Here is a 57,266-nt window from a genome sequence, read left to right on the forward strand (position 1 = left end):
GCGGCATGAAGCAGCGGGTGTTGATTGCGATCGCCATCGCGTTGCAACCGGCGCTGATCGTTGCCGATGAGCCGACCAGCGCACTCGACGTCACGGTGCAAAAACGCATCCTCGACTTGATTGACCAGCTGCGTCAGGAGTTCGGCACGGCGGTGCTGCTGGTTACCCACGATCTGGGCGTGGCCGCCGAGCGTGCCGACCGATTGCTGGTGTTCCGTGACGGGCGGGTGCAGGAGCAGGGGGAGACCGCCGAGGTGCTGGCCAATCCGCGTAGCGACTATACCCGCCGGCTGTTTGCCGACCTGCCGTCGCTGGCGGGCGCCGCTGCACCGGGCGTTATTGGCCAGGCGGCAACGGCAATCGAGGTCAACGGTCTGGTGAAGGATTTCCGTTTCGCTGGCCGCGGCGGCGAGGTGTTTCGCGCGCTGGACAATGTGTCGTTCCGCGTTGCCGCGGGGGCTACCCACGCGCTGGTGGGCGAGTCCGGTTCGGGGAAAACCACGCTGGCGCGCTGCCTGCTGGGCTTTCAACGTCCCGATGCCGGGCAGATCGTTATCGACGGGGTGGATATGACGCAGTTGAAGGGGGAAGCGCTGCGCCAGTTCCGCCAACGCATTCAACTGGTGTATCAGAATCCTTTCGGCTCGCTCGATCCTGCGCAGACGCTGTATCAGGTGGTTGAAGAGCCGTTGCTGAATTTCGCACCGATGGCCAAAGCCGAGCGTTATCGCCGGGTACGCGACCTGTTTGCCCGGGTAGCGCTGCCGGACGATCTGCTGAGCCGCCGGCCGCATGAACTGTCAGGCGGCCAGCGCCAGCGGGTGGCCATTGCTCGTGCCTTGGTATTGCAGCCGCGCGTGCTGGTGCTCGATGAGGCCACGTCGGCGCTGGACGTGACGGTGCAGGCGCAAATCCTGCGCCTGTTACAGCAATTGCAGCAGGAGCTTGGCCTGACCTACCTGTTTATTTCCCATGATTTGGCGACGGTACGGCAGATATCACACGGCGTTTCGGTATTGCACCGCGGCCGACAGGTGGACTGCGGCGCTACCGCCGAGCTGTTCGCCATGCCGGGCAGCGACTATACCCGCCGGTTGATCGCTGCCATTCCCGGTCAACGTTTTCAGCTACCGCAGCAGATTAAGGATGTGTCATGAGCAGTAAAAGACTGGGATTCTTCACCCGCCTGCTGGATCAGGGCAGTGCGCAGCAGCGTTACCGCCTGGCAACCGAACAGATCGTGCATGCCGAGCGTGCCGGGTTCGACAGCGCCTGGGTGGCACAACACCATTTTCATCAGGATGAAGGCGGACTGCCGTCGCCGCTGGTATTTCTGGCGCAGCTGGCGGTAAAAACGCGCCACATCCGGCTCGGCACTGGCGTAATCACCCTGCCGATGGAGTCGGCGATCCGCGTGGCGGAAGACACCGCAGTGCTGGACCTGTTATCCGACGGCCGGCTGGAGGTCGGCGTTGCGGCGGGGGGCACGCCGACGTCGTTTGCGGCGTTTGGCCTGGAGGCCGAACAGCGCAACGCTGCTTTTGCTGCCAATTTGCACATGCTGTTGCAGGCATGGCGCGGCGCAGCGTTGGGCAGCGACGACAATCGCCTTTATCCGCCAGCGCCGCAGTTGGCGCAGCGCGTATGGCAGGCGACCTTCTCGGTGGCCGGCGGCGAGCGCGCCGGCAAGGCAGGTCATGGGCTGATGCTGTCACGCACCCAGCCACGGCCGGCCGATGCGCTGGACCTGCCGCTGGATGCGCTGCAAAACCCGATTATCGACGCCTATCTGGCGGCGCTGCCCGCGGGGGTGACGCCGCGCATCATGGGGTCGCGCACCGTGTTCGTCGGTGACGACACCGCCCGGGCGCGCGATTTTGCCGCCAAGGGGCTGAGCCACGGGCTGGCACGCCTGCGCGCCGCCGGCCATCAACCGGCCGATGGCACGCTGGACGGATTGATCCGCGCGTTTGACGTGCATTTGGGCACGCCGGAGCAGGTGATTGACTCGTTGCAACAGGACAGTGCGCTGGATCGCGTCACCGATTTGGCGTTTCAGGTGCACTCCATCGATCCGCCACATGCGCATATTTTGCGTTCAATCGAGCTGATCGCGCGCCATGTCGCACCGGCGCTGGGTTGGCAACCGCGTCATCCGGTCGCGGCGACTCACCATCACGCAGAGGAAAATGTATGACCGACACCCATGACCTGCTGGCAACGCTGGCTGATATCGACAGCGACTCGGCATTGGCGCAGGCACGCGCGACACGTCGGGCCGCCGGCGAGGCGATTCAGTCCAGTTATCTCACGCTGTTCCATGCCGCAGAGGATGACGAATTCCCACGCGCCGAGCGATTGTTGCTGGCGCAGCGCGTCAGCGAATGGCACGGCGTCCACGCGCTGGCGGCGCACTATGGCGATGCGTTGCGGCAGACGGCGCAACGCCCGCAAGAGAACGCCGAACGGCTGCGTGCCGCGCTGGATCACGCCGAGCGGCTGACATTCAAGCCGGCTCAGGCCGAACCACAGCACCTGCAAGGGTTGCAACAGGCCGGCTGGTCGCTGGCGGCGATCGTCACGCTGTCACAGCTGATCGCCTTCATCAGTTTTCAAAGTCGTTTGCTGTACGGTTACCGTTTGCTGGCGGGGCAGGCGGTGAACGCCGTCGGTGGAGCGCCGGTGCGTGCCGCAGCATGGCGCAGCGAGCAACACACCCACGGCGGCCGCCGTGCGCCGCTGGCCTTTACCCGCCAGGAATTGGGTTGGGAACCCTGGATTGCCGCCAAACCGCTGGCCGAATTTGATACCGCAGGGCTGTCGCTGCTGGCACAGTTTGGCCATACGGATTCGGACTATTTCCGCCTGTTGGCGCGCAATCATCCGCTGCTGGAACAACGCACCCTGGCCGATCGGGCGATTTTCTATACCTCCGGCGGGCTGGCGCGAGCGGAGCGCGAACTGGCGGCCACCGTCGCCAGCAAAGTGAACGGCTGCATCTATTGTGCGTCGGTACATGCGCGCAAGGCTGCGCAGTTGTCCAAACAGGTGGATGCGGTGCAGCAACTGTTAGACGTGCCACCGGGTGGGTCGCTGAGTGAAGGGCAGCAGGACGCCTGGCGGGCGCAGATTGACTTTGCCGCCGCGCTGTCCGCCACGCCGCCACGGGTCAACGCCGATCGGTTGGCGCTACTGCGCAGCCAGGGGTTCAGTCCACTTGAACTGTTGGATTTGGTGCAGTCGACGGCGTTTTTCGCCTGGGCCAACCGGCTGATGCTGACGCTGGGCGAACCGTTTGAGCCATAGAGGGCCGCGCCTGCCGGTGCGGCGTTTATTGCCTCAGTCATCCGTTGCGCTCACTGCTGTAATTGTTTTTAATTAATTGATATATATTAATTTATAATAATGTGACGTCGTCACTTATGTACTGGCGGGCGCCATGCCGCGATTAGCTGTGCGGCTGGCGCTTAACCGTTATTTATCTCCCGCCATAGCAGTTCCCCGGAAATTTACCTGCCAATCAAATTACGCCATTGTTGAAATTGTGACCGGACTCACGAGGTTGCCGGTATTTTGAACTTAATGCATGAGAGCCCTCTCATTTCGCTGTTTATTCATTGGAAACCGGTTTCCATTTTGTTTCCAATGGGGGCCTCAAAGACCACCAATCATCACTGGGGTAAACATAATGAAGAAAATAATGCTTTGTTGTTCTGCGGGGATGTCGACCAGTCTGTTAGTCAATAAAATGAATGCCGAGGCCGCCAGTCGCCAGCTGTCGGTGGAGATTGCGGCGTTCAGCGCCAGTGAGTTCGATCAGCAATTTCCGAACTACCAGGTGGTGCTGCTGGGACCGCAGGTCAAATACATGCTGCCGGCGCTGTCTGCGCGCGCGGCGGAGAAGGGCGTGCCGGTGGCCGCCATCGACATGATGGATTATGGCATGCAGCGCGGCGACAAGGTGCTGGATTTCGCGCTGGCGCTGATTGAACAGCAGGGAGCGCAGGCATGAGTTCCCTCTATCAGGCGATGGTTAACGTTATCGAACAAAAGGTCACGCCGTTGGCCGGTAGCGTCGGCCAGCAGCGGCACGTGATCGCCATTCGCGACGGCTTTGTGTCGGCGCTGCCGTTTATGATTATCGGTTCGTTCATGCTGGTGTTTATCTTCCCGCCGTTTGCCGCCGACAGCAGTTGGGGCTTTGCGCGCGGCTGGCTGAATTTTTCACTCAAATACCGTGAGCAACTGATGCTGCCGTTTCATCTCAGCATGGGGGTGATGACCTTCTTTATTTCGGTCGGGATCGGTGCCAGCCTTGGGCGGCATTACAAGCTGGATCCGATCATGACCGGTCTGCTGGCGTTTATGGCCTTTCTGCTGGTGGCGGCGCCGTACCGCGACGGGGTGATCGAGACCCAGTATTTCTCCGGACAGGGCATTTTCACCGCCATCATTACCGCGCTGTACGCCGGTGAGCTGTATGCCTGGCTTAAACGGCACAATATCACCATCCGCTTGCCGAAAGAGGTGCCGACTGGCGTGGCGAGGTCGTTCGAAATCCTGATCCCGGTGGTGGTGATCGTGGCAACGCTGCACCCGCTTAACCTGTTGGTGCAGAGTTACACCGGCATGATCATTCCGCAGGCCATCATGCACCTGCTGGAGCCGCTGGTTTCGGCGTCGGATTCTCTGCCGGCGATCCTGATTTCGGTGTTTATCTGTCAGATCCTGTGGTTTGCCGGTATTCACGGTGCGCTTATCGTTACCGGCATCATGAACCCGTTCTGGATGACCAACCTGGCGCTGAACCAGACCGCGCTCGCCGCCGGTGCGCCATTGCCGCATATCTATCTGCAAGGATTCTGGGACCACTATCTGCTGATCGGCGGCGTTGGTTCCACGTTGCCGCTGGCGTTCCTGCTGCTGCGCAGTCGGGCGGTACATCTGCGTACCATCGGCAAGATGGGCGTGGTGCCGAGCATGTTCAATATCAACGAGCCGATTCTGTTCGGCGCGCCGATCATCATGAATCCGGTGTTCTTTCTGCCGTTCATTCTGGTGCCGATGATCAATGCCACTTTCGCCTATATCGCCACCAAGCTGGGCTGGGTCGCGCAGGTGGTGTCGCTGACGCCGTGGACCACGCCGGCACCGATCGGGGCTTCCTGGGCTGCCAACTGGGCTATCAGCCCGCTGCTGATGTGCCTGTTCTGCATGGCGTTGTCGGCGCTGATGTATTACCCGTTCCTGAAGGCCTACGAACGCACCCTGCTCAAGCAAGAGCAGGAAAACAATCAGCCACAAGGCGGTGCCGCAACCGCCATGAATTCCTGAACAAGGAGCAATAATGAAATATTCGTTCCCGCAAGACTTTTGGTGGGGCAGCGCCAGCTCGGCACCGCAGACCGAAGGGGAAAGCCTGAATTTTGGTAAGAGCGCCACCGTCTGGGATGAATGGTTTACACAGCAGCCGGGGCGTTTTCACCAGCAGGTCGGGCCGCAGGACACCTCCGGTTTTTACCACCACTGGCGCGAAGACATTGCACTGCTCAAGCAGTTGAATCACAACAGCTTCCGTACCTCGATCTCCTGGGCGCGGCTGATGCCGCTGGGGCGTGGCAGCGTCAATCAGCAGGCGGTGGCGTTTTATAACCAGGTGATCGATGAAATGCTGGCGCAGGGCATTACGCCGTTTATCAACCTGTTTCATTTTGACATGCCGATGGCGATGCAGCAGCTTGGCGGCTGGGAAAGTCGCGAGGTGGTTGATGCCTATGCCGAGTTCGCCGATAACTGTTTCCGGTTGTTCGGCGATCGGGTGACGCACTGGTTTACCTTCAACGAGCCCATCGTGCCGGTGGAGGGCGGTTATCTGTATGATTTTCATTATCCGAACGTGGTGGATTTCAAACGCGCCGCCACCGTGGCGTACCACACCATGCTGGCTCATGCCCAGGCGGTGAAAAAGTACCGTGCGCGGCAACAGGGCGGGGAGATTGGCATCATTCTCAACCTGACGCCATCCTACCCGCGTTCCGACAACCCGGCAGACGTCCAGGCGGCCCATATTGCCGATCTGATGTTCAACCGCAGTTTCCTCGATCCGGCGCTGCGCGGTGAATACCCGCAGGAACTGCTGGCATTGCTACAACAGCACGGTCAGTTGCCGCATTGCCAGCCGGGGGACGCGCAACTGCTGCAACAGGGCGTGGTCGATCTGCTGGGGATCAATTATTACCAGCCGCGGCGTATTCAGTGTCGCGACAGCCTGGTTAATCCCGACAGCCCCTTTATGCCGGAATGGTTCTTCAGCAGCTATGAGATGCCGGGGCGTAAAATGAACCCGTATCGCGGCTGGGAAATCTACGAAAAGGGGGTTTACGATATTCTGACCAATCTGCGCACAAACTACGGCAACCCGCGCTGCTTTATTTCCGAAAACGGCATGGGTGTGGAAAACGAGCAGCGCTTTGACCAGAATGGCCAAATCCAGGATGACTATCGCATTGCCTTCGTACGTGACCATTTGCGCTGGGTACATCGCGGCATTCAGGAGGGTAGCAACTGCCTGGGTTATCATATGTGGACCTTTATCGATAACTGGTCATGGTGCAACGCCTATAAAAATCGCTATGGCTTTGTGCAGCTGGATCTGGCTACCCAGAAACGCAGCATCAAAAAAAGCGGCGAATGGTTTGCTGCCGTCGCTGAAGCCAACGGTTTTGAGGAAGCAGAATGATGGACGATTTGGAAAGCACGGTGATGGAAATCATCGTTAATGCCGGGCAGACGCGCAGCCTGTGTTTTGAAGCGTTGCAGGCGGCGCGCGCCGGTGATTTCATCCAGGCACAGGCGCGTTTGCGCGAGGCGGACGAGTATTCCCGCGCGGCGCACCGGGTGCAGACCCAACTGATTGAGCATGACGCCGGTGAGGGCAAGACGCCGATGACGTTGATCATGGTGCATGCACAGGATCATCTGATGAATGCCATTCTCGCTCGCGAGCTGATCGCGGAAATGGTCGAACTTTATCAACGACAGCAGGCGGCGAGTTAAGGATAATCATTGACGAGATTGATGACAAAGTTCTCTGTGAGATACTCGGGACTGGCGCACCTCGAGGCGCTTTGGCGGCTCACGCCGCTACGGCCCCAACGGCACGCTCTCCCTAAGATCTGACTTTGTCAGTAGTCTGACGGGCCGTCGGCCCGTTTTTCAACATCAGCAGGAAGACCCGCAGTTATGGCCAATATCAACGATGTTTCCCGTCTGGCGCAGGTGTCGAAAGCCACGGTATCCCGAGTGCTGAGCGGCAGTCGTGGGGTAAAGGAAGAAAGCCGTCTGGCGGTGTTGCGGGCGGTGGAAACGCTCAATTATCGGCCGAACGCCGTGGCCCAGTCGCTGACCAGTCAATCGACCGGTTGCATCGGCGTGGTGTGCGCTACCGAACATATCCAGCAGTCCACCGGCTATTTGCAGGCGCTGGAAAAACAGCTGAGCCAACAGCGCAAGCATTTGCTGTTGCGTTTTGCCAACGATGCGCCGACGCTGGCGGCCGCAGTAGCGGAACTGAGCAATGGCTGGTGTGACGCGCTGATCGTGGTCGGTGCACGCTTTAGCCTGCCGCCGCTGCCGGACAGCGTGATGTGTCTCGATTGCCTGTCGGCCACCACCAGTAAAAGCATCGGCTTCGATCATCAGTTTGCAGCCGAAACCGCGGTGCATTATCTCGCCAGCCAGCAGCGGCGGCAGATTGCGCTGGTCAACTTTGCCGGTGGCGACGCCGCGCATCAGGTGTTGCAGGGGTATTGCAGCGCGCTGGAGACCCACCTGATCCCCTATAACCGACAACTGGTGGTGGAGGGGGAACCGTCGGTGCGTATCGCGTTGCAAAGCCTGTTCAACCGCCATATGCCGTTTAATGCACTGCTGGTCACCGATGACCGTCAGGCGCAGGAGGCGATCGACGTTCTACGGCAGTATCAACGGCAGGTGCCGGAGCGGGTAACGGTGTTCAGCCTGGACGGGTCGTTGCAGTGGCCCGGCGCGCCGGCGGTGCCGTCGATTGAATATTCGCTGGAGGCGTTGGCGCAGCGTGCGCTGGCGTTGCTGACCGGCGACGAAGACCACAGCCTGATTCGCGGCAGCCTGATGGCACGCTGACTTGCCGCCCCTCCTGCGCCCGCGCATGCATTGTCTATAATCAACCGCATTACACTTTTTACGCTAATGGCGAAAAAGTGCTGCGGTTGCCCGCTTTTATCGCCATTTTTCCACACTATCATCACCAGAACGCGACAGTGAGGTGCAACTTATGACTAAGTTTGGTGCCAGGCTTCATGATTTTGGCAAAGGATTGATGATGCCCATTTCGGTGATTGCCGCCGCGGGCATTTTTCTTGGCGTGGCCGCGGCGATGCAAAACCCGGCGGTGGTCGGTGAGTCGTTCAGCCAGATGGCCGGCCCGCAGTTGGTGATTGGCTTTATCCGCAACATAGCCGGCGCGTTGTTTGCCAACCTGCCGCTGTTCTTTGCCGTTGCCGCCGCCATTGCCCTGGCCAAAGACGAAAAGCCTACCGCCGCGTTCGCCGCGGTGATTGGGTTTCTGACCATGCATATGGGCATCAGCTACAGTCTGCTGAGCCAGGGGATTACCGCGCAAACCACCACGCCGGCTTACCTGACCGCTCACGGCATGGGACGAACCGAGGCGTTGATGTACTCCGCCGAATTTAGCGCAACGCTGGGCATATTTTCTTACCAGATGAGCGTGCTGGGCGGGGTGATTGCCGGTCTGATTACCGCGTTTCTGCATAACCGCTATTACACCATCGTGCTGCCGACGGCGATTAACTTCTTCGGCGGGCGGCGGTTTGTGCCGATCGTTACCGTACTGGTGATGCCGCTGGTGGGGATTGCGCTGTCGCTGATTTGGCCGACCATCGGCGCCGGCATTGCCTGGATTGGTCAGTTGATTGGCCACTCCGGCATTTACGGCACCTTTGTCTATGCCTTCACCGAACGGATCCTGATCCCCACCGGTCTGCATCACATCCTCAATGAAACCGTGCGTTTCACGCCGATTGGCGGGGTTTCGCCGCCGTTTCATGGTGAAAGCATCGTCGGCGCGCTGAACATTTTCAATACCGCGCTGGCCAACCCCGGCGCCTTTACCGATCGGGTGGTGCGTGGCGCCACCCGTTTTCTGGCGCAGGGCAAAATCCCGGTGATGATGTTCGGTATGCCGGCAGCGGCGTTGGCGATTTATCACTGTGCGCGGCCGGAACATAAAAAACGCGTCAAGGCGCTGATGATGGCCGGCGCGCTGGCGTCCTTTACCACCGGCATTACCGAACCGCTGGAGTTCACCTTTATCTTCGTGTCGCCGCTGCTGTTCGTCTTCCATGCGATAATGAGCGGCCTTTCCTTTGCGCTGATGCAGCTGTTTGGCGTGATGATTGGCAACGTACAGGGCGGTGCGATCGATTTTCTGGTCTTCGGCGTGTTGGGGGGCAGCCAGACCGCCTGGTGGTATCCGCTGTTGCTGGGGGCGATCTATTTCCCGCTGTATTACTTCACCTTCCGCTTGGTCATTACGCGTATGCAGGTCAAAACCCCCGGTCGCGAAGACGACGATAGCGCGCCGCAGGCCGAGGTGGTGGTGGCACCCAATGAGCAGGTGGCGCGCATTATCGTCGGCCTGGGCGGTAAAGAGAACATTCAGCTGGTGGATTGTTGCTTTACCCGCCTGCGGGTCAAGGTGGTGAACATGGAGGAAATCGACGACGAGGCGCTGATGGCCAGCGGTGCCAGCGGAATCAAACGCGCCAGCGACGAGGATATTCAGGTTATTTACGGTTTGCAGGTCGAGAAGATCGCCAATCAGCTCAAGCAGGCGCTGGCGTAAAGGCGGCTGCGCTATTTCCCGCGCCGGCCTGGCTACGTAATGTCTTAAAAAGTAGCGGACAATCGAGAATGGCTTATGCTTAATTTTCCTTTGGTATTTATTTATATCCTAAATAATTAAAGCGGCTTGGTCGGCAATTACCGCCAGAGTGCGGCTTGATAATGACGGATATAGTGCAGTTGATTACCGATATATCAAAATATGGCTGATAAACATGATGAGAAATCGCTGTGTTATATTGACGACCATGTTGTTCTCGGCCGGCGATGCGCTGGCCGAACCTTTGCTGATAAGCCCGGAGGAATTGCGCGCCAGCGTGCATGAGGATGGCGGGGGATTAAGAGACCTCTATCAGGCATTGTCTATTATCGGCACCACGCCGGGCATCAGCGCGGCGAATTTTCGCCTGACCCACGATGACACCGATCCGCTGGAGATAGACTCCTACAAACTGTCGCCATCACATGCGTTTGACGTCGGCATCGATGGTTTCAGACCGTACATTGAAGGCACTTTCGGTTACGTCAAAAGCGACCAGTCACTCAACCTCGGCGATTTTGATTCCACCTCCAACCGACTGAAACTGAAGACCAAAACCCTGTCGGTGCTCGGTGGCGCCGGGGCTGAATTTGACATTGCCAGCGGCACCATTCTGCGGCCGATGGCGTTATTCGGCTATTCGCGTTCCTCCAATGACACCACGTCTTCCGGCAATGTTGGCGACCAGTTCCACAGCGCCGGGCGCGGCCTGCTGTTTGATTTTAAAATCAACAGCCTGCTGTACGGTGGCGCGCTCGAAATCGAACAGAATCACCGTTGGCAAAACGATGTGAACCTGACGGCCAACCTGCGCTACAACTACCTGGTGGATGACAGTTACAGTGCCAGCGATCCGGCGCTGGAAGGGCGTGACGATTACAGCGTGATGACCGCCGGAGCCGAACTGAATGGCCCGACCGATCTGACGCTGTTCGGTCAGCCGTTGCGCTGGATTGGCTTTGCCAGCGGTACCTATATGCCACAGATCAAGGGTGACATCGGTTTCAACTCTTTCGTGGAAGTCGGCGCCGGCATCGAGCTGGTCGATAGCGGGGTGATTCCAGGCATTGGCGGCGTCAGCCTGCGGGGTTCCGGCATCCTCGGCGACGGCGTAGAGGGCTGGAGCATCGGGCTGGCGGCGGAGTTCTAAAGCGGTTGCCACGGCGGAGTAGCTCGCTGCGGCAAGCTACTTACAGTTGCTGCACCAGCGCCTGCAGTTGCCGGATCAGCGGATTTTCCGCCTTCGACGCGTAAGGGGCTGCGGTAGACTGCCTGACCACCAGGGTGGTCGGTAACAGATCGTTAAACGCCTTTTGCGGTTGACTCTTCATCCTCACCAGATGATCGACCGCACGCTTGCCGATCAGATCAAAGTCCTGCATCACCGTGGTGAGTGCCGGATGGAAATACTGACTGTCAGGGGTATCGTCATAGCCAATCACCGAAACATCCTGCGGTATGCGTTTATTGATTTGCCGCAATGCGCTCATCACCCCAAGAGCCATCTGGTCGCTGGCCACCAGCATCGCCGTGATATCCGGATGCCGACTGAACAGTTCCACGGTTTTTATCCAGCCACTATTGGCGCTCCAGTCGCCGTATTCGGTATCGACTTCGGTGATGCCAGCCTGATACAGCGTGTCACGCCAACAGGCGAGGCGCAGGCGTGCCGAAATGGAGCTTTCCGGGCCGGCCAGCAAACCGAATTTCTTGTGCCCCAGTTCCAGCAGCAGGTTGACGCTGCTGGCGGTGCCGTCGCTGTGCAGAAAGCCGAGATGACACACCTGTGCGGCGGGTGGAACGTCGAGAAACAGCTGCCGGATGTCGGGGTTATCTCTGGTCAGGATTTCGGCATCGGCCTTTTCCAGCGGCAGACTCATGACCACGCTGTTGATCTTTTGCGCGCGGAATTCGTTCAGCGCCGATTGCAGGATAGGCAACTGACCGGTTTTCAACATCGTGATCGCCACCTGGTAGCCGGCCAGTTCCGCATGATGCTTGAATGATGAGGCGATTTGCGACGGGGCATGCAGCGCCAGCGAGGTGGTTATCAAGCCAAAGGTCGGCAACGCCTTGCCGGCCAGGATCTGCGCCGAGCGGTTGGGCACATAATTGAGCGTCTGCATGGCGGCCAGCACTTTCTTGCGCGTGCGTTCAGCGACGATATCCGGGTTGTTCAATACCCGTGACACGGTTTGCTGCGATACGCCAGCTTCTGTTGCCACGTCGTCCAGGGTTGCCTGACGTTTATTCATCGATTCGCTCTCTCCTTAACGGTACGCTCGGCGCCTGTGATAAGCCGCACTGTCGGGAAATGTCTAAAGAAAACATTTTATGTCGTGCGTAATACATTATCTGAAACAACCGAAAAATAGCGTGATTTGCCTCAAGAATAATAACTTACTCCATTGCTCGTGGTGACTCTGATCGTATTTACTCGATAAAAATGTATAGCGCTATACATTCCATAAACAGCAGGAAAGGATTGTTATGAAGCATCATCTTTTTGCGGTAAACGAGACGTCGCCGGACAGCGTCCTTCAGCAGGTCATTGCCCGACAGGACTGGCAAAATCCGGCGATCTGCCATCTCAACCGCTTGCCGGCTCACCCGCAGTTTCGCAGTTGGCGCGCGCTTGAACCGGCCAGGGATAACCGGCGCTCCGAGCAGCGGGCATCGCTGGATGGTGAATGGCGCTTTGTCTACCTTGCGCGGCCAGAAGCGGCCGATCCGCGCTGGCTGGCAGAGGATGGGCCGGACAGCCGCCCCGTCAGTGTGCCTTCCAATTGGCAAATGGACGGCTATGATGCACCGATTTACACCAACGTACGTTATCCGATAGCTACCACGCCGCCGTTGGTACCCGAGGATAATCCCACCGGCTGCTATTCGCGTGAGATCGCCATTCCCGCCGACTGGCTGAACAGCGGTACAACTCGCGTCATCTTCAACGGCGTTAACTCGGCATTCCACCTTTTTTGCAATGGCCGCTGGATTGGCTATTCGCAGGACAGTCGCCTGCCGGCCGAGTTTGATTTAACCGACGCGCTGCATGCCGGTGGCGGCAACCGCCTCTGTGTGATGGTGATGCGATGGAGCTCGGGAACCTGGCTGGAAGATCAGGATATGTGGCGCATGAGCGGCATCTACCGTTCGGTCTCGCTGCTGCACAAGCCAGACGCTCATCTGGCCGATTTTCAGCTGACCGCCGGGCTGGATAGCGAATATCGCCACGGCACGCTGCAGGCTTCTGTCCAGGTGGCGGTGGGCAAGACGGCGCTGAGCGGGTTACAGGTTGAACTGTCGCTGTGGCGCGGCGATGAAAGGATCGCCGGCCAACGCCAGCCGCTCGGCACCGCGGCGGTTGATGAGCGCGGTGGTTATGCCGAACGGGTGACGTTCGGGCTGCCGGTGGCGGCGCCGGATTTATGGAGCGCGGAATTGCCGCATTGCTACCGCGCCGTTATTGCCCTGTATGGCGCCGATGGACAACTGATTGAAGCCGAGGCGGCGGACACCGGCTTTCGCCGCGTCGAGATCGTCGACGGACTGCTGAAACTCAACGGTCAGCCGCTGCTGATCCGCGGCGTCAACCGGCATGAACATCATCCGCAACGCGGCCAGGCCATCAGCGAAGAGGATATGCTGCAGGATATTCTGCTGATGAAGCAGAACAACTTTAACGCGGTGCGTTGTTCGCATTATCCCAATAATCCTCGCTGGTATGAGCTTTGCGATCGTTATGGCCTGTATGTGGTGGACGAAGCCAATATCGAGACGCACGGCATGGTGCCGATGGGACGGCTCAGCGACGATCCGGCCTGGTTCCCGGCCTACAGCGCCCGAGTCACCAGAATGGTGCAGTGTAACCGCAATCATCCCTCAATCATCATCTGGTCGCTGGGCAATGAGTCGGGGCATGGCAGTCTGCATGACGCGCTGTATCGCTGGATCAAAAGTAGCGATCCTACCCGTCCGGTGCAGTATGAAGGCGGCGGCGCCAACAGCGCGGCGACGGATATCATTTGCCCGATGTATGCTCGGGTCGACGAGGATCAGCACATCCCGGCGGTACCCAAATGGTCGATAAAAAAATGGATCGGCATGCCGGGTGAACAGCGTCCGCTGATCCTGTGCGAATATGCCCACGCGATGGGTAACAGCCTCGGCAATTTTGACGAGTACTGGCGCGCATTTCGTCAGTATCCCCGGTTGCAGGGCGGGTTTATCTGGGACTGGGCCGACCAATCGCTGCTCAAGAACGATCTGCATGGCGTACCGGCGCCGGCCTATGGCGGTGACTTCAACGATACGCCGAACGATCGCCAGTTCTGCATGAACGGTCTGGTGTTTGCCGACCGCACGCCGCACCCGTCGTTGCACGAAGCCAAACAGGCGCAGCAGTTCTTCCAGTTTTCGTTGCTGAACGCGGCGCCGCTCGAGCTGGCTGTCAGCAGCGAATACCTTTTCCGCCCTAGCGACAACGAGCGGTTGCATTGGCGCATTGAACAGGATGGGCGCGAATGGCGGTCCGGTGAGCTGCCGCTGACCATTGCGCCCCAGGGGAATAGCGTGATTGTCCTGGCTGAAGCGGGTGATTTGCCGGCGAACGCCCGCGATCTCTACCTGATCGTCGAAGTTATCCAACCGCAGGCCACTGCCTGGTCGCCGGCAGGCCACCGTGTCGCATGGCAGCAGTTCCGCTTGCCGACGGCGCTGGTGTTGCCAGAGGTTGTAACAGCGGCCGGTTGCCCGCAACTGCAACGGCAGGAGGACGGGTATCGAGTTTCACTCGGCGAGCAGCAGTGGTGGGTCGACCGCGCCAGCGGTCTGTTAAGCCAATGGACGGTGGCGGGAGAGGATAAACTGATTTCGCCGTTTACCGACCAGTTCGTGCGCGCACCGCTGGATAATGACATTGGCGTCAGCGAGGTCGAGCGCTGCGATCCCAACGCCTGGGTCGAACGTTGGAAGAAGGCCGGCCTTTATGATTTGCAGCGGGTCTGCGCTCACTGCACGGCGCAGGCTTACGCGGATCGGGTGGAGATTTGCAGTACCTTCCATTACCGCTATGGTGAGGAAATCCTGATAGTCAGCCGCTGGCAGATGGTGATTGACGGTCAGGGCGCGTTAACCCTCCGCGTCGAAGGGCAGCGCGCCGAACACCTGCCCGCGCTGGCGCGTATCGGTATGGTTTTCCAGGCCACACCGGATGTCGCCGAGGTCGAATGGCTAGGATTGGGACCGCATGAGAACTATCCCGATCGCCGGCAGAGCGCCTGCTTTTCACGCTGGCGTCTGCCGCTGAGTGAAATGGTCACCCCGTATGTCTTCCCGACGGAAAATGGCCTGCGCTGCAATACCCGCGAGCTCAACTGGGCCGGTTGGCACATCGACGGATTATTCCATTTTTCCATCATGCCTTACGGCAGCAAACAGTTGATGGAGGTCGACCATTGGCATCTGCTGCGTGCCGAAGCGGGGGTCTGGATCACGCTGGATGCCCAGCATATGGGCGTCGGCGGCGACGATTCCTGGACGCCGAGCGTGCATGACGCGTGGTTGTTGAAGGACTCGCAGTGGCGTTATCAGGTCACAATCAAGCATCGGTAAGCGTGGAGGGGGGCGAGCCCCCCATTACAAAATAATAATCCAGGTGACACTATGAAACTGACTCAACTCTCGGCGCAGGAACGGCATAATTTTATTTATTTTATGCTGTTTTTCTTTTTTTACTATTTCATCATGTCGGCGTACTTTCCTTTTTTCCCGATCTGGCTGGCGGATGTCAATCATCTGACCAAGACTGAAACCGGGTTGGTTTTTTCATTTATTGCCCTGTTCGCCATTATATTTCAGGTGGCTTTCGGATTGATCTCCGACAAATTAGGCCTGCGTAAACATCTGCTGTGGGCCATTGTTATTCTTTTGATTCTGTTTGCCCCTTTCTTTATTTACGTGCTCGCCCCGTTGTTGCAATACAATATTTATGCCGGCGCGTTGGCCGGGGGGCTATACCTGGGGTTTGTGTTCTCCGGCGGTGCCGGCGCGGTAGAGGCCTATATTGAACGCGTCAGCCGTACCAATCGCTTTGAATACGGCAAAGTGCGGGTTTCGGGCTGCGTGGGCTGGGCGATTTGCGCGTCGATTACCGGGTTGTTGTTCAGCATCAATCCCAATATCACCTTCTGGATCGCCTCGGGTTTCGGCATCGTATTGGCCATTCTGCTGATTGTTTCCCGCCCGCAGCCACACCAGACCGCGCAGGTGCTGGACAAACTGGGTGCCAATCAGCGCGAGTTTTCGCTGGCGATGGCGCTGGAACTGTTAAAAATGCCGCGTTTCTGGGCCTTTTTATTATACGTGGTTGGCGTTGCCAGTATTTATGACGTGTTTGATCAGCAATTTGCCAACTTCTTCAAAGGCTTCTTTTCATCGCCCCAGCGCGGCACCGAGATTTTTGGCTTTGTGACCACCGGCGGGGAGTTGTTGAATGCCTGCATTATGTTCTGCGCTCCGTTTATCATTAACCGTATCGGTGCCAAAAACGCCTTACTGGTTGCCGGCGCCATCATGTCGCTGAGGATAATCGGCTCGTCATTTGCCAGCAGTGGCATCGAGGTGATTGTGCTGAAAACGCTGCATATGTTCGAGCTGCCATTCCTGCTGGTCGGCACCTTCAAATACATCTCTTCGGTATTCGATCCCCGGGTGTCGGCGACGCTGTTCCTGATCGGCTTTAATCTGTCGAAACAGCTTTCTGGCGTGGTGCTGTCCGCCTGGGTGGGAAGAATGTATGACTCGGTGGGGTTCCATCAGGCCTATCTGATCCTTGGCCTGATCACCAGTGTGTTTACCCTTATCTCCTATTTCACCCTGACCGGGCGCAGCCTGTCATCAACGGTCGAAGCGAATCCTGCCACGCGCTAACCTTCGCGCTCGCCCACGGTGAAGCAACAGGCCCGCTCGGGTTTCCCCGAGTGGGCTTTTCTTATCATAACGCCGGTGAACGGGGTTAACATCGCCAGTCAATGACGGCCAACGCATCGCTATGATGGCGGATTTTTACCGCGCCAATTGAGCCGCTGCGGTGAGTCATTGCCATCAGAATAAGGTTTCCAGCTGTTGTTCGACCTGATAGCCGTCATCGACCAACAGCAGCGTTTTCCACTTATCGAATGTCAGGCACGGGTGGGAGGTACCAAATACCAGGATATCGCCGGGCTGTAAGTCGTAGCCGGGGGTCAGGCTGAGCATGCAGTGTTGATCCATGATGCCGATGCTGCTTATCGCACCCGCTGGCAGCGGGAGTGCCGTTCCATGGCGATAATGGGCGACAGGCTGCGGCAAGCCGGCATCAAACGCGCAGTCACGTTTGCCGAAGTTCACCACCGCACGATGGTCTTCGGGCACCGATTGCACCATCGCCACCAGTTCCAGGGCGGAGACCAGGTCGCCCGTCAACTCGCAGGCGATGGGGTCACGCTCGATTAGCCGTTGCTGGGCCTGGTGATAAATCCCCTGGTCGTGGGTGATATAACAGCCGGGGCGGATCGCAATGCGGCACTGCGCCGGTTTTTCGGCCGTAAGCCAGGTATTGCACACCACGTCATACCACACGGAACCGGCTCCGGTGAGGATAAACTCGCCGTCCACGTAAGCCGCCATCTGGCAGGCAAGGGTGGCGGCGTCACGCAGCAGCGCCTCCACCTGGGGTTGCGGATTATCGCCGTGCAAGACGCCCTCATATAATTCCAGCCCGCGCAGACGTAACCCCGGTAAGCTGGCGATTTCCGCAGCCAGTGCCAGTGCGCTGTCTGTGCTACGACAGCCGCAGCGTCCGCCGACAACCCCCAGTTCCACCAGCACATCCAATACCTGATTTTGCTGACGAAAGAAGGCGGAAAGCGCCCGAGCATTCGCCAGACCGTCGATACAGCAGATGAAATCAACCGCGGCATAATGTGACTTCAGGCGCGAGATCAGTTGCATGTTGGCTTTACCCACCAATTGGTTAGCCATCAGCACCCGCTGAATACCGCTCGCCATGGCTGCATTTGCCTGCCAGGCGCTGCCAACGCCGATAGCCCAGGCGCCGGCCCGTTGCTGCCACTGAAAAATGGCGGGCGTCATGGTGGTTTTTCCGTGCGGTATCAGCGAGACCCCGCGCGCATTGGCATAACGCTGCATCCAGTCGATGTTGTTCATCAGGGCGGTTTTTTTAATCACCGCCGCGGGCAGACACACGTCTTCGTTGAGCACGTTGGCTGACAGATTCATCAGCGCAGATTTGTGGGGTACCAGCATCTCTGGTTGGTATTTCATAACATAATTCCTTTGATTTTTTATAGTATTCGGATTTGGTAACTTAAATTAACGAATTGAATTTATTGAATTATTTGTTACTTTTAGGATTTTTTTGAATTAAAGTACCACAATTTTATGGTGCTTTTGCGTAGTTTTTCACTGTTTTCAGCGCGTGTAAATGGTTTACTGCTGCACAGAATGCATACGGAGCGGAAGACAATGAAAGTTGACTGGTTGTTCAGGAATGTCACGGTGATTGATGGCAGCGGCGGCGAGCAATACCGCGCGGATGTGGCAGTGGCGGGCGATCGCATTGTGGATATTGCACCGGCACTCGCGGTCACTGCGCTGCAGACCATCGAGGGCGAAGGGCGGGTGCTTGCTCCGGGTTTTATTGATGTTCATACCCACGATGACACCAACGTCATCCGCATGCCGGCCTATCTGCCAAAAATAAGCCAGGGGGTAACGACGGTGATCGTTGGCAACTGCGGGATCGGTGCCGCGCTGGCGACCATCAAGGACGAGGTGCCGGATCCGATGAACCTGCTGGGCGAAAAGGCGCATTTTATCTACCCCAGCGTGGAGGCCTATGCGCACGGGGTCGAGGCCGCCAGGCCGGCGGTGAATGTGGCAACGCTGATTGGCCATACCACCTTGCGCAACAATCATATGGACGATCTCTTTCGCTCGGCGACGGCCGCAGAGATTGCCGCGATGCGCGTCCAGTTACGTGAAGGGTTACAACAGGGAGCATTGGGTTTAAGTACCGGGCTTGCCTATGCCAGCGCCTTCAACGCCAGCACCGAGGAAGTGATGGCGTTGGCGGAGGAATTGGCCGATGAGCAGGGGATTTACACCACGCACCTGCGTTCCGAATTCGAGCCGATCCTCGAGGCGCTGGATGAGGCTTTCCGTATCGGCCGTCACGCCAAAGTGCCGGTGGTGGTGTCGCACCACAAGTGCGCCGGGGCCAACAACTGGGGGCGCACCGTCGAAACGCTGGCCTTGTTTGACCGTATGCGCCAACGACAGGAGATTGGCTGCGACTGTTATCCGTATTCCGCCAGCTCTTCTACCCTCGATCTCAAGCAGGTGACCGACGAGTTCGACATCGTGATTACCTGGTCGGAACCCCATGCGGAACAGGCAGGGAAAACGCTGCAACAGATTGCCACGGACTGGCAGCTGAGCCTGCATGACGCGGCGAAGCGCCTGATGCCGGCCGGTGCGATTTATTACAACATGGATGAGCGGGATGTACGCCGGGTGCTGAGCTACCCGGTGACGATGGTAGGTTCGGACGGGCTGCCTAATGACCCGATGCCGCATCCGCGCCTGTGGGGAGCCTTTCCCCGCGTGCTGGGACATTACTGTCGCGATGAAAAGCTGTTCCCGCTCACCGTGGCGATCCACAAAATGACCGGCCTGTCCGCCGCTCGTTTTCGTCTGCCACAGCGGGGGCTGGTGAAAGTGGGCTACTACGCCGATCTGGTGTTATTCGATCCGCAAACGGTACGCGATATCGCCAGTTTTTCTGACCCCAGACAGCCGGCCGTCGGCATTGAACGGGTGATGGTGAATGGCGTGATGAGCTATGGGCCACAACGGCAGGTTATCGGGCGAGCAGGGCGTTTCCTGCGTCGTCAACGTCAGCGAGAAGGAGCATGATGATGAGTATTAAACGTTACGGGGTTGACGGCGCAACGGGAACCGGCGGGCAGCATCTGCCGTTTTCCCGTGCGGTGGCGGCGGGCGGCTGGCTGTACGTTTCCGGCCAGACACCGATGCAAAATGGCGAAGTGGTCGAAGGCGGCATTGTCGACCAGTCCCGTCTGGCGATTCAGAACTGCCTGGATATCATGGATGAGGCGGGTTATACCCTGGCGGATGTGGTGCATGTCAAAGTGATCCTGACGGATTCACGCTATTTCCAGTCGTTCAATAAAGTCTTCAGCGAAATCTTTGCTGCCAATCCTCCGGCACGTATTTGCTGTGTGGCGGATTTGGTGGTTGATTGCAAAGTTGAAATCGACGTTACCTGTTATAACGCGTCCCGCGCGTAATTAAATAAAAATATAATTTAACTTGCTAATTGAGTGCTGGAATTATTCAGCGCTCAGGTTTTCCTCTACCCTACACTCATTAACTGGCAGGATGTGAATAATGAATAGTCATATCTTTTTGGTCGGCTTTATTGTTTATGCCATTGCCATGATCTGGCTTGGCTGGTATGTATCCCGGAACCAGAAAAGTGGAGAAGATTTTTTGCTCGGCGGGCGCTCGCTGCCGTTGTTTTTAACCCTCGGTTCCACGGTCGCTACCATGGTCGGTACCGGTTCCAGCATGGGAGCCGTCGGCTTTGGCTACAGCAACGGCTGGGCGGGCATGCTCTACGGCGTCGGCGGCGCCATAGGGATTTTGCTGGTCGCCTGGCTATTTGCTCCGCTGCGTAAATTACGTTTTATGACCATGAGTGAAGAACTTTCTTATTATACCGGCGGTAGTCATCTGATTAAAAATATCGTCGGGTTGATGATATTTATTGCCTCAATTGGTTGGTTGGGGGCGCATATTCTCGGTGGCAGCCTCTATTTGTCATGGGCTACCGGTATTGACCTGACCGTGGCCAAATTGATTATCGCGCTGGCCTTTGCAATTTATGTGATTATCGGCGGCTACTCGGCGGTGGTCTGGACCGATACGATTCAGGCGCTGATCCTGTTCTTTGGTTTTATTCTAATGGCGATTCTGGCGGTGATTCACGTTGGCGGCTGGCAGGCGATTGAACAGGCGATGGATCCACAAGCTTTGAGCCTGTTTGCGATTGACAAGCTGGGGCTGGTTCCGGCGTTGTCGCTGGCGACGGTGATCGGTGTCGGCGTGCTGGCTACCCCATCCTATCGCCAGCGCATCTATTCGGGCAAAAACGTGTCCTCGGTGCGCCGTTCGTTTGTTTATACCGGGGTGCTGTATCTGTTTTTCTCCATTCTGCCGGCGATTATCGGCATGGCGGCCTTCACCATGAATCCGCATCTGACCAACAGTAACTATGCTTTCCTGTTCGCTACCGGTTTCCTGCCCGCCATTCTCGGCATGGTGGTGCTGATTGCCGGTTTGTCGGCCACCATGTCTTCCGCCAGTTCCGATGCCATTGCCGCCGTCGCCATTATGATGCGCGATGTTTACACCATGGTGACCGGCAGAATGCCACCGGAGAACCAGGCCATTCGGCTGTCGCGCATCATGCTGGCCGGGGTGATTGGCCTGGCGCTTATCTGCGCGCTTACCTCCAACGACATCATCAGCTATATCACCAAAATGATTTCCATGCTGATGTCCGGGCTGTTTGTCTGCTCGCTGCTCGGTCACTTCTGGCTGCGCTTTAACTGGCAGGGCGCGCTTACCGCGCTGGTCGCCGGCATGCTGACCTCGCTCGTCATTCTGGCGAAGGCCGACTGGCTGGTCTTCTGGGGGAATCCGTGCATCCCGTCGGTGGTGGTGAGCCTTGTCAGCTCGGTGTTTGTTACGCTGATGACGCCTGCCAGCACCTTGAGTCGGGAAGACGCTCTGGCGATGATCACCCGGGAACGTGAAGACCAGAGCGTGGTGTCCGTTACCGACAAAGCATCAGGCAATGCGGGGTAAGGGCATGCTCGACAATTATATTGCCATTGACTGGGGGTCGACCCAACTGCGCGCCTGGCACGTGCAGCACGGCGACTGTATCAATTCACTCAACCTCCCGGCCGGGGTAAGCCGCCTGAAAGGACAGGCACCGCGCGACATCTTCCAGCGCTACATCGCCCCCTGGCGCGGCAATCGGAACATACCGGTCATGATGGCGGGGATGATCGGCAGTGAGGCGGGCTGGCAGACAGTGCCCTACCTCCATTGTCCCGTACGGCTTGATGATATCGGCTCACAATGCCAGCGTGTTGATGAGAATGTCTGGATTGTGCCGGGGCTGAAAACCGTGCGCGATGGCGCCTGCAACGTGATGCGCGGTGAGGAAACGCAGCTGCTTGGCGCAGCACAGCTGTCGCCTGCCAGCTGTTACGTGCTGCCGGGTACGCACTGCAAATGGGTGTGGTCACAGCAGGCCAGCATTGAGGATTTCACCACGGTGATGACGGGGGAACTGCACCATTTATTATTGAGTCATTCACTGATTGGTCACGCGCTGCCGGAACAGCTAGATGATGTAGCGGCGTTCCGCCGGGGGCTGGCAACCGGTGTGGATTCTCCCGCATTGCTGCCAAAGCTGTTTGAAACCCGCGCCCGCTGGCTGTTGGGGGAGCTGAAAAAGGAATCGGTCAGTGATTATCTGTCGGGCTTGCTGATTGGTGCCGAGGTAGCAACGCAGACGGGGCAGCGGCAACCGTCATCGGCCACGCTGGTTGGCGCAGAGCGATTGCTGATGCGCTACCAGGCAGCCTTCGATCTGCTGGGAATAACGGTAAGCCAATGTTCGGGCGACACCGCGTTTTTGCAGGGAATAAAGAGGATAATCAATGACGGATATTAAGCTAATTGCCATCTTGCGCGGCATCAGGCCAGAAGAGGCTGCCGACCATGTTGCGGCCTTGATTGACGCAGGCCTGCGCTACATCGAAATTCCACTCAACTCCCCCGGTTGGCAACAAAGCATACCGCAGATGGTGCGCCGGTATGGTCAGCAGGCGACGATCGGCGCCGGAACGGTGCTGAATATCGAGCAGGTGGATTGGCTGGCCAAGGCTGGAGCAAGACTGATTGTCACGCCCAATACGCAACCCGCAGTCATTCGCCGGGCCGTGGAGCATGACATGCTGGTGTGTGCCGGCTGTGCCACCGCCAGCGAAGCCTTTACTGCGCTTGAGGCCGGCGCGCAGTGCCTGAAAATCTTTCCCTCAGCCGCTTTTGGGCCGGCGTACATCAGCGCACTGAAAGCGGTGCTGCCGCCTGAGGTATCGGTGTTGGCTGTCGGCGGTGTAACGCCGGACAATATTGTCGATTACCTGCGGGCGGGCTGCTGTGGCGCCGGGTTGGGTAGCGATCTGTATCGTGCCGGGCAAAGCGTACAGCAAACCGCAGCGCAGGCCCGACGATTTATTGCCGCCTGCGGTTAATCTCCTAGAGGCTGGCGGTCATCGTGGTTTTCACGGTGACTGTCCAGCGCCAGCTTGATGCGGCGCAACCGATCCTTTGCCTGCGCCTTGTTTGCCATCGCCAGTTCGGTTGCCAGCACGTCCACCATCGCCAGCATCGCATAGCGCGAAGTGCTGGGTTTAAAGATATAGTCGTTTTCACGCACCACCAGCGGCAACACCAGATCGGCCTGCTCGGCCAGCGGCGTATCCGGTGGGGTGATGGCAATCACCTTGGCTCCATATTGACGGGCAATGGCCGCGCTGTTGGTCAGTTCACTGGCATGGCCGCCGAGCGAAAGGGCAATCACCACATCCTTCGGCGCCACCGCCGCACACATCATCCGCACCAGCAGCCCATCATTCTGATGGACGACCGGCAGCCCGAGGCGAAAGAGACGATGCTGTAACTCTTGAGCACAAATGGTGGAGCCGCCGCCCATGCCAATTGCCAGGATTTGCCGAGCCTGGCTCAACCACGGCACCGCCAACTGCAACGCTTCGGTATCCAGGGCGCGTCGGTTGGTTTCCAGCACGCTAATGATAGATTCATAAATGCCCTGTACGCCCTCAAGATCCGGTACATCCAGAATAAAGCGCTGTCCCACCGCCAGCGACTGGGCCAGACGCATCTTGAGTTCGCGAAAATCCTTGCAGCCCAGGGTTCTGGCGAAACGGGTGATTGAGGCCTGGCTGGTGTCGGTGTGGTGCGCCAGGCTGGCGATAGGCAGCTCGGCGGCAGTGGCAACATCGTCCAGAATAAAACGCGCAATGCGTTTTTCTGTCGCTGTCAGTGCCATGAAACGCTCGGTGATGCAGGAGATTATGTCGATGCTGTAGGTCATTAGACGGTATCAAGGTAGTGGGAAACTACGATCCTTTTTATCATGTAGGGTATTTAATGCAATAAAGCATCGGGTAAATCGTCGGTTCGGTTGGATGTTGAGATAACTCATTAATAATAAAAACTTTCGCGGTACGGGGCGGCGAAATCCTGTTATCAGGGCGGAGCATTTCCCTGCTCAGGGTCAGGCTGGGCTCAGCGCATCCAGCCGATGGGCGCCACGGCGGGGGAATCGCCGGATAAAAATCACTAGACAAACGTTATATTTGCAAGACCGCCAGCGCGGCAGCCAAAGGCATCGTTATTTGATGGGTAAAACTGGGCCTGTCAGGGATTCACCAATCACACAAAAGCAAAAAGCCCGCTTAAGTTTCCTTAAGCGGGCTTCTCTAAATATGGCTCCTCTGACTGGGATCGCCTTTGCCAGTAACTGGCTAATAAGTAAGCTAAACCTGAATTACCGTTCTGTCAAGACCACCAGAATGACCACCATAAATGTACATGGATGCGTACATATGAATAACATAACGATTGCTGGTAATAGTAAGCACCTAAAGTTATCAACTCTCAATACTACCGACACCATCCTATACATACGAAAAAATTAATGACTAAAGCCTTAGCATATTAGTGTTAAACATTTTCTCAACTCACACCCTCTTTTATTTTTTGGCAAAGATAGGGTCGGAATGTCTAAAAGCCATAATGGCTGCAAAAAGAACGATAACATTTTTTTAATTCAGCGGATTTATTAGCATTCGCGCTTGAAGAATAAAAAACATCAAAATATTTTGAGAATGTTTTTTTATCTTTTCTAAGATCTCCAGTCCATTCAAATTGTTGAGCAATCCCATCAAGAAGGAGGTTGAAAATTTCATCATTTAATTCTTTTACAACATTATCACATACTGAAATAATAGACTGTATTGCATCATAACTAATAATAATTGGTTTTTCTAAAAAAGTATAATGTTGTTCAAGGCCAAGTTTTAAAGCATTTTTTGTACCTAATAAACCTGAACGATGTACTATACAATGCCGTAGTTGGCATACTTGTTCATACTTCTGCAAAGCAGATATTACTGATGGTGATTTTTGTCTATCTATACGTAATCCGGTAAATATTTTAATGGTGTCAAGTATATTTGATTCAGAGATGAATGTGGCATCTTCTAATAAAGCTTCTGGTAGAATGCTTTTTTCATGATAAACAGCTGCAGCATAGCTTACGTTATTTTTGAAACTGAATGACCTTGCTTGTTTATCAACAATCAATACTCTGCGTATAATACAACGACAATAGCTTTCAACTAATGATATAAATCCCAGCATAATAAGATTCACAAGCAATTTCCATTCATCTGATTCGCTTGGTTCACCTAGTAATCTGATATGAATGTTTTTTTTACTATTGTAAATATCTATAGCAGAAAATTGAGGTTCTTGATAACTTTGATCAAAAAAATTTATTGTATTAATGTTTGGCGTGACTTTTTGTCCAGATATATTATATGAGAATTTATTGTTATTCATGATTTTTTCTGCCATTTAAGCTAAAAACTCGTTAACCCAAGAGCGAACTTTAAATTCTAATGCTGCAGCTCTTTTCTGAGCTACTTGTCTAACTTTCATAAATTCTGTCGCAGTGTTTTTAGATGAAATAACATCCTCAACTGTTTTGAAATTAGTTTGTTGGATTACTGCCTTTTGGAATTTTGTTAAAGGTAGTTCAAGTAAGTTTTTCTTCATACACAAACGAAAAGATGATTCATCGATAAGTTCTTTACCGCAGTTATGACAGAATTTCTGATTGTCCGATAACCGTTTTTCACCACAATTAGAGCAGTTTGGTAATGTTAACGATATTTTTTCAAAATGTTCCTTAGGCAATAACGAAAAAACAGACCTTCGCAGGGGATGTTTTTCAGAACGAAATGTTAATATTTCAACCAGTCTCGTTGCACTAAATCCTCGGCTAATTGAAAACGTTTTTTCCTTTATAAGGAAAGCATAATGTGGTGTAAAACGGCGTAATTTTCTCTCGCGGCCATGCGAGGTGCTAGTATATTCATAAAGGAGACCTGCTTCAATTAAGAAACTAATTATTCTTTCTATTTTGTCAGAATCCATATCTTCAATACCGACTGAAACTGTTTTTTTATAATTAGCCTTATCCTTTTGTATGTTTTCATAATTTATTGTTTTTAAATCCATCAATATTTTATTGAAAAGCTCCCATCCGGATTTAATATATTCACCATATTGAGGTAATTTATCAATAATTGAAATATACTCGTCATAAGTGTACTTGCATCTGTCTTCAATAACATGATTGAATTTTGCCTGTTTAGTTTTAGACTTTGACTCAGAATAAGCTCTTATCAAATTAATATAAGCTCTTGGGATTCCGAATGATGCATAAATAAGAAGGGTGTTTATATCTTTATCTTCAACGACTTGGTTGTTAAATCTTTCCTTGACGAGCGCATACATAAAATCTATGTATTCACTTTGTTCAACGTCTTGCCATATTAATACAGGTTCAGCATCTTGACCTAAATGAAATCTTGGGCCATATTGCGTAGTGCCTGGATATACTGATGCCTTAGGTGATATTCTTGAAGTCTTAATGCTCCTGAAAATATCGAAAAACTCGACCATATATTCTTTTGTTAAGGTAAGTGCAGCATCATCAAAGAACAGAACGGATCTTTTTCTGTTTTGTGAATTTGCACAGGTATCAATTATTGATTGAACAATATCAATATTTAGTGATGTAATTATATTGTTATGCTCTGGCAAATAATTCTGCTTCTCAATATCTATAATGAAGTTTTTAATATCAACTATAGAAATATCATCAAAAGGGAAAATATCATAATCCTCATGACATGCATTTATTATCTTGGCGAGGACCCATGTGTGAAAAATCTCGATAGCATTTGAAGTTTCATGAATGTATGTTTCTAGACGTAGATAATGATTAAACGACACATATAGTGGAAGAGGAAGTGATTTATTTTTCCTGCATTCAAGATAAGCGTGTCGCATATAATGAGTTTTACCAGAGCCTCTCGGTCCAACCAAGAGTTTTGCTCCAACTTGCGTTAGTTTTTTTTGTACTGAGTAAAAATGGCTATTATTTGGAGACCAACGTACAAGGACATCGTCCGGAAGGTAGTCTGCTCTTTCCTCAAACTCAAAGCTGTCAAGATCGTCTGGGAGATTTTCGATATGGTTTGTAGTCATAAACAATCTCTTTGATTGTAAACAGGAATTTAGTTAAGATAACACAAGGATTTAATAAACAGTAGAATTATAAATAAGTGGTTGAATTTAAACAGTTTTATACAGAGAGCAATGTCAGTGAGATGCTTGCATCCATGATTGAGCAGTCGTACCCACAAAGTTGCCTAGAGTTAAGTGCAGGAGAGGGGGCTCTAATTGATGCATTGGTGAAACGTTTTCCAGATATTAAAATAACGGCTGCAGATATTGATGCAAAGAATGTAGAGTTTCTCAATAATAAACATCCTGATGCCGTTTGTTATTATATCGATTCGACCACTCCAGAGCTATTTGCTCTTGTGCCATGTGAATCATTTGATGTTGCTGTATGCAATCCGCCATTTAAATTCATAGAAGTTAATGATTATTTATTGTCCTTAATCACAAAGATGACATCGAAGGTTATTAATGCAAAAAAAATTAGGGCGGAAATAGTTTTTTTAATCTTAAATATTATGAAGATAAAGGAAGGAGGTGAATTGGCTATAATTCTTCCGGATATGTTTTTCTCTTCAAAATCTTTTGTTTGGCTAAGGTTATTTTTAATTTCGAATTTCGAAATTAAAAAAATCATCGAATGCAATCATAAGTCATTTAAAAAAACAGAAGCTAAAACACATATCTACCACATTAAGAAAAATGTACCTTCAAAATCTCAAAGATTAGTTTTAGTGAGGAATTTTACTACAATTTCTTTAAGTTATAAGGAATTTGTAAATGAAAAAATAATTCCTCAGAATGATAGTGTTGATAATTATTTCCATCTTTTTAGAGGAAAGAAAACGGGTAAAGAATGTCGGGCGTCTAAAAAATCATTCTTCCACACTTCATCATATAGCGATCCATCAGAGTATCAAAGAGGGGAGCCGCCAGTAAACGAATGCTTGGTTAAATCTGGAGATATTTTGATCGCTAGAGTAGGAAGTAGAGTTCTAGGGAGAACCATTTTGTATGCAGGCACAGATGCTATATTAAGTGATTGCGTTTTTTGTTTGAGGATAAATGACCCGGCTCTAAGAGATTATATTTTCCAAGCATGGGAAAAAGATAAGGTTCAATGGTTAGATTATTATGCAACAGGAACGTGTGCTAAGCATATTAGTTTGGAAAATTTCAAAAGCTATATTAGAATTAAAATGAAAAAATATTTTTCATCAGACATGAAATTTGTTTATAAAAAAGAAGCAAAGTATGACTAATACTTTGCTTCTTTTTCTAATCTAGTTAATTATATATTTCTAATTCATATGAGTAAATTTGCCCAATCCCTTTACTTCGATTGGCTGATTTTTCGGGGAAGTCGTAAATTGCACCTATTTGATTATCCACGTTATTTTTTGATATGTTATTTATTAGGAAAACACAAATTCCGATAGCCGTAGGTTTTGTTCCTAAAGATGTTATAACAATTTTGTTATGTTCAGATATAATATCATTAAGGAGTTCATTAACTGCATAGGGATTAGAGCCTGGGTATGTTATTAATTCTGAGTTCAACATATTAAAATATTTCATATGCCGTTTTAATGAAATGTTTTCCCATCCTGCTTTATAAGCCGGAATAGCAAGGTGAGCCAATAGTTGTTTATAACTTGCGCCATCATCATGCTCTAAAATATGACCTAACCTAGAATTTTCAAATCCTAGGAAAGATACTAGAGTTGCTTTATCATCCGAATTAGATTGATTATCTAGAGCAAAAGCCGGTAATGCAATAAATGGGTAACGTTTGTCACTCAGTACAAATTCGTCATCACCGTCTTTAGATACTTCTTTTGCATATTCTTTCGGCTCTACATATATTATAGTGCAATATAAATGTTTTCCTGACTTATTCATTGCATCCAGTAGGTATAGAAGTTCAGGGAAGCCTAGTGAAGTTGAATCAATTAAAACTCTGCTGATATCGGATGAAATGAAGAATTCTTTTAATCTGAATATTTTATATTGCGTTGAACCTATCGTTATTGAATAGTTTGTCTTATCAAACGTAATCGCATAATTTGGTGTGACTTTTATTTGATTTAAAACATTATTTGTTCGTTCATCAATTGCTTTACCACAAAAGAAAACATCATATTCTTCAGTACAACATGAATCTATAGTAGGGATTTGCCTTATTCTATTTATTGTGATCATAAAAGCCCCAGTTGTTTTACCACATCATTTGTATTTTCTAAAGGCTCTTCATCTAAATCCCACTTGGTAATAAAGCTTTTTAATAATCTATTAAACTTATTATCATCAGCAGTAAATATTATAGTTAAACTTTCTTTGTTTAATTTTAATTTTTTCTTCTTTCTGTAACTTATCCCAAAATGTGCGGATAATACAGGGTGAAGTACATAATCCTTGACTTCTAAAGATTCTGATTTTTTTTGTTTAGTACTATGTTCTTCGATAAGCACAGACCAGATTATTGCTTCATTAAGTAACGTGCGAGTATCTTCGTTTAGTTCTGTTTCATCAGATAGATCCAGGGAGAAATGATTAATTTCTACTTCACTTTGACTTTTTCTAGTTTGGCTATATGAATATATTCTTCCCAATCTAGTTGCTATTTTTTTTAAATGAGAACCATGTGAACCTAAATCAGATATTTTTTCTAATTCTAGTCCGCTTGTTTTTTTTGTTGCCCTAGATTGAATATTCACGGGGATTTTATCAAGCCTTCTTGAGGAAGTCTTGGCATTAAATTGCTCATTCAACAATACAGATTGATGACATAACTCCAGAAAATGTCTTATGTTACCTCTTGAGAGTAAAACGTATTGTTTGTAACCGGAATAAAAAGGACAATCTTTTGAAGGTGATTTTTTATATATTAAAAGAATTACACCTACCAAATAATTATGAATCCACTGTTGATATTTATTTGAAGTCCCTCCTTTGTATTCCTCGAATTGTTCTAGCAAAATATGAGGTAATGTATTGTTTCTATTTAATATGGCAGCATTAACTAAACTGGCCTCAGGAAATTTTATGTCAATAAATTGTTCTGCATTTAATACTTTTGATTTTTTATGCAAAATCAGCCCATCGGCTATAATTGCTAATAACTTATCATAAAGTGAATTATCGCTGAAAATATTTTGAGCCATTTCACTATACGTTAAGCTTGGCAAAAATCTTTCAGCTAAATTCCTTATTTCTTTCAAATAATCATGAGTTTGTCTGTATTCTAGGTTTTCTTCTTTACGAACAAAAAGGTTAAGTTGCTTCTGATCAAAAAATTCCTCCAGTCTTAAAGCCAATACTTCTCCAGCAAATACATCAAAATTATTATTATAATGTCTTTCCAAATCAATTGTTCTATAATCATTCCTTTCAACAATTTTTTCATTGCCTAAAGTATCATGAGATATTATGGCATTTTTCTTATGAGCTATGCTGAAAATTAACTGTTTTTCCCCATGTTTCATTAATGTATTAATTATTACTTGCTGCGATTCTGTAAGATTTTCGAATTCGTCAATGAATATATGATATGTTATGTTTTCAAGTTCACTAACAGCTGTATTTAACTCATTAGCAACAAGCGACAAAGTTCCTTTTGTGTTTAACGAAAAAGGAGGTGTTTCTGTGAATGGAGAATTGATCCAGTTGCATAATGTGAATAATGAATTTTGTAATATCTTCTTTGCTTCAAATAAATAAATCTTATCACTTTTAACAGATAATTGGTTTGTTATGCTTTCAGGGATTTCGATATTTTTTATCGATATTTTAGAGTTTTCTGACAATTGATTGTGATTAATCAATGTCTGGAGTAACTTATTATATTCTATTAATATAGACAACGTCATATAGCTGTTAAATGCACTTGACCAATATTGTCCAAGCCAATTTTGTGATATATGTTGTGTAAATGATGTATCAGGCCTCCAATAAAGCCCTAGGTTCTTCAAATTTTTTAAATCAATATCAGATCTATTTGAACTCAAAATTGTTGGAAAGCAATAGTATTTTAAATACATCGTCTTTCCCGAACCTCTCCCCCCTACGATCACGCAGGCCTTTGAGGCATCACTAATATCAATTTCATGATTATTTATAGGAAGAACATACTTTGAATATACGTCATCAGGAAACTCTTCTGTACGATTTTTGGCAAATACGGAGCTTAACATGTTAGCCATTTTTACCTCTTAAATAATTCGTTCCAGTTTTCATCTTTATGAACTATCATGGAAATATTGTTATTGGGTGTTGATTTTGAAAATAAATAGGTTAACTCAAAACCGCCATATCCAAGATTTCCATTAATACTTATACCTTTGCTTTTGCACACATGAAGATAGAATTTTTTGAAGTCTTCCTCTGTAAGTCCTTCAACTGCGCCTAGCATTTTATTTTCCTTAGTAAAAAAGCTATGTGATTCATCTATTATTTCTACTGGCTTAATTACTAGGTTATCAAATTTACCTTCAAGATCTTGATATGTTTTATTTACGGCTGAGAATGGTATGTAAATAAATTTAATATCACTTTCTTGAAATTTTCTTTTGGTGAAGAAGTTTTCGAGTTGTGATCCCGTTCCGATTATATCGTCAAACAAAATGATAGCTTTTATATTGTTATTTTGAGTTTGTGCGACACTATGTGAGTTGATTCCTAGAGTGCTATCAAAAAACAATTTTTGTAATGTATTCAGGATAATACTACTACTTTTAACCGCTTTGTTATCCACATCATCAATGGCTGTAAATCTAATTGGGATACTTCTACAATTGCGACCATTCAAGAGTTTCATCCAGTCTTTTATATTGCTTACTTTATATATTCCTTCTTGCTCGAGAATTTGTGGCAACATGATTTGAAATATATCAGCGCCTATAGACTTAATTGACTCTTCACTTCTGAATATTAAGGAATTTAAAATTGCCGCGCTTAAGTATTTTTCGTCTCGACTTTGAAAATTATCTATCCATTTATTTAATGTTCGAATGTTTATATTGTCTATGTATTTGTATTTAATCATGCCTCTGGCATTTTCAAAGGACTTTTCAATTAAGAAGTCATATCGCTCATCAATATTTAAATTCATTGTTTTTCCAATATGTTAATCTAAATTACTTGGATAAATAGAGGATTAACGATAGTTCTGATTATTACAGATAACTAGCTGAGATGATTTTGGCTATAGCTACCGCAGTCAATACACATTTCCTACATGATAAGAGATTAAAAGAAAGAAATCAATATGTTAATAATGTATTAATCTTGTGCTAATCAAGAGAAGTTAAAGTCCCGCCTATCTAAATCCCCAACTGATGACTGCTAGAACATTTCCCCCCTACGGAGCAAGGGGCGCTACGCCCGGCTATGCAGGGGCAAGTTTTTTCTCCCGTGTGCTTTTCGTTCTCCGTATCTGCTTCCGGTTAATCGTTTCCCAACACAACCCGTCCCGCAAGGGTAAACGGCAAGCATGCTGCGCCCTTGCTGGCCGGAACGATACCGGGAAAGCGAACCGTCAGGCGATACGAAGACGAAAATCACACACTGACGGAGAAAAAACCATGACGATTTCCCTGCATACCACCCGGACAAGTGCCCCTAACACCACAGCGGCGACCAGCGTATATCGGGCATGTCTGGTCTGCCATCCAATTACACAACCGGAGCAGCCTATAGCGGTATGAATATCATGCTGTTATGGTGCAGCGCATCTAAACAGGGGTTCAGCGACTCACGCTGGTTGACCTACAAGCAGGCACAGACAGCAGGTGGACAGGTTCGCACGCGTGAACATGGCACAACAGCCATTTTCTACACCACACTGGAGAAGGAAAACGACGCCGGAGAAATTGACCATATCCCGATGCTTAAAACTTTCACCGTGTTTAACGTTCAGCAAATCGACGGTTTGCTCCTAACAACGGAAACCGTCAGCCCGGAAGCAACCTTTGACCCGTTGCCGCAGACTGAAAATCTGTTCAGGAAGATCGGCGCAAACATCATTGAGAAAGGACAAAATGCCTTTTTCAGTCCATCCTCTGATGAAGTCTGGTTACCAAAGCGCCATCTGTTTTCGGATGCGGCTAACTTCTACGCTACTGGCCTGCATGAGCTGGTTCACTGGAGTGGTGGTAAAAAACGCCTGAACCGTGAAATGAAAGGGAAGTTTGGCAGTGCAGATTATGCAGAGGAAGAACTGGTGGCGGAACTGAGGATTGAGGGAGAGGTACAATATGAAAGCTATATTGCTTCCTGGCTGAAAGTGCTGAAAAACGACAAGCGTTATATTTTCAAAGCGGCCAGCGCCGCCTCTAAAGAGCATCGTTATCTGATGGATAAACTCTGAGGCCGGAGCCGGGCAACCGCAAGGGAATGCGGTTACATGGTTTTTAACCGGCAACGCTGCAAGGCGCAGACTGAGGCGGAACGCAGCACAGCGAGTACCGAACAGTCTGCGCCTCGCAGTGGAATAAAAAAATCCCGGCCTAGCGGTATCGCCGCCAGGCCGGTGAGGCCATCATGTTGGCCTGAGTAAAGCTTACGTATAGCTGCCTAATGACAGGTTTTTCAGTTCATCAAAGGTATAAATGCGAAACACCCGACGGTGGCGTTCTTCAAGCGGGACGTGCTGATGGTTGATGATGACATGCCTGATGTTGTCAAACAGCAGCTCAAGCGCCCGTTTTTTCTGTGGGTCAGGCATGACATAAAAAACATAAATCCAGTGCCTGCTGGTACGGGCTAGTAGGTGGCTGGCGATAATAGACTGGTAACGGGCTCGGGTTTTCAGGCGGCGCTCGGTTTCAATGGCAATAACGTTACCATCGGGCAGCGTCAGTAACCCGTCCGGGCGATGTTTTACCTGATACTGGCTGAGAAAGCTGGCCCGGTCGCCGTTAATCCATCCCGAAGCGCCTTTCTTCTCCAGAATAAGCCTGGCGGTCTGATTATCAAGATGGTGCTCCAGCGTCCAGTCGGTGATTTTTGATGGTTCAAACCGCGCAGGAAAGATTCTATCATCCGGGGTCAACACCACCGCCAGCCCGTCGCTGGTGATCCCCCATAATGAGATTTTCATTGTCCGTGATTCAAGCATATGCTTCTGGATTAACCCCATTCGCTCCGTTTTTGCCAGCAGCGAATAAAGCGACTTATGATCCCGGAAACCAAATAACTGCATCAGCGTTTTAAAATCACTGTAGGTTTCTTCTTTCAGGAAGTTCAGCAGTTGTTTTATTTTCTCATTGTTGCGCGTCTGGCGCTCATGAAAGGACGAAATCAGCATAAGCGCTCCTTAAAAATCCAGCGGGGACGGGTATTCCTCGTCAATATCGTTTAACGGGCGGAGCCGTCACGCCGTCAAGGTTTGCTGCCGGGTTGGTATCGATTAATCCCTGATGGGCGGCATGACGCATGATGTTGCAGAGATGCTGTCGCGTTCGGGACGCGACTTCCAGCAGGCCTTTTTCTTCAATGCCTTTCAGCAGTTCTATGAAATGACGGGGTTTAAGCTCGGTAACTGGCAGATGCCCATAATCGGAAAGATATGATTATTCATGCTGGCAAGCAGACGGTCGGTGGTGTTTTTCGACCATTTTCTGTTGCTTTTATACCACGCCAGCGCCACGGTTTTAAACAGTTTCTCCGGTACGCGAGAACTGCATTCAGCAGCTCGCTGTTGCGTGGGGTTGATGTTCAGCGCCAGCATTTTGCGAATACCTTCACGCTGTTGCCGGGCGTCAGAGAGGGAGATGACAGGATAGGCGCCTAGCGCAATGCGGGAATCTTTACCGCTAATACGGTACTTAAGATACCAGTGACGGGAGCCGCTAGGTTTGATCCGAAGATACAAACCGTGGGAATCGGAGACTTTAAAAGGTTTACCAGAAGGTTTGATACTGCGGATTTTCGCGTCGGACAGGGGCATGTGGTGGTCACTCCGTTATCGAACTGAAATGACCCCAAATCAGACCACCAATTTCGCCGAATGCGCAGGAAAAACCAGATACGCATCGGGAAAGATTTCCACGCTAACTTATTGAAACCTAATCGAACAGGGACCTATAAGAACGCCTGAAAACAGAAATATGGCTCCTCTGACTGGACTCGAACCAGTGACATACGGATTAACAGTCCGCCGTTCTACCGACTGAACTACAGAGGAATCGTGTGAACGAGGCGAATCATAGCGGGGTGCCAGGGGCTTGTAAAGCGTCAAAAAACGCCTTTCGGTGCGTTTGCTGCAAGAGTATGCAAACTGCTGCATTATTGATTGAATTGGTGAAATGATAACGGGCGGTATGCCCACAAACCGCCCCATTGTGGTGCAATACCGTGCCGCCGTATGGTGGCTGCGGTTAACCAGGTGGGTCGACGCCGCGTTTTTTTAGCCGGTTAATCCACGCTTTAGCATGACAAATGCGCACCCATGCCATTGTGGCCTGGATCTTGCTGCCTGATGTTTGGTTTTTATTTCGCTGTTAACCGGCATCACGGGGGCATCATGAATCTCAGACGACTCAAATATTTCGTAAAAATTGTCGATATCGGCAGTCTGACCCAGGCAGCAGAAGTGTTGCATATCGCCCAACCGGCGCTCAGCCAGCAGCTGGCGACGCTGGAGGGCGAGCTCAATCAACAGCTGCTGATTCGTTCCAAGCGCGGCGTGATGCCGACCGAAGCCGGCAATATACTTTACGCCCACGCCCAGACCATTTTACGCCAGTGCGAACAGGCGCAAAGCGCGGTGTGCAGCGCAGGGCAGGCGATGAGCGGGCAGGTTGCGGTCGGACTGGCGTCCGGCAGTGCGGCGGCGCAGCTGGCCTTGCCGCTGTTGCAGGCGGTGCGCGAACGGTATCCCGGCATTTTGCTAAGTTTGCATGAACACGCAGGGACCGAACTGCCTGGGCAAATCGAGAATTACCGTCTGGACATGGCAGTGCTGTACGGCGCCAAAACGCCGTCGGGGCTGACCGCCACCCTGCTGGCGAAAGAAGAGCTATATCTGGTGGCAACGCGGGCGGTGCCAAGCCCTGGCAACAGTGTTGATCTGATTGACGTATCGCGCCTGAACCTGTTGTTGCCGCGCGAGGGCGACGTGGTACGTAATCAGGTAAATGAAGCGATGGCGGTGCGCCGGCTGGCGGCGAACGTGATTGGCGAGATTGAGTCGCCGTCCACGCTCAGTGCGGCTATTGCCGGTGGTTTGGGCGCCACCGTTTTGCCTGAATCGGCCGCGCGGGCGATGATCGGCCCTGCCAAGGCCTGGATGGCACGCATCATCAGCCCTGCACTGGCGGTGCCGATGATGCTGTGCGTCTCCAGCCAGCAGCCACTGTCTGCCCCGGCGCTGGCGGTTAAGGAGCTGCTGTTGTCGATTGTTGCCGAGCGCAGTCAGGAAAAACGCGCGCTGGTATTGGTGCAATAAGGCTACGGGGGCGGCAACGCCCCCCAGTCCCAGCAACCTCGTCGGCAACCGGTGTTATACCGCCAGCCATTCCTCCACCAGCGTTTGCACCAGTTTATCGGCGGGCATTTCCCGAATCAGCGACACCCCCTGTCCGGCCCACTGGGCGCCAAACCCATGTTCGCCTTTCGCCGCCGCCGCAACGGCGAGCGCTTTACCGAGCGCATAGGTCAGCGGATAGGGGGGAATGGCGTCCTTGGCGATATGGCGGGTAAACTGGCAAAAGGCATTGTCAATGCACCTGGCCGGACGGCCGGAAATCGCCGATGTCATCACCGTGGCGGCCGCCGGCGGGTTGTTCAATGCACGGCGATAGGCCTGATTGGCGGCAGATTCCGGACACAGGATAAACGCCGTACCCATCTGCACGCCGGCTGCGCCCAGGTGGAGCATCGCGGCAATACCCGCGCCATCCATTACGCCGCCGGCGGCAATAACCGGTACCGACGTGACCGCCTTGATTGCTTGCAGCAGTGTGAAGGTGCTCAATTGGCCATCGTCCTGCTGTGGGTCAAGGTGGCCGCGATGGCCGCCTGCCTCGATGCCCTGCGCCACAATAAAATCAATGTCGCTCGCGGCTATCTGGCGTGCTTCGTCCGGGCTGGTTGCCGTGGCAAAGGTGATGATGCCGCGAGCCTTTAGCTGGCCGATAACGGCGGCCGACGGAATGCCGAAATGAAAACTCACCACGCTGGGCCGTAGCGCCAGCAATACTTCCAGCATCGGCTGGTTGTCATGAAACGTTTGGTAGATTTCGCTCAGCTCTGCGGGTGGCGTTGCATCGTACTGGCCGAACAGCGCCTCAAATCGCCGTATCCAGGCCAGTTCAAGCCGTTGATCGCGTTGCACCGGCGGGTGGCAGAACACATTGACATTGATCGGGCAAGAGGTGAGCGACTGGGTTCTGGCTATCATCGCTTCCGCCTGTTCAGGCGTTGAAGCGCCGACGCTGATCGAACCAAGCGCCCCGGCGTTGCTGACGGCAGCAGCGAGTTCAGGGGTAGACACGCCGGCCATCGGCGCCTGTACCAGCGGGTACTGTAGGTTAACAGCAGCATACAAAGCGTTTTTCATCGTGTTTATACCTGCTTGAGCGTCATGTAAGGTCAACTGTAAAATCTCGTATGGAGACATAAAGATCAATGTCGTTTTCAAAATGAGAATGAAAGATGAACCATACTTCACTGGAAATCTTCACGGTGGTCGCCGAGGAGCTTAGTATCATCAAGGCGGCTACGCGCCTGGGCCGGGTGCAATCCAATATTACTACGCGCATCCAACAGCTAGAACAGGAGCTGGGCGTTCAGCTGTTTTCGCGTGAAAACAGACGCTTGGCTCTGACGCCGCAAGGGCGCAAGTTTCTGGGCTATGCGAACCGCATTCTCAGCCTGGCGCAGGAGGCGCGCCAGTCGTTGCACCCACGGCAGCCAAGCGGCACGCTGGCGCTAGGCGCGATGGAATGTGCCGCAGCCAGCCGGCTGTCCGTGCCGTTGAGCCGTTTTCGCCAGGCTTGCCCGCAGGTGCGGTTGACCTTGGCCACCTTGCCGACGCGACAACTGACGGAAAAAGTGTATAACGCGCAACTGGATTGCGCCCTGGTCGCGTTGCCTGAAGACCGTGACGGCAACGCTATTTGTCCCGACGGTTTATCCTCTCTGCCATTATTTGTCGAGCAAATGATTCTGGTGCTGCCAGAGGGGTTTGAGCAGGCAAAAAGCGGCAATGACGCCGGTCCGCTCAAACTTGCCGCGTTCAGGCAGGGGTGTAGCTACCGAGAACTTGCCATTGGCCTGATGGCGCGTCGACTGCCGGTGAGCCAGCAACCGGCGGTGCAGGAGGTCGGTTCTTACCATTCGATGCTCGCCTGCGTCGCCGCCGGCAACTACCTGTGCCTGTTACCCGCAAGCGTGCTCGAGTTACTGCAACTGCCCGCAGGGGTCAGTCTGGTTGCCGCCGGATCGGCAACCACGCATTTTATCTGGCGCGCCGATGCGCGTTCGCCGGCGCTGGACAGCCTGCGTCGGACGCTGGTAGCCACCTCGAACGTTGAGCGGTGACCGCGAATCGCGAATGCAGGGCGAAGGGCGTTCTGTGATGACGATAACAGGCGGCGCCGCTTGTCTGGCGGCATATGACATTCATTCTGATGCAAGAGGGCGTTTTGCCTTGATAAATAGCGGACGCCAAGCGAGGTTATGGTACATATAACTGAACACCCTTACAGGAGCAGCTAGATGAATTCGCATCCGATTCGGCAGATCGTTGCGTTCTGCGACAGCGCTATTTCAGCCAGGGATTTTGACGCGCTGATGGAGCACTATGCACCCGATGCCGCTCTGGTGGTGAAGCCAGGCACCATCGCCACGGGAAAAGACAATATCCGCAACGCCTTTATCGCCATTTCCGATTACTTTCAGCATCGGCTGGTGGTGGAGCAGGGGGAAATGCAGATCGTTGAAGGCGGTGGAAATGCGCTGGTTATCATGGAAACCCTGCTGCGCTTTCCCGATCAACAGGGCGTGATGGTTGAGATAACCCGACGGGCAACCTATGTTTTTCGGCAGGAGGACGATGGCCGCTGGCTTTGCACCGTTGATAATTCTTACGGCACGGCGCTTTTGGATCGGGACAGCGCCTAAAAGATGGCGGTTGAGCAAGATGCGGCTATCATCTTTCCCTTAACCCCTTGCTGTCCCTGAAAAAGGATCGTCTGTTGCTATGCCCGTGAATTTTGATCTTAACGATCTCTACGCCTTCCGAGCGCTGGTTGAATATGGCAATTTCCGGCTTGCCGCCGAGTCCATCTGCCTTTCACAGTCGGCATTGAGCCGCAGAATAGAGAAACTGGAATCCGCGCTGGGCATCAAGCTGTTCGACCGGACCACCCGGCGGGTTACGCTGACGCTGTATGGCCAAACCTTTGCCGAACGTTCGGACCAGCTATTGGCCAACGTTGAGTCGGTGTTGGCGGATATCAATAAGGTAAGTCAGGATCGCATGGGGCTGGTCACCGTCGCCACGGTGCCCTCGGCAGCCTACTATTTCATGCCTGACGTGATCCGGCGTTTCCAGGCCCGCTATCCACGGGTACGGGTCAAGCTTATTGATAGCAGTGCGGGGAATGTCATTGAAGCGGTTGCCAGTGGCCAGGCTGACTTCGGTATCTGTTTTGCGAGAAACCTGCAACCCGATATCGAATTTGTACCGTTGGTGGGAGATGTCTACGTGGCTGCCTGTCGGCGCGATCATCCTCTCGCCAGTCAAAAAAGCCTGAGCTGGCGCGAGTTTTATCAGCAGGATTACGTGGGGCTGGATCAGACCTCCGGTAATCGCAATCTGCTCGATCAGATGCTGGGACACATTATCCCCGAGCGCCCCAGCCTTTGCGAAACCCGCCATGTGACGACCCTGCTGGGCATGGTTGAAGCGGGCGTCGGCATTGCCGCCGTGCCCGCTATGTCGATGCCGAGCTCGGCGCATTCGGTGTTGACTCACCTGCCGCTGACCGACCCGGTGGTGAAGCGCACGGTGGGCCTCATCAGGCGCAGCGGACGCATGCGGTCTTACCTGGCTGGCGAGTTGGAAACCTTGATCACTGAACAGTATCACGCCGTTTAACCGGCCGTTTGGCCTGCACCGATCTCATGCCGGTGGCGCGAATGGTATTTTGCACCTCGGCGGAAGAAAGGAAATCCAGCAGCGCTTTGCCTTCCTGGCGGTGTTGTGCATTGGCGGTGACCGCGCCGGCAAAGCGGGTAATGTGCTGCAGTTCTTCCGGTAGTTCACCAATAAAGGTGACGCCCGGTACCGGGAGCAGTTCGCTCACCTGCTGAAAACCTAGCGCATATTTCCCTTTTGCCACCTCGGATGCCACCGGAATGCGCTCAACCTTATGCGCCTTTGCTTTCATCTGCTCCTCGATAGCCAGCTTTTTGAACAGCTGGCCGCTGACATAGCGGCCGCTGGCGCTGTCCGAATAAGCTACGGATTTGACATGCAACAGGGTGCTGCGCAGATCTGCCGCCCGTTTGATAGCGGGGTGGGGCTCACCTTGCCTGACCACCATACCAATCGGCGAATCGGCTATTTCGACACGCGAACCCGGCAGCAGCCAGTTCCCCTGCTCCAGGTTGTTCAGTGCATCACCGACCATAATCACCACGTCGGCCTTTTCTCCGCGCGCCAGGCGTGCCGGGATTGCCTGAGGGGTGTTACCCATGGAGGGGCCGGACACCAAAACGACAGTGTCGCCGCTATTGGCGGTAAACTGCGGCGCCAGTTTTTCCAGTGCGGCTTTAAAGCCACCTGAAATCATGACGGTCACTTCTTTGGCCAGCACCGGGGTGCTGACAGTCGAAAATAGCAGTATGGCGAGCAGTGAACGAAAAATTTTTTGCATGGTGTAATCCCTGATTCAAGCGGCGGTTTGCAGCGATAAGCTGTTGCGACGGTATAAATAAAGCGTTGCCAATAATGCACATACCGCAGCAAAGCTCATCCAGTATCCGGGCGAGGCTTTGTCGCCGGTGTACTCGATCAGGGCGGTAGAAATAACCGGCGTAAATCCGCCAAAAACAGCGGTTGCCAGACTGTAGGCCAACGAGAAGCCGGCAACCCGTACCTCCATCGGCATGATCTCGGTTAACGCCGGGATCATGGCGCCATTGTAGAGGCCGTACAGGAAGGACAGCCACAGCAGCACCGTCAGCATCATGGAAAAGCTGGGGGCTTCAGCAAGCAGACTCAGCGCCGGATAGGCGGTAACCAGCGCCAGCAGCGCCATGGTAACCAACACCGGCTTGCGGCCAAAACGGTCTGACAGAGCGCCGCCTACCGGCAGCCAGAGGAAATTGGATATCGCCACCAGCAAGGTGACCAGCAGACTGTCCGAGGCGCTGAGCATCAGCACTTTCTTGCCGAAGGTCGGGGCATAGACGGTGATCAGATAAAACGCGGTGGTGGTCATGGCGACCATCAACATGCCGGCGATAACCACCTGCCAGTTCGCTAACAGGGTTTTAAACACCTCGCGCATTGCCAGATGATTGCGGCGGGCGGTGAACGCCTCGGTTTCTTCCAGTTTGCGGCGCAGGAAAAAGATGAAGGGCACAATCAGGCAGCCGAACAGGAAAGGCAGCCGCCAGCCCCAGTCGCGAATGGCGCTTTCTTCCAACGCGGCATTCAGGGCGAAGCCCATGGCTGCCGCAATCATAATGGCCACTTGCTGGCTACCAGACTGCCAGCTGGTGTAAAAACCCTTGCGGCCTGGGGTGGCAATTTCGGCTAGATAAACGGACACGCCACCCAGCTCTGCGCCCGCCGAAAAGCCTTGTAATAAACGCCCCGCCAGCACCAGCAACGGCGCCCAGAGGCCAATGGTTTGATAAGAGGGGATGAGGACAATCAGGAAGGTCCCGGCGGCCATGATCGACAGGGTGACAATCAGCCCTTTACGTCTGCCGACTTTATCAATGTATGCCCCCAGTACGATAGCGCCGAATGGCCGCATCAGAAAGCCCGCGCCAAAGACTGCGAAGGTCATCATCAGTGAGGCAAATTCACTGCTGGCAGGGAAGAAGGTATGGGCGATGTAGGTGGCATAAAATCCGAACAGAAAAAAATCAAATTGCTCAAGGAAATTGCCCGAGGTTACACGCAGTATCGCGCCGGTTTTTGCCCGAGTGGTCATGGGTAGCTTAGAGGAATGCATCGTTATCTCCAGTTGGTCATTGGCGTTTTTAGCGCGTCCGTTGCTGCAGACTGGATCAGGAAAATAAACGAGATAAGCGCAATAAACTCATGGACTGATGCGTATCACGCATGAATGAAATTTAACAATTAGATGCGATAAGCTGTAACGGGCTGTTAACTAACTTGTCCGCAACAACCTGTGGCATCGGCAGCAAAAAACGTGATGCGCTTTTTGTGACAGGGGTCATATCGGGTAAGTGGGGGAGATGTGCTTCGTCAAGGGGACGGAGACCATCTCGCTTCCGTTCAGCGGCGCTGCGGCCGTCAACGAGACGGGACTCGACATGAAAATGTGCCCTGAAGGGGTCGGACTGGGTGAGCGACATTATTTGCGACGGTAATCCGCCAAGGTGAATGCGGAAAGTTTTTCCGTATCGCGCTTAGGGGCATTGTTTTGTGCAGCGGTGGCCGGAATGTCGCGAATAGCGGCAGATTCGGCAAATTTCAGCAACGCGTCGCCATCCAGACGATAGCGTATCCATTCAGCCCACGGCGGGTTTTCCTGCCGATAAATCCTGCTCAATCAAGACAGGCAATATACTTTTCCCCACTACGCCGCACGATCCGATCGGCATTCTCCCTTATATCCTTGCCTTCAAACGCGCCGTAGAGGGCGTTGAATTTCACACCGCGCAGGCGATGCACCATGTCGCTGACCGTCGTTGCCGGCAGTGGCAGCATGTTGGGATAACTCCACATGAACGATACGCCGTTGGCACCTGGCGTCACCTGCAGGATGTCTCCGCACAGCAATACGCCATCACCTACCGCCCAGTGAAGCACGCTACCGCCGGCGAAGTGCCCGCCGAGACGTAGCAGACTGACATCTGTGGTCAGCGCCAGGCTGTCACCTTGCCAAAGGGTGATGCGCGGACTGTCGCGCATGATCCACTGGCGATCGCTGGCATGAAGGTAAATCTCGGCATCAAATTCGGCGGCCCATTGCTGCATGGTGGTGTAGTAATGCGGGTGCGAGATGGCAATAGCCTTAAGCCCGCCCAGTGAAGCAACCAGGGTTTTGGTGGCGTCGTCGAGCGTGGCAATGCAGTCCCAAAGAATATTGCCCTGTGCGGTTCGTAGAATAAAAGCGCGCTGGTTAATGGCAAAATCAGGCACGGTGCGGATGCTAAAAAGGTTGGTCTGGTGCTGTTTCCACTTATTGGTGTGTGACGCAACCAGGGTGTCGAAGTCAATCCATTGCTGTCCCGTTACCGGCACGTACTGGCGCTCATCCTGGCAGATTTTGCACTGTTGCGGATGAGAGCCGGCCGTCTCATAGGATGTTCCGCAGGCTTTACATAGCGTTATCATCACGTCCTCCAGGCTTCTTGTCAGGCTGATTGGCTGATATTACTCTCCAGTAACACTAGCTTAACCTCTGCCAAAGAGGCGAATACGCGCTAGATAATGAGAGTTCCTTTTTACAGGCACGCTGGCCGGATGCGCCATGGCATGGCAAAAGACACTGCTATCAAGCGGAGTATACCCCGTAGAATAGCCGCTCGCAGGGCGTATATCGCTGCGGTCGCTTTGCCCGGTCGCCTATATTTTGCCTGGCGTCCAGCGTATGGTGTTATGAGTATTAGCTCATTAACAGGAACGGAATAATGCGTGATCTTCCTCCTACCGCTACGCTGCGCGCGTTTGAAGTTGCCACCCGCCACACTACCTTCACCTCGGCCGCCGCAGAGCTGTTTATCACCCAAAGTGCGGTCAGCCATCAATTGAAAAATCTGGAAGAAATCTGGGGGCTGCAACTTTTTCAACGCGGTAAAACCCTCAGCCTGACGCCGGCCGGTGCGGCACTGGCTCCGCTGGTGCGGGAGTTTTTCAGCAAGTTGGAAACCACGCTGGCCGATCTGCGAGAGCAAAAGGGTCGGGTGCGACTGCGCGTCAATACCACCTATTCTTTTGCACTGAAGTGGTTGCTGCCACGCCTGCCGGGGTTGGCGCGTTTGCACCCGGAAATCCTGGTGACCCTGGAAAGCACCGATAAGGCGATCAACTTCGCCAGCACCGAATCTGACGTGGCGATCCGCTTCGGCCACGGCAATTACCCTGCGCTGCACACCGAGTTCATGTTTCGCGAACAGCTGTTCCCGGTGGCAAGCCCGGCGCTGTTACAGCGCTATGGCACCCCGAGTGAACCTGCCGAGCTGCTGCGCTACCCGCTGCTGACGCGTGACGGCGCCGATCTGGTACCGAAATGGGACGTCTGGTTCAAGCTGGTCGGCATAAATACCGAGGTGTTGCACGAAAGCGTGCGCTTCGCCGATACCAATATGACCATAGAAGCGGCGCTGCTGGGCCAGGGCATTGCGCTGGCGCGCAGTGGGCACGTAGAAAAAGAGATCGGCGAAGGTACCCTGGTGCGGCTGTTTGAGGTGCCTTTTCCGTCACCGGCCGCCTATTATTTTGTCTGCCCACAGGGCACCGAAACACAGCCGCATATTGTCAAATTCCGTAACTGGCTACAGACGGAGTCACTGCAAGCGCAGTGCAATTACCGTTAGGTTATGAGTGTTTGCTCATGTCACGATGACGACACTTCACTGTTAATTGGCGCACAGGCTGTTTAGCATCGGCACATGCCCAATCATATTATTTTGCTTACGCTATTCGCCGCGCTGCTGCATGCCAGCTGGAACACCTTATTACGTGGGGGCACCGATCGGTGGTGGTCGATGACCATCATGTGCATCACCATCGCCGTTATCTGCGCGCTGGCGATACCGTTTATACCACTGCCAGCCAGCGCCAGTTGGTGGTACGCGCTGCTGTCGGCGCTGCTGCACGTCGGTTATAACCTGTGCCTGATACGCAGTTATCGCAGCGGGGAGCTTGGGCAAACCTACCCGATTGCGCGCGGTTCGGCGCCACTGCTGGTGACGTGCGCGGCAGCCATGCTGGCCGGGGAAAAGATTGAGCCTCATGCTCTGGGGGGGATTGTGCTGGTTTCCATGGGTATCCTGGTGCTTGCCTTCCGGGGGCGGAAACTGGCGCTGCCGAATCTGCATTACGCACTGGCGACCGGTGTGTTTATCGCCGCCTATAGCGTGGTGGACGGTATGGGCGTGCGCCTGTCCGGCAATGCGCTGTCCTATACCGTATGGATGAGCGCTTTATGGGGGATATTGATGCCAGCACTGTATATCGCGCGGCGTGACAGGAAAAGTTTGCTGCACTGGCAACCCGGCGTTGGGCGAGCGATCGCCGGTGGTGCGGTTTCGTTACTGGCTTACGGCATCATTATCCATGCCATGGCGGCAGCCCCCATGGGCGCAGTCTCGGCACTGCGTGAAACCAGCGTGCTGTTCGCAGCGTTACTGGGTTATCTGTTTCTTGGCGAAAGGCTTACGCTAAAAAAAATGCTGGCATGTACGGTGATTGCCGCCGGTATTGTGATAATAGGTTAATCAATAAGGAAAACACACTATGTCAGACTATCCCTCGATAGCGCTTATTGGTCCAGGTGCCATCGGCACTACCATTGCCGCCGTACTGCATGAAGTTGGCCGAACGCCATTGCTATGTGGGCGCACCGCGTATCCGCAGCTGACCCTGCGTCATGATGGCGGCGAAGTTGTGGTGCCTGGCCCGGTATTGAGCAACCCGGAGGCGATCCGCCATCCGTTTGAACTGGTGTTTGTGGCGGTGAAAACCACCCAGATAGCAGACTGCGCCGGCTGGCTGGCCGCACTGTGTGACGAAAATACCGTGGTTTGTGCCCTGCAGAACGGCGTCGAACAGCAAACCCAGTTGGCACCCTACGTCAACGGCGCAACGGTGCTGCCTTCGGTGGTGTGGTTCCCGGCTCAGCGTGAACCCGACGCGTCTGTCTGGCTGCGTGCCAAACCACGCTTGACGCTGCCGGATGTGCCGTCGGCAATACGGGTCACTGATGCGCTCAACGGCAGCGGCTGTACGGTAGAGCTGTCAGCCGACTTTATCACTACCGCCTGGCGTAAACTGTTGCAGAATGCGGTGGCCGGGCTGATGGTGCTGGCTAATCGCCGTGCCGGGATGTTCGCCCGGCCGGATATCACCGCACTGGCACTGGCTTATCTGGGGGAGTGTCTGGCGGTGGCTCGTGCACAGGGGGCAAAACTTGACGACAATGTGCCGCAGGATATCGTCGACGGTTTCCATCGTGCCCCGGCGGATTTAGGAACTTCGATACTTGCCGATCGCCAGGCCAACCGTCGACTGGAGTGGGATATCCGCAACGGCGTAATACAGCGTTATGGACGCTTGCAGGGTATCCCTACGCCGATCGGCGATGTGCTGGTTCCGCTGTTGGCGGCAGGCAGTGAGGGGCCAGGTTGATGCTGCTGATGACGGAGGAGGTTATTCAACGCTGACAGCCGGCCAGCGCTTGCCACACGGTGAGTCGCGGATGCAATCTGGTGCAGCCGCAAAAATAACGGGTATAATCCCCGTCATTATTCAACCGGTTTAGAAATGACGATGACAAAACTCACCTTACAAGAGCAGATGCTCAAAGCGGGCTTAGTGACCAGCAAAAAAATGGCCAAAGTCCAGAGAACGGCAAAAAAATCGCGGGTGCAGGCGCGTGAGGCCAGAGAAGCGGTAGAAGAAAATAAAAAGGCGCAACTTGAGCGTGATAAACAGCTGAGTGAACAACAAAAGCAGGCCGCGTTATCCAAAGAGTATAAAGCGCAGGTCAAGCAGCTGATTGAAATGAACAAAATCGTCATTTCAAAAGGCGATATCGGCTTTAACTTCACAGATAACAATGTAATTAAAAAAATCTATGTCGACAAGACCACTCAGGCTCAGCTGATCAGCGGTCGGCTTGCCATTGCGGCTTTGGTGGTTGATAACGGTGCCGAGAAAGAGTACGCGATTATCCCCGCCAGCGTTGCCGACAAAATTGCCCAGCGAGATGCCAACAGCATCGTCTTAAACAGTGCGCTGAGTCAGGAAGAGCAGGATGAAGAAGATCCGTATGCCGACTTTAAAGTGCCTGATGATTTGATGTGGTAATCGGCAGTTACCGACCTCGGCTTGAATCCTCTGCTTTGCCGCAGGCGCTTGGGTACCCAGCGTGCGGCATCGTCATCATCACTTTCCGTGCGATTAGAACGGGCTGGCATTACGGGCTGTGATTCTCTCTTTGCTGGCGGGGTGAGCAAACTGCAACTCGCTGGCGTGCAGCATCAACCGCGGCGTCTGCTCGGTGCCTGGCAACAGACGGCCACCGTACAGATCGCAGCCCAAAATAGGATGACCCAACTGCTGGCAGTGAATGCGCAATTGATGGGTACGGCCGGTCTCCGGCGTTAGCCGTACCCGTGTCACCGGCACTGGCCGCTGGTCTGCCACGGCGTGATAACAACGCTCGACGACCTGATAGCGGGAGCGGGCGGGCTTGCCGTGGATTGAGCAAATCGACATCAGCGGGAACAGCGCCGGGTCTTTGGCAATCGCCGCGTCTATTACCCCTTCGTTATGCTCCAGATGCCCGCACAGCAACGCGTGGTACACCTTGCTTACCGTGCGTTGACTGAACTGGTGGCAGAGGGCGGCATTTACCGCCTTGTTGCGAGCAATCACCATCAGCCCGGAAGTACCGAAATCCAGGCGGTGAACCAGCGTACAGCCGGGAAAGATCCGCACCAGCCGGTGATGTACCGAATCGAGATTTTGCGCATTTTTTCCCGATAGGCTGAGCAGCCCGGTGGGTTTGTTGATCAACACCAGGTGGTCGTCCTGATAGAGGATCTCTATCGTGTCATGGCACGGTGGGGCAATAAAAGTATCGACAATGGTAGCCATCAGCTTGCCCGAGCGGAAAGTGGGGCCGGATGATAACCAATTTTCAGCCGTCTGGCGATCCCGCGCATCATTGACGGGTAAACCCCGATAAGCAAAAAGCCCGCTTAAGTTTCCTTAAGCGGGCTTCTCTAAATATGGCTCCTCTGACTGGACTCGAACCAGTGACATACGGATTAACAGTCCGCCGTTCTACCGACTGAACTACAGAGGAATCGTGTGAACGGGGCGCATCATATCCAGCGGCTCAGGGTGTGTCAACGCTAAAATGACGCTTTTGGCGCGACTGCTCACCAACTGAGCAAAAGCGCTGGTTTTACTCGTTACTGCCGTCGTTGGCCGCCTGCCAGCGCTGCAATCGCGCCAGCGGATCCTGGCGGTAAAACGCGCAGAAATGCTGGTAGAGCGCTGGGAAGCGGTTGGCGAGCAGCTCGGGGGCGCTGAAGAAATATTCCGACAGCACGGCAAAACACTCGGCCGGATCGCTGGCAGCGTAGGCATCGATGCTGGCGGCGTCTTCGCCTACCATATCTATTTCGTCCTGAATGCTGTCCATCGCGGCATGCAGATCGTGCTCCCAGGCGGCCACCTCGCGCAGCGGGATCGGTGGAACACCGGTTGCAATGCCGCCATTGCGCATATCCAGCTTATGCACCGCTTCATGCACGATCAGGTTGAAACCGGACATATCGAACGAGTCTTGCACGTCTTGCCAGTTCAGTACGATCGGCCCCTGTTCCCAACTTTGGCCGGACTGCACCACCGGCCCGGAATGCACCAGGCCAATGTCATCCTGCCATTCGTCTTCAACCACGAAAGGCGAAGGATAAAGCAGGATTTCATTGAAACCGTCCAGGCATTCTGCCCCCAGCTCCAACACCGGCAAGGCAAAAAGCAGTGCAATACGTGCCTGCATTTGTGAGGTGAGTGTCAGCCCTTGCAGCGGCACGATACGCTTTTGCTGCATTAACCGTGTCGCAATGGCCACCAGACGCTGTTGCTCATGTTGGTCCAACGGTGATAACAATGGGATCGCCAGCGCATCTTGCCACCGATCCTGTGTTTCTGCCTGAGGGGGATTCGCTTTCCACGGCCATTTAATCATCATGTTGCTCGTAAACTCGTCACTTGAACATTCGGCTGGAGGCTAACACTGTAAAAATGCCGCAAAAAGGGGCATGATAGCAAGCACTTCACGGAGAGATGCCGGAGCGGCTGAACGGACCGGTCTCGAAAACCGGAGTAGGGGCAACTCTACCGGGGGTTCAAATCCCCCTCTCTCCGCCACTTCCTTCTTTACCCGCTTATGTATCTCTTTTTCAATGACGCCTTGATGCCTCGATAAATCCTTCAGCGCGGTTTTGCTGCGCGCCACGTCGTTTCCTGCGGGTAAACCGAGTGGGGAGTACGTTATCACTTGGCCCGTATTCCAGGTAGCGTTTTGCCAGTATGTCTTTCATTTTGTGAGCTAAGTCGTATGACATGGCCGCCGATCGTTTTCTTTTGTTAACGCACCGTCAAAGACGCAATACTCACGCGTTAAAACAGCGACTACTCACTGTTGAAGAACCGGCTGCGGCTGTGAAACGAAGTTCAGCGTCCTCGGCCAGAGAATGGCCGCAGTACGGTGATGATAACCGTAGACGATATCGCCCGCTTGAAGCACTGCCGCCATGTGCCGTGGGCAGTGCAATAAGCGGGCGCGTATCGAGCGTATTACCTGGTGCAGTAAACGCGAGCTTCGCGCGGGGTGTAAATGCCGAAGGTCACGAAGCCGAGCAGACCGTTAACGAAGGTCTGTTGGACTTCGGTACGTACGACTTTGTCAGCCCCACCACACACTGCGGCTGCGTCGATAGTTTTCTTTTGACCAATGCCGGCAACGAAGAAGTGGTGGGTAGTGGTTTGCTGAGGTATTACCGCCGCTTCATTTTTTACGGTGAAGGATTGTTGGGCGCAGCCGGAAACGGCCATCACCAATGTCAGAATAGCAAGTGTTTTTTTCATAAACATCCCTTTTAAAGTAAATAACCCGTTGCAAAGATGACAGTTTTATCAATTTTTACAAGTGGAAATTTTTATACATTAAAGGCGATGTGCAGCGATGGCGCTGCCGAATAGATAAATTCCATTTGATGGTTTCATTGTGGACATTCTGCTAACGAGCCAGGCACGCCGGGTGGCGTAATGCCATGTGCGTCGGGCGGCGCCGCGACGTCAGGCGTCGGTGGCGGCCTCCGCCAGCAGCCAGTCGATAAACGCGCGAACTTCTGGCCGTTTGGCGGCTCCGGGCCGGCTGACGATGTAGTAGGCAAACTTGGCGGGCCATGGCCTGTCCAATACCTGCATTAGACGGCCAGCGGCAATTTCCGAATGTGCATAGGCTTGTGGTATCAGTGCCAGCCCCTGGCTTGCTTGCGCTGCACGGATCAGCAGGAAGTCATCCGCAAAAACGTTGCCTCGTTCGGCGCGAGCATCGTCAACTACGCCCTGGGCGCGTAACCACAGTGGCCAATCGGTACCGTCGCTGTTATGCAGCAACGGATAATCCAGGCAGTCGGCTGGGGCGAGCGGCCGCTGGCCATGATTGAACAGCGACGGCGAGGCGACAGGTATCAGTACCGGTGCCATCAATGGCGTGACGTCCAGCCCCGGATAATCACCCAGTCCATGACGTAGCGCGATATCGACGCGATCGCGTCGCAAGTCTACCAGCGTCGAAGTGGCCTCGATGCGCACTTCAATATGTGGGTAGCGCTGGGTGAAATGCCCCAGACGAGGTACCAGCCAGGATGCGGCAAAGGTCGCCACGGTGCTGACGGTCAGGGTCTGACGACGCTTGAGTGCTTCCAGCGCATCGACCGCCTGGTCGATTTGCTCAAATGCATCGCTGAGTCGCGCATGAACCTCGGCACCGGCCTCGCTCAAACGCATTCCCTGCCGCTGACGTTCGAGCAGCGTCACGCCAAGCCGCTGTTCGAGCAGGCGGATCTGCTGGCTGACCGCACCAGGCGTGACGTGCAGAGCCTGAGCTGCCGCTTTTATGCTGCCACGATGGCCGACTTCAACAAAGGTACGCAAGGCCTGCAACGGGAGGGCGGTCATTTTAGTTTTCCTAATGTTGACGGGCAGAAAGCATCGCTTTACCCCTGTCTGTCCATAGCCGAGAATGCCAAAAGTTTAGTCAATCTAAAAGCATTTAGGAAAGCTAAATATAGGAGGAGGCATGCTGGATCTGTACACCGATAGCTCGCCCAACGGCTTTAAAGTGACCATTGCGCTAGAGGAACTGGCGTTGCCGTATCGCTTGCACCATGTGCGTATTGACGCCGGAGATCATCGTCGGCCAGCGTTTCTGGCGCTAAACCCGCATGGGCGCATTCCTGTCATCACCGACAGCGACAGCGGGGTCGTGCTGTTCGAATCTGCCGCTATTCTGCTCTACCTCGCCGAAAAAACCGGCAAGCTGCTGCCCCGCGATCGCCAGAGCCGCTGGGAGGCAGTCAAATGGCTGCAATTTCACGCCTCGAGCGTTGGGCCTATTCTGGGCCAGCGCGTGCACTTTGAGCTGTTCGCCAGCGAACGCATGCCTGCGGCGATCGAGCGTTACCGGCGCCTGACCGATGAGGCCTTCACGGTGCTGGATCGCCGATTGGCCGATAACGACTTTTTTGCGGGAGACGCCTATTCCATCGCCGATATTGCGCATTTTGGCTGGACGCATATTGCTCGCATCATTGATTTTGACTTCAGCCATCATCGACACTTGAGCAACTGGCACCAGCGTGTCGCTGCGCGGCCAGCCGTTATTGCAGGTATCGCCTTACCCACACCGGCAACCGGTGCATAATCAGGAGCAGGAGCATGCACACCACCGACCTTTTGTCCTCTCTGCACGGCGCGTCGTATCAGGCATTTATTCACCATCCCGGCTATCGACGCATGTTTGCTCCAACGGGGTTAACGCTTGGTATTTTCCTACCGCTGCGCTTTTACCGCGGTGATATGGCCGCCCTCGCAGGGCAGGCGGAGTTGGTGAGTCAGATAGACCGGCAGGGATTTGCCGCCGTTTGGGTAAGGGACGTGCCCCTGTTCTCGCCTGCCTTTGGTGATGCGGGCCAGGTGTTCGATCCCTTTACCTATCTGGCCTTTCTTGCTGCGCGTACCGAAAACGTTGCGTTGGCGACCGGCAGCGCCATTTTTTCTCTACGTCATCCTATCGATCTGGCTAAAGCTGCGGCGACCATCGATCGGCTGTCGGGGGGCCGACTGGTGATGGGCATCGCCTCGGGCGATCGGCCTGGCGAATTTCCCGCCTATGGCCAGGTACACGCCGAGCGCGGTGAACGACTGGTGCAGGCGGTTGCGTATTTTCGCCGGCTGATGCAGCCGGGGCCGTTGGACTTTGCCTCGCCGCTAGGCCAGATAAAGCGGGCGGAAATGTTGCCCAAGCCGGCCACTGGCGCTATCCCGCTGGTGGTTACCGGGTCGTCGGGACAGTCACTGGATTGGATTGCCCGTCATGCGGATGGCTGGCTGACCTATCCCGATACAACGCATGACGCCGCCGGGCCGCGACGGCTGGCCGAGAAGATCCGCGCCTGGCGCACGCTGATCCCGGACGGCGGTTTCCGGCCGCACATGACCAACGAATGGCTGGATCTGAGCGAAGATGCCAACTATCCGCGTACTCCGCAGCAGGGTGGGTTCGTGTTGCGTACCGGCAGAAAGGGGCTGCTGGCGCTGCTGGAAGAGTGGCAGGCGGCGGGAGTCAATCATGCGGCGCTCGGCATTCAATTTTCGTCACGGCCGGCGGCGGAGGTACTCCAGGAACTGGCCGAGGAGGTGCTGCCGCACTTTCCGTCGCACCCTGGGCCGCCGCCGCTTGCGGCAGACTGGTAGCGCCGGGCTAGGGCGCGCGGGTTTGCAGCGTGGTCGGCGCGTATTCCACGTTACGGCCACGCCACGGTAGCGCGCCGGCAAAGCGCCAGGCCCGCTGTATGTCAAAGCGCCAATAGCGTTCCGCCGGGGTGGGGTTTGGCACCGCGTCAGGTTGCCAGACAATCTGCGTTATCCCCTGCAAATGCAGCACATCGCCGCTCTCGAAGTCTGCTAACAGCAGCGCCGCGCGCGGCTCCGCCAGCAAATTTCCCAGCGTGTTCATATAGCGATTGCCGCGAAAGTCAGGTATCCACAGGCTGTGCCGTTCCAGATGCATAAAGCCAGGCAGGCCACCACGGTGGGAGATGTCAACACCGCCTTGTGCCAGTTCAAGGTGCGCGTAGCTGGCGACAAAGCCGGTATCGGCCTGGCGGATCGTTTGCCGCGCGGCGTCGTCCAGTTCAGCCAGATGCTCAATCGCCTGGGAGTGGTTTTGCTGCGCAACCAGCTGCCGCCGCTGAATATACTGCGGGCAGTTGCCAAAGCTTTGCTGCACCTCGATTTCCAGCCGATTCTTGTCCATCCGGCTGACGGTACCGTTGACCCGGTTACGCCGCCGGTTGCTAAAGTCCAGCCCCAGCGCGCCGACCGGTTTACCGGGGTGCAGCGCCGCCTGAGCCGGATCGTCCTCACATCGGGGAGCGCTAATGCGCAGGTGACGGTCATCCGGCGAACGCAAAAAGCCCGGTGGGCCGGTGAACAGCGTTGCCACTGGCCAGCCGTGCGCATCCACCGTGGCAACAAAAAGATAGGGCAGCGCGGCGTAGAACTCGCGGTGCTGATCCGGCATCGTCGGGTAGATCCCCGCGTGCACGCTGTCAAACTGTGCCAGTTGCTGCGCGCGCAGTTCGCCGGGATGGAACAGGGGGTGCGCCATGGTTGTTACCTCGTGGCGGGCAGCGGCAGCGCCGGCATGGCAAAGAAACCGGGCAGTGCCTGAATACGGGCGATCCAACGGCGAATGGCCGGGTAGTCGCCCAGCGAAATCCCGCCCTCGGGCGCCACCGCCAGGTAGCTGTAACAGGCCAGGTCGGCGATGGTTGGCTGCTCGGTGGCCAAATATTCCCGGTGGACAAGGTGCTGCTCGACTTGCGGCAGGAAGCGCTGGGTAATGGCTAACGCTGAGGCATAGTCTTCCGCTACCGCAAACTGATCGATCAGACGGCAGGAGGCCGGTCCGTAGCGCACTTCACCAGCGGCATGGGACAGCCAGACCTGCACCTGCGCCGCCGCCTGCGGCTGTTCCGGCAGCCAGTGGCTGTCTGGTGCATAGCGCTTCACCAGATAGGTCATGATGGCATTGCTGTCTGGCAGTGCAAAATCGCCGTCGACCAGCAGCGGGACTTGTCCGAGCGGGTTCAGTTGGCGATAGGCATCGCTGTGGCGCACCTCCGCTGGCGCATCGATAAATTCATACGGTAGATTGAGCATCTTCAACAGCAGCGTGACGCGGTGAACATGGCCGGAAAGCGGCGTGCCGTACAGTTTCAAGTGTTGCATAATCGATCTCCCAGTTATCCAGCCTACAGAATACTCTTGCGATTACCGAAGAGAATCCGGCAATGTAGCAATTGATAATTTCATAAGGTGGAAGAATCAATGGATCGTTTGGATGAGCTGGCCATTTTTGTGGCGGTAGTACAGCACGGCAGCCTGGCGGCGGCGGCGCGTAAATTGCGGCGTTCTGCACCGGCGGTCACCCGCGCGCTCGCCTCGCTGGAGCAGCGCGTTGGCGCGCGGCTGGTAGAGCGGACTACACGGCGACTGGCGCCGACCGAGGCCGGCATTCGCCTGGCCGAACGGGCGCGCACGCTACTCGGCGATTACCAGCAGGCGGTGCTGGATAGCGTGCCGACGCAGCTAAGCGGCCTGCTGCGCATTACTGCGCCGGTACAGTTTGGTCGTAAGCACGTTGCGCCGATCGTGATGGCATTTCTCGACCAGTATCCGCAAATCCAGCTTGAGATGATGCTCAATGACCGCAATCTGGATTTGATCGATGAAGGCCTGGACATTGCCGTGCGCATCGGTCAACAGCACGATTCCAGCCGGGTGGCACGGCATTTGGGCTGGGTTCGTCGGATGACTGTCGCCAGCCCGGACTACCTGGCACGGCGCGGTGAACCGTTGGATCCGGCTCAGTTGGCCGAGCATGACACCATTGTTGGCACCCAGCACGGGGCGTTGGGTGAATGGCGCTTCGGTGCGCATGAAAACCGCGAGCGGGTGCGGCTGACGCCGCGTTTGCTGCTCAACGACGTCGAAAGCCAACTGTTGGCCGCGCGCGCCGGCAAGGGCATCGCCCGACTCTTGTCGTACCAGGTGGCGGATGACCTGGCGGCCGGCAGCCTGGTGCGGGTGCTGACGCCATTTGAACCGCACGCGGTGCCGGTCCAGCTGGTGGCAAATCATGTGCAGCAGATGCCGTTAAAAGTGCGCACCTTTTGGGATTTTGCCTTTGCTCACCTCAGCCAATTACCGCATATTGCGTAATAGTCATATTGTGCTGACAGCGTTAAAAAGTTTCACTGGTAAAACTTATCCTAATAAAAAAATAATTTGTATTAACCGTCACGCATTGCTGACATTCCAAAGTTGACAACAATTTGGCCGGTTGCTAATAGTTAAGCCATATCTTAAATAATAAACAAAGTTTAATATATGAAACCATTGGCAGGGGATTATGATAATAGCGCGACGGTGGATGATGAGGCTGAAATTCTGGCCTCGTTCCAGCAGCGTAGCCAGGCCGTTTATCAGCAGGTTAACCACATAAGGAACATTCCTTATGGAAAATTACCTCGGCAAACTTTTGATTGGTTATTTTCCGGTACGCCTGGCACCGGCACAATTATTTTTATTCACGGTGGTTATTGGCAATGCTGCAATAAAGAGGATTTTGCGTTTATTGCCGAGGTGCCGCTGGCCTTGGGTTATGATCTGCTGCTGGTGGAATATACCCTGGCGCCACAGGCCACGCTGACGGCTATCTGTCAGGAAATAGGCATGGCACTGGCGGCCATTGAGCTACAGCTGGATTTACGCAGGCGGCGTGGGCCGGTATTTTTGGCCGGCCATTCTGCTGGCGGACAACTGGCCGCCTATTGGCAGCAGCATCCGTTGGTCGATCACGTCTTTCCCATCAGCGGTATTTTCGAACTGGAACCGCTATTGACCACTTACGTTAACCAGCGTTTGCAGCTGACCGACCAGGAAATCGCTGCGCTTAGCCCGCTGCGCAACCTCCCGGCTGCGGCGAAGCCAATGACGCTGTTTTACGGCGCGGCGGAGCGGCCGGAGCTTATTGCCCAGAGCGAGCACTATCACGCTGCGCTATGTCGGCGGCAGGCTCCGGTAACGCGCGTCGCGCTCGCCGGGGCCAACCATTACACCGTTCTGGACGCGCTGTTCGGCACCGACGGGGCGTTGATCCATGCACTCACAGCCGAGGGAAACAACCGATGAGAACCATAGTGGAAACCGGCCTGCCAGACATAGGCCAGCCTTTTTCATGGGCGACGCGCAGCGGCGGCATGCTGTTTACCGCCCACGGGCCGGTGCGACCCGACGGCAGTATTGAAACCGGCCCGGCAGAAAAACAGATCGCCCTGACGTTCGATAACCTGGCGCAAACGCTGCGTGCCGCCAATAGTCACAGCGATAACGTTTTGCAGGTCATTATTTATCTTACGGACGTGAACGATGTCCGATTACTGGACGAAATATATAAACGCTATTTTAATTACCCTTATCCAAATCGCTCGACGGTTATTGTCGACAAACTGGTGGTGCCAGGCATGAAAATAGAAATTACCGTCAGCGCTGCCGCATAAATATATT

51 protein-coding genes, 3 tRNA genes and 3 pseudogenes (1 of these 57 only partly in view) are annotated in these 57,266 nt (G+C 53.7%); 33 read left to right on the plus strand and 24 right to left on the minus strand.

The window, feature by feature from the left end; translation table 11 throughout:
* The 10 genes from NYE85_RS12555 to NYE85_RS12600 all read left to right on the plus strand — a co-directional run.
* On the plus strand, nt 1–1,157 hold the 3' portion of the coding sequence (locus tag NYE85_RS12555) for an ABC transporter ATP-binding protein (protein ID WP_259005089.1). It extends 502 nt beyond the left edge of the window; the window shows 1,157 of its 1,659 coding nt (coding positions 503–1,659); its start codon lies beyond the left edge, outside the window; its stop codon occupies nt 1,155–1,157.
* Nucleotides 1,154–2,197, plus strand: coding sequence for a putative FMN-dependent luciferase-like monooxygenase (locus tag NYE85_RS12560; RefSeq protein ID WP_259005090.1), 1,044 nt, complete (start codon nt 1,154–1,156; stop codon nt 2,195–2,197). Before NYE85_RS12555 ends, NYE85_RS12560 begins: the two co-directional genes overlap by 4 nt.
* A complete protein-coding gene (locus tag NYE85_RS12565; protein ID WP_259005091.1) occupies nt 2,194–3,306 on the plus strand; it encodes an alkylhydroperoxidase domain protein in 1,113 nt (370 codons plus the stop codon). The genes NYE85_RS12560 and NYE85_RS12565 overlap by 4 nt, the downstream gene beginning before the upstream one ends.
* A 382-nt stretch (nt 3,307–3,688) precedes the next feature.
* Entirely contained in the window at nt 3,689–4,012 is a 324-nt protein-coding gene (locus NYE85_RS12570) for a PTS sugar transporter subunit IIB (protein ID WP_259005092.1), read from the plus strand.
* Entirely contained in the window at nt 4,009–5,334 is a 1,326-nt protein-coding gene (locus NYE85_RS12575; protein WP_259005093.1) for a PTS sugar transporter subunit IIC, read from the plus strand. Before NYE85_RS12570 ends, NYE85_RS12575 begins: the two co-directional genes overlap by 4 nt.
* A gap of 13 nt (nt 5,335–5,347) precedes the next feature.
* A complete protein-coding gene (locus tag NYE85_RS12580; protein ID WP_259005094.1) occupies nt 5,348–6,739 on the plus strand; it encodes a glycoside hydrolase family 1 protein in 1,392 nt (463 codons plus the stop codon).
* Entirely contained in the window at nt 6,739–7,056 is a 318-nt protein-coding gene (locus tag NYE85_RS12585) for a PTS lactose/cellobiose transporter subunit IIA (RefSeq protein WP_259006315.1), read from the plus strand. Before NYE85_RS12580 ends, NYE85_RS12585 begins: the two co-directional genes overlap by 1 nt.
* A 186-nt stretch (nt 7,057–7,242) precedes the next feature.
* Nucleotides 7,243–8,163 (plus strand): LacI family DNA-binding transcriptional regulator, encoded by a 921-nt coding sequence (locus NYE85_RS12590; protein WP_259005095.1) that lies wholly within the window; start codon nt 7,243–7,245, stop codon nt 8,161–8,163.
* A gap of 151 nt (nt 8,164–8,314) precedes the next feature.
* Entirely contained in the window at nt 8,315–9,907 is a 1,593-nt protein-coding gene (locus tag NYE85_RS12595) for a PTS transporter subunit EIIC (protein ID WP_259005096.1), read from the plus strand.
* Between the two features lie 214 nt (nt 9,908–10,121).
* Nucleotides 10,122–11,096, plus strand: coding sequence for a hypothetical protein (locus NYE85_RS12600; protein WP_259005098.1), 975 nt, complete (start codon nt 10,122–10,124; stop codon nt 11,094–11,096).
* A 40-nt stretch (nt 11,097–11,136) separates the two neighbouring features.
* Here the strand turns inward: NYE85_RS12600 and NYE85_RS12605 are convergent, their stop codons facing one another.
* Nucleotides 11,137–12,201 (minus strand): LacI family DNA-binding transcriptional regulator, encoded by a 1,065-nt coding sequence (locus NYE85_RS12605; protein ID WP_259005100.1) that lies wholly within the window; start codon nt 12,199–12,201, stop codon nt 11,137–11,139.
* Between the two features lie 235 nt (nt 12,202–12,436).
* Between NYE85_RS12605 and NYE85_RS12610 the strand changes: the two genes are divergently transcribed.
* Together NYE85_RS12610 and NYE85_RS12615 are read left to right on the plus strand one after the other, a co-directional pair.
* Nucleotides 12,437–15,559 (plus strand): beta-galactosidase, encoded by a 3,123-nt coding sequence (locus NYE85_RS12610; RefSeq protein ID WP_259005101.1) that lies wholly within the window; start codon nt 12,437–12,439, stop codon nt 15,557–15,559.
* Between the two features lie 51 nt (nt 15,560–15,610).
* Entirely contained in the window at nt 15,611–16,876 is a 1,266-nt protein-coding gene (locus NYE85_RS12615; RefSeq protein WP_259005103.1) for an MFS transporter, read from the plus strand.
* Between the two features lie 174 nt (nt 16,877–17,050).
* Here the strand turns inward: NYE85_RS12615 and NYE85_RS12620 are convergent, their stop codons facing one another.
* Entirely contained in the window at nt 17,051–18,271 is a 1,221-nt protein-coding gene (locus NYE85_RS12620) for an amino acid deaminase (RefSeq protein ID WP_259005105.1), read from the minus strand.
* A 201-nt stretch (nt 18,272–18,472) separates the two neighbouring features.
* On the opposite strand from NYE85_RS12620, the gene NYE85_RS12625 reads away from it, so the two are divergent.
* The 5 genes from NYE85_RS12625 (at nt 18,473) to NYE85_RS12645 (ending at nt 23,364) form a co-directional block, all read left to right on the plus strand.
* Nucleotides 18,473–19,924: an amidohydrolase family protein gene (locus NYE85_RS12625; RefSeq protein WP_259005106.1), complete on the plus strand. Its 1,452-nt coding sequence runs from the start codon at nt 18,473–18,475 to the stop codon at nt 19,922–19,924.
* Between the two features lie 2 nt (nt 19,925–19,926).
* On the plus strand, nt 19,927–20,319 hold the full coding sequence (locus NYE85_RS12630) for a RidA family protein (protein WP_259005107.1): 393 nt from the start codon (nt 19,927–19,929) through the stop codon (nt 20,317–20,319).
* A gap of 100 nt (nt 20,320–20,419) precedes the next feature.
* The gene (locus NYE85_RS12635; RefSeq protein WP_259005109.1) at nt 20,420–21,901 is read left to right on the plus strand and encodes a sodium:solute symporter family protein; all 1,482 of its coding nucleotides are present in this window, start codon (nt 20,420–20,422) and stop codon (nt 21,899–21,901) included.
* Nucleotides 21,902–21,905: 4 nt separating this feature from the next.
* Nucleotides 21,906–22,781 carry a 2-dehydro-3-deoxygalactonokinase gene (locus NYE85_RS12640; RefSeq protein WP_259005110.1) on the plus strand — a complete coding sequence of 292 codons (876 nt, stop codon included), beginning with the start codon at nt 21,906–21,908 and terminating at the stop codon, nt 22,779–22,781.
* Nucleotides 22,768–23,364, plus strand: a complete 597-nt coding sequence (locus NYE85_RS12645; RefSeq protein ID WP_259005112.1) for a 2-dehydro-3-deoxy-6-phosphogalactonate aldolase — start codon at nt 22,768–22,770, stop codon at nt 23,362–23,364. The genes NYE85_RS12640 and NYE85_RS12645 overlap by 14 nt, the downstream gene beginning before the upstream one ends.
* Here the strand turns inward: NYE85_RS12645 and NYE85_RS12650 are convergent.
* The 4 genes and pseudogenes from NYE85_RS12650 to NYE85_RS12660 form a co-directional block, all read right to left on the minus strand.
* A complete protein-coding gene (locus NYE85_RS12650; RefSeq protein ID WP_259005114.1) occupies nt 23,361–24,227 on the minus strand; it encodes a MurR/RpiR family transcriptional regulator in 867 nt (288 codons plus the stop codon). The two genes, NYE85_RS12645 and NYE85_RS12650, sit on opposite strands and share 4 nt — an antisense overlap.
* 300 nt (nt 24,228–24,527) lie before the next feature.
* Nucleotides 24,528–24,752, minus strand: a pseudogene (locus tag NYE85_RS22760) (hypothetical protein).
* Between the two features lie 167 nt (nt 24,753–24,919).
* A complete protein-coding gene (locus tag NYE85_RS12655) occupies nt 24,920–25,759 on the minus strand; it encodes a hypothetical protein (protein ID WP_259005115.1) in 840 nt (279 codons plus the stop codon).
* A gap of 15 nt (nt 25,760–25,774) precedes the next feature.
* The gene (locus tag NYE85_RS12660) at nt 25,775–27,475 is read right to left on the minus strand and encodes a zinc ribbon domain-containing protein (RefSeq protein WP_259005116.1); all 1,701 of its coding nucleotides are present in this window, start codon (nt 27,473–27,475) and stop codon (nt 25,775–25,777) included.
* Nucleotides 27,476–27,552: 77 nt separating this feature from the next.
* On the opposite strand from NYE85_RS12660, the gene NYE85_RS12665 reads away from it, so the two are divergent.
* Nucleotides 27,553–28,713 (plus strand): N-6 DNA methylase, encoded by a 1,161-nt coding sequence (locus NYE85_RS12665; protein ID WP_259005117.1) that lies wholly within the window; start codon nt 27,553–27,555, stop codon nt 28,711–28,713.
* A 25-nt stretch (nt 28,714–28,738) separates the two neighbouring features.
* Here the strand turns inward: NYE85_RS12665 and NYE85_RS12670 are convergent, their stop codons facing one another.
* The 3 genes from NYE85_RS12670 to NYE85_RS12680 are packed head-to-tail and all read right to left on the minus strand — an operon-like array spanning nt 28,739 to nt 32,561.
* Nucleotides 28,739–29,653, minus strand: a complete 915-nt coding sequence (locus tag NYE85_RS12670) for a hypothetical protein (RefSeq protein ID WP_259005118.1) — start codon at nt 29,651–29,653, stop codon at nt 28,739–28,741.
* Complete coding sequence (locus NYE85_RS12675) at nt 29,650–31,653, minus strand: hypothetical protein (RefSeq protein ID WP_259005120.1); 2,004 nt, start codon at nt 31,651–31,653, stop codon at nt 29,650–29,652. The genes NYE85_RS12670 and NYE85_RS12675 overlap by 4 nt, the downstream gene beginning before the upstream one ends.
* A gap of 2 nt (nt 31,654–31,655) precedes the next feature.
* Nucleotides 31,656–32,561, minus strand: a complete 906-nt coding sequence (locus NYE85_RS12680; RefSeq protein ID WP_259005122.1) for a hypothetical protein — start codon at nt 32,559–32,561, stop codon at nt 31,656–31,658.
* A gap of 528 nt (nt 32,562–33,089) precedes the next feature.
* Here NYE85_RS12680 and NYE85_RS12685 point away from each other — a divergent pair.
* Nucleotides 33,090–33,818 (plus strand): annotated as a pseudogene (locus NYE85_RS12685) (ArdC family protein); the annotation flags it as partial.
* 192 nt (nt 33,819–34,010) lie between these two features.
* On the opposite strand, the gene mobC reads toward NYE85_RS12685, so the two are convergent.
* The 3 genes and pseudogenes from mobC to NYE85_RS12700 form a co-directional block, all read right to left on the minus strand.
* Nucleotides 34,011–34,757 carry a MobC family replication-relaxation protein gene (mobC, locus tag NYE85_RS12690; protein ID WP_259005123.1) on the minus strand — a complete coding sequence of 249 codons (747 nt, stop codon included), beginning with the start codon at nt 34,755–34,757 and terminating at the stop codon, nt 34,011–34,013.
* Between the two features lie 43 nt (nt 34,758–34,800).
* A pseudogene (locus tag NYE85_RS12695) lies at nt 34,801–35,399 on the minus strand (tyrosine-type recombinase/integrase); the annotation flags it as partial.
* Nucleotides 35,400–35,560: 161 nt separating this feature from the next.
* Nucleotides 35,561–35,636 (minus strand) — tRNA-Asn (locus tag NYE85_RS12700).
* 339 nt (nt 35,637–35,975) lie between these two features.
* On the opposite strand from NYE85_RS12700, the gene nac reads away from it, so the two are divergent.
* Entirely contained in the window at nt 35,976–36,899 is a 924-nt protein-coding gene (gene nac, locus NYE85_RS12705) for a nitrogen assimilation transcriptional regulator NAC (RefSeq protein WP_259005124.1), read from the plus strand.
* Nucleotides 36,900–36,953: 54 nt separating this feature from the next.
* On the opposite strand, the gene NYE85_RS12710 is transcribed toward nac, so the two are convergent.
* Nucleotides 36,954–38,012 (minus strand): nitronate monooxygenase family protein, encoded by a 1,059-nt coding sequence (locus NYE85_RS12710; protein WP_259005125.1) that lies wholly within the window; start codon nt 38,010–38,012, stop codon nt 36,954–36,956.
* 95 nt (nt 38,013–38,107) lie between these two features.
* Here NYE85_RS12710 and NYE85_RS12715 point away from each other — a divergent pair, with 95 nt between their 5' ends.
* The 3 genes from NYE85_RS12715 to NYE85_RS12725 all read left to right on the plus strand — a co-directional run bounded on the left by NYE85_RS12715 (nt 38,108) and on the right by NYE85_RS12725 (nt 40,556).
* On the plus strand, nt 38,108–38,995 hold the full coding sequence (locus NYE85_RS12715) for a LysR family transcriptional regulator (protein ID WP_259005127.1): 888 nt from the start codon (nt 38,108–38,110) through the stop codon (nt 38,993–38,995).
* Between the two features lie 177 nt (nt 38,996–39,172).
* Nucleotides 39,173–39,577 carry an SgcJ/EcaC family oxidoreductase gene (locus NYE85_RS12720; protein WP_259005128.1) on the plus strand — a complete coding sequence of 135 codons (405 nt, stop codon included), beginning with the start codon at nt 39,173–39,175 and terminating at the stop codon, nt 39,575–39,577.
* 79 nt (nt 39,578–39,656) lie between these two features.
* Entirely contained in the window at nt 39,657–40,556 is a 900-nt protein-coding gene (locus tag NYE85_RS12725; RefSeq protein ID WP_259005129.1) for a LysR family transcriptional regulator, read from the plus strand.
* On the opposite strand, the gene NYE85_RS12730 is transcribed toward NYE85_RS12725, so the two are convergent.
* The 4 genes from NYE85_RS12730 to NYE85_RS12745 form a co-directional block, all read right to left on the minus strand.
* Nucleotides 40,531–41,337 (minus strand): substrate-binding domain-containing protein, encoded by an 807-nt coding sequence (locus NYE85_RS12730; RefSeq protein ID WP_259005130.1) that lies wholly within the window; start codon nt 41,335–41,337, stop codon nt 40,531–40,533. The two genes, NYE85_RS12725 and NYE85_RS12730, sit on opposite strands and share 26 nt — an antisense overlap.
* Before the next feature lie 15 nt (nt 41,338–41,352).
* Complete coding sequence (locus NYE85_RS12735; RefSeq protein ID WP_259005132.1) at nt 41,353–42,648, minus strand: MFS transporter; 1,296 nt, start codon at nt 42,646–42,648, stop codon at nt 41,353–41,355.
* Between the two features lie 366 nt (nt 42,649–43,014).
* A complete protein-coding gene (locus tag NYE85_RS12740; RefSeq protein ID WP_259005133.1) occupies nt 43,015–43,212 on the minus strand; it encodes a hypothetical protein in 198 nt (65 codons plus the stop codon).
* Entirely contained in the window at nt 43,209–44,000 is a 792-nt protein-coding gene (locus tag NYE85_RS12745; protein ID WP_259005134.1) for an MBL fold metallo-hydrolase, read from the minus strand. Before NYE85_RS12745 ends, NYE85_RS12740 begins: the two co-directional genes overlap by 4 nt.
* A gap of 296 nt (nt 44,001–44,296) precedes the next feature.
* Here NYE85_RS12745 and gcvA point away from each other — a divergent pair, with 296 nt between their 5' ends.
* The 4 genes from gcvA to NYE85_RS12765 all read left to right on the plus strand — a co-directional run bounded on the left by gcvA (nt 44,297) and on the right by NYE85_RS12765 (nt 47,696).
* A complete protein-coding gene (gene gcvA, locus NYE85_RS12750; RefSeq protein WP_259005136.1) occupies nt 44,297–45,202 on the plus strand; it encodes a transcriptional regulator GcvA in 906 nt (301 codons plus the stop codon).
* 75 nt (nt 45,203–45,277) lie between these two features.
* A complete protein-coding gene (locus NYE85_RS12755; RefSeq protein WP_259005137.1) occupies nt 45,278–46,105 on the plus strand; it encodes a DMT family transporter in 828 nt (275 codons plus the stop codon).
* 19 nt (nt 46,106–46,124) lie between these two features.
* Nucleotides 46,125–47,015: an oxidoreductase gene (locus NYE85_RS12760; RefSeq protein ID WP_259005138.1), complete on the plus strand. Its 891-nt coding sequence runs from the start codon at nt 46,125–46,127 to the stop codon at nt 47,013–47,015.
* Nucleotides 47,016–47,156: 141 nt separating this feature from the next.
* Nucleotides 47,157–47,696, plus strand: coding sequence for a DUF2058 domain-containing protein (locus NYE85_RS12765; RefSeq protein ID WP_259005139.1), 540 nt, complete (start codon nt 47,157–47,159; stop codon nt 47,694–47,696).
* 93 nt (nt 47,697–47,789) lie between these two features.
* Here the strand turns inward: NYE85_RS12765 and NYE85_RS12770 are convergent, their stop codons facing one another.
* The 3 genes from NYE85_RS12770 to mtfA form a co-directional block, all read right to left on the minus strand.
* A complete protein-coding gene (locus NYE85_RS12770) occupies nt 47,790–48,488 on the minus strand; it encodes an RluA family pseudouridine synthase (protein WP_259005140.1) in 699 nt (232 codons plus the stop codon).
* 135 nt (nt 48,489–48,623) lie between these two features.
* A tRNA-Asn gene (locus NYE85_RS12775) sits at nt 48,624–48,699 on the minus strand.
* Nucleotides 48,700–48,801: 102 nt separating this feature from the next.
* Nucleotides 48,802–49,590 carry a DgsA anti-repressor MtfA gene (mtfA, locus tag NYE85_RS12780; RefSeq protein WP_259006316.1) on the minus strand — a complete coding sequence of 263 codons (789 nt, stop codon included), beginning with the start codon at nt 49,588–49,590 and terminating at the stop codon, nt 48,802–48,804.
* A 92-nt stretch (nt 49,591–49,682) separates the two neighbouring features.
* Between mtfA and NYE85_RS12785 the strand changes: the two genes are divergently transcribed.
* Nucleotides 49,683–49,772, plus strand: a tRNA-Ser gene (locus tag NYE85_RS12785).
* Nucleotides 49,773–50,201: 429 nt separating this feature from the next.
* Here NYE85_RS12785 and NYE85_RS12790 read toward each other — a convergent pair.
* Both NYE85_RS12790 and NYE85_RS12795 read right to left on the minus strand, forming a co-directional pair.
* Nucleotides 50,202–50,492 (minus strand): Bor family protein, encoded by a 291-nt coding sequence (locus tag NYE85_RS12790; RefSeq protein ID WP_259005141.1) that lies wholly within the window; start codon nt 50,490–50,492, stop codon nt 50,202–50,204.
* 210 nt (nt 50,493–50,702) lie between these two features.
* Nucleotides 50,703–51,590 (minus strand): LysR substrate-binding domain-containing protein, encoded by an 888-nt coding sequence (locus NYE85_RS12795; RefSeq protein ID WP_259005142.1) that lies wholly within the window; start codon nt 51,588–51,590, stop codon nt 50,703–50,705.
* Nucleotides 51,591–51,711: 121 nt separating this feature from the next.
* On the opposite strand from NYE85_RS12795, the gene NYE85_RS12800 reads away from it, so the two are divergent.
* Together NYE85_RS12800 and NYE85_RS12805 are read left to right on the plus strand one after the other, a co-directional pair.
* Nucleotides 51,712–52,335, plus strand: a complete 624-nt coding sequence (locus NYE85_RS12800; protein WP_259005144.1) for a glutathione S-transferase family protein — start codon at nt 51,712–51,714, stop codon at nt 52,333–52,335.
* 14 nt (nt 52,336–52,349) lie between these two features.
* Nucleotides 52,350–53,387, plus strand: coding sequence for an LLM class oxidoreductase (locus NYE85_RS12805; RefSeq protein WP_259005145.1), 1,038 nt, complete (start codon nt 52,350–52,352; stop codon nt 53,385–53,387).
* A gap of 7 nt (nt 53,388–53,394) precedes the next feature.
* On the opposite strand, the gene NYE85_RS12810 is transcribed toward NYE85_RS12805, so the two are convergent.
* Complete coding sequence (locus tag NYE85_RS12810; protein WP_259005146.1) at nt 53,395–54,303, minus strand: pyridoxamine 5'-phosphate oxidase family protein; 909 nt, start codon at nt 54,301–54,303, stop codon at nt 53,395–53,397.
* 5 nt (nt 54,304–54,308) lie between these two features.
* Nucleotides 54,309–54,926, minus strand: coding sequence for a glutathione S-transferase (locus NYE85_RS12815; protein WP_259005147.1), 618 nt, complete (start codon nt 54,924–54,926; stop codon nt 54,309–54,311).
* 99 nt (nt 54,927–55,025) lie between these two features.
* Here NYE85_RS12815 and NYE85_RS12820 point away from each other — a divergent pair, with 99 nt between their 5' ends.
* The 3 genes from NYE85_RS12820 (at nt 55,026) to NYE85_RS12830 (ending at nt 57,259) form a co-directional block, all read left to right on the plus strand.
* Nucleotides 55,026–55,919 (plus strand): LysR family transcriptional regulator, encoded by an 894-nt coding sequence (locus NYE85_RS12820; RefSeq protein WP_259005148.1) that lies wholly within the window; start codon nt 55,026–55,028, stop codon nt 55,917–55,919.
* A 168-nt stretch (nt 55,920–56,087) separates the two neighbouring features.
* Nucleotides 56,088–56,891: an alpha/beta hydrolase gene (locus NYE85_RS12825; protein ID WP_259005149.1), complete on the plus strand. Its 804-nt coding sequence runs from the start codon at nt 56,088–56,090 to the stop codon at nt 56,889–56,891.
* Nucleotides 56,888–57,259: a RidA family protein gene (locus tag NYE85_RS12830; RefSeq protein ID WP_259005150.1), complete on the plus strand. Its 372-nt coding sequence runs from the start codon at nt 56,888–56,890 to the stop codon at nt 57,257–57,259. Before NYE85_RS12825 ends, NYE85_RS12830 begins: the two co-directional genes overlap by 4 nt.
* Nucleotides 57,260–57,266: the final 7 nt, after the last annotated feature.

The organism is Serratia sp. AKBS12 (genome assembly GCF_024793895.1).
Classification (GTDB): Bacteria; Pseudomonadota; Gammaproteobacteria; order Enterobacterales; family Enterobacteriaceae; genus Serratia_F.

Bases quoted from the DNA above. Each gene is read 5' to 3' on its own strand.
- NYE85_RS12680 (WP_259005122.1), bottom strand. From the start codon at position 32,561: ATGAATTTAAATATTGATGAGCGATATGACTTCTTAATTGAAAAGTCC.
- NYE85_RS12715 (WP_259005127.1), top strand. From the start codon at position 38,108: ATGAACCATACTTCACTGGAAATCTTCACGGTGGTCGCCGAGGAGCTT.
- NYE85_RS12605 (WP_259005100.1), bottom strand. From the start codon at position 12,201: ATGAATAAACGTCAGGCAACCCTGGACGACGTGGCAACAGAAGCTGGC.
- NYE85_RS12570 (WP_259005092.1), top strand. From the start codon at position 3,689: ATGAAGAAAATAATGCTTTGTTGTTCTGCGGGGATGTCGACCAGTCTG.
- NYE85_RS12805 (WP_259005145.1), top strand. From the start codon at position 52,350: ATGCACACCACCGACCTTTTGTCCTCTCTGCACGGCGCGTCGTATCAG.
- NYE85_RS12575 (WP_259005093.1), top strand. From the start codon at position 4,009: ATGAGTTCCCTCTATCAGGCGATGGTTAACGTTATCGAACAAAAGGTC.
- NYE85_RS12625 (WP_259005106.1), top strand. From the start codon at position 18,473: ATGAAAGTTGACTGGTTGTTCAGGAATGTCACGGTGATTGATGGCAGC.
- nac (WP_259005124.1), top strand. From the start codon at position 35,976: ATGAATCTCAGACGACTCAAATATTTCGTAAAAATTGTCGATATCGGC.
- NYE85_RS12745 (WP_259005134.1), bottom strand. From the start codon at position 44,000: ATGATAACGCTATGTAAAGCCTGCGGAACATCCTATGAGACGGCCGGC.
- NYE85_RS12820 (WP_259005148.1), top strand. From the start codon at position 55,026: ATGGATCGTTTGGATGAGCTGGCCATTTTTGTGGCGGTAGTACAGCAC.
- NYE85_RS12770 (WP_259005140.1), bottom strand. From the start codon at position 48,488: ATGGCTACCATTGTCGATACTTTTATTGCCCCACCGTGCCATGACACG.
- NYE85_RS12640 (WP_259005110.1), top strand. From the start codon at position 21,906: ATGCTCGACAATTATATTGCCATTGACTGGGGGTCGACCCAACTGCGC.
- NYE85_RS12650 (WP_259005114.1), bottom strand. From the start codon at position 24,227: ATGACCTACAGCATCGACATAATCTCCTGCATCACCGAGCGTTTCATG.
- NYE85_RS12600 (WP_259005098.1), top strand. From the start codon at position 10,122: ATGATGAGAAATCGCTGTGTTATATTGACGACCATGTTGTTCTCGGCC.
- NYE85_RS12725 (WP_259005129.1), top strand. From the start codon at position 39,657: ATGCCCGTGAATTTTGATCTTAACGATCTCTACGCCTTCCGAGCGCTG.
- NYE85_RS12655 (WP_259005115.1), bottom strand. From the start codon at position 25,759: ATGAATAACAATAAATTCTCATATAATATATCTGGACAAAAAGTCACG.
- mobC (WP_259005123.1), bottom strand. From the start codon at position 34,757: ATGCTGATTTCGTCCTTTCATGAGCGCCAGACGCGCAACAATGAGAAA.
- NYE85_RS12635 (WP_259005109.1), top strand. From the start codon at position 20,420: ATGAATAGTCATATCTTTTTGGTCGGCTTTATTGTTTATGCCATTGCC.
- NYE85_RS12795 (WP_259005142.1), bottom strand. From the start codon at position 51,590: ATGACCGCCCTCCCGTTGCAGGCCTTGCGTACCTTTGTTGAAGTCGGC.
- NYE85_RS12585 (WP_259006315.1), top strand. From the start codon at position 6,739: ATGGACGATTTGGAAAGCACGGTGATGGAAATCATCGTTAATGCCGGG.
- gcvA (WP_259005136.1), top strand. From the start codon at position 44,297: ATGCGTGATCTTCCTCCTACCGCTACGCTGCGCGCGTTTGAAGTTGCC.
- NYE85_RS12760 (WP_259005138.1), top strand. From the start codon at position 46,125: ATGTCAGACTATCCCTCGATAGCGCTTATTGGTCCAGGTGCCATCGGC.
- NYE85_RS12755 (WP_259005137.1), top strand. From the start codon at position 45,278: ATGCCCAATCATATTATTTTGCTTACGCTATTCGCCGCGCTGCTGCAT.
- NYE85_RS12620 (WP_259005105.1), bottom strand. From the start codon at position 18,271: ATGAAATACCAACCAGAGATGCTGGTACCCCACAAATCTGCGCTGATG.
- NYE85_RS12660 (WP_259005116.1), bottom strand. From the start codon at position 27,475: ATGACTACAAACCATATCGAAAATCTCCCAGACGATCTTGACAGCTTT.
- NYE85_RS12565 (WP_259005091.1), top strand. From the start codon at position 2,194: ATGACCGACACCCATGACCTGCTGGCAACGCTGGCTGATATCGACAGC.
- NYE85_RS12790 (WP_259005141.1), bottom strand. From the start codon at position 50,492: ATGAAAAAAACACTTGCTATTCTGACATTGGTGATGGCCGTTTCCGGC.
- NYE85_RS12720 (WP_259005128.1), top strand. From the start codon at position 39,173: ATGAATTCGCATCCGATTCGGCAGATCGTTGCGTTCTGCGACAGCGCT.
- NYE85_RS12730 (WP_259005130.1), bottom strand. From the start codon at position 41,337: ATGCAAAAAATTTTTCGTTCACTGCTCGCCATACTGCTATTTTCGACT.
- NYE85_RS12560 (WP_259005090.1), top strand. From the start codon at position 1,154: ATGAGCAGTAAAAGACTGGGATTCTTCACCCGCCTGCTGGATCAGGGC.
- NYE85_RS12630 (WP_259005107.1), top strand. From the start codon at position 19,927: ATGAGTATTAAACGTTACGGGGTTGACGGCGCAACGGGAACCGGCGGG.
- NYE85_RS12765 (WP_259005139.1), top strand. From the start codon at position 47,157: ATGACAAAACTCACCTTACAAGAGCAGATGCTCAAAGCGGGCTTAGTG.
- NYE85_RS12590 (WP_259005095.1), top strand. From the start codon at position 7,243: ATGGCCAATATCAACGATGTTTCCCGTCTGGCGCAGGTGTCGAAAGCC.
- NYE85_RS12645 (WP_259005112.1), top strand. From the start codon at position 22,768: ATGACGGATATTAAGCTAATTGCCATCTTGCGCGGCATCAGGCCAGAA.
- NYE85_RS12815 (WP_259005147.1), bottom strand. From the start codon at position 54,926: ATGCAACACTTGAAACTGTACGGCACGCCGCTTTCCGGCCATGTTCAC.
- mtfA (WP_259006316.1), bottom strand. From the start codon at position 49,590: ATGATTAAATGGCCGTGGAAAGCGAATCCCCCTCAGGCAGAAACACAG.
- NYE85_RS12810 (WP_259005146.1), bottom strand. From the start codon at position 54,303: ATGGCGCACCCCCTGTTCCATCCCGGCGAACTGCGCGCGCAGCAACTG.
- NYE85_RS12670 (WP_259005118.1), bottom strand. From the start codon at position 29,653: ATGATCACAATAAATAGAATAAGGCAAATCCCTACTATAGATTCATGT.
- NYE85_RS12800 (WP_259005144.1), top strand. From the start codon at position 51,712: ATGCTGGATCTGTACACCGATAGCTCGCCCAACGGCTTTAAAGTGACC.
- NYE85_RS12580 (WP_259005094.1), top strand. From the start codon at position 5,348: ATGAAATATTCGTTCCCGCAAGACTTTTGGTGGGGCAGCGCCAGCTCG.
- NYE85_RS12710 (WP_259005125.1), bottom strand. From the start codon at position 38,012: ATGAAAAACGCTTTGTATGCTGCTGTTAACCTACAGTACCCGCTGGTA.
- NYE85_RS12615 (WP_259005103.1), top strand. From the start codon at position 15,611: ATGAAACTGACTCAACTCTCGGCGCAGGAACGGCATAATTTTATTTAT.
- NYE85_RS12735 (WP_259005132.1), bottom strand. From the start codon at position 42,648: ATGCATTCCTCTAAGCTACCCATGACCACTCGGGCAAAAACCGGCGCG.
- NYE85_RS12825 (WP_259005149.1), top strand. From the start codon at position 56,088: ATGAAACCATTGGCAGGGGATTATGATAATAGCGCGACGGTGGATGAT.
- NYE85_RS12675 (WP_259005120.1), bottom strand. From the start codon at position 31,653: ATGGCTAACATGTTAAGCTCCGTATTTGCCAAAAATCGTACAGAAGAG.
- NYE85_RS12610 (WP_259005101.1), top strand. From the start codon at position 12,437: ATGAAGCATCATCTTTTTGCGGTAAACGAGACGTCGCCGGACAGCGTC.
- NYE85_RS12595 (WP_259005096.1), top strand. From the start codon at position 8,315: ATGACTAAGTTTGGTGCCAGGCTTCATGATTTTGGCAAAGGATTGATG.
- NYE85_RS12830 (WP_259005150.1), top strand. From the start codon at position 56,888: ATGAGAACCATAGTGGAAACCGGCCTGCCAGACATAGGCCAGCCTTTT.